48 protein-coding genes and 1 other RNA gene (1 of these 49 running past the window's edge) are annotated in these 57,671 nt (G+C 65.5%); 29 read left to right on the forward strand and 20 right to left on the reverse strand.

The window, feature by feature from the left end; translation table 11 throughout:
- The 8 genes from ACY65G_RS28335 to ompA all read right to left on the reverse strand — a co-directional run.
- Positions 1-369: helix-turn-helix domain-containing protein (locus ACY65G_RS28335; RefSeq protein WP_464998018.1), on the reverse strand; the 369-nt coding region annotated here is incomplete at its 3' end.
- Positions 370-435: 66 nt separating this feature from the next.
- Positions 436-1,203 carry a tyrosine-type recombinase/integrase gene (locus tag ACY65G_RS28340; RefSeq protein ID WP_465000625.1) on the reverse strand — a complete coding sequence of 256 codons (768 nt, stop codon included), beginning with the start codon at positions 1,201-1,203 and terminating at the stop codon, positions 436-438.
- Positions 1,170-1,439: an Arm DNA-binding domain-containing protein gene (locus ACY65G_RS28345; protein ID WP_465000626.1), complete on the reverse strand. Its 270-nt coding sequence runs from the start codon at positions 1,437-1,439 to the stop codon at positions 1,170-1,172. The genes ACY65G_RS28340 and ACY65G_RS28345 overlap by 34 nt, the downstream gene beginning before the upstream one ends.
- A gap of 161 nt (positions 1,440-1,600) precedes the next feature.
- Positions 1,601-1,961: a transfer-messenger RNA gene (ssrA, locus tag ACY65G_RS28350) on the reverse strand.
- 90 nt (positions 1,962-2,051) lie between these two features.
- A complete protein-coding gene (locus ACY65G_RS28355) occupies positions 2,052-3,023 on the reverse strand; it encodes a hypothetical protein (protein WP_465000627.1) in 972 nt (323 codons plus the stop codon).
- Positions 3,024-3,127: 104 nt separating this feature from the next.
- Positions 3,128-3,817 (reverse strand): HAD family hydrolase, encoded by a 690-nt coding sequence (locus tag ACY65G_RS28360; protein WP_465000628.1) that lies wholly within the window; start codon positions 3,815-3,817, stop codon positions 3,128-3,130.
- A gap of 40 nt (positions 3,818-3,857) precedes the next feature.
- Positions 3,858-4,559 carry a bifunctional 2-polyprenyl-6-hydroxyphenol methylase/3-demethylubiquinol 3-O-methyltransferase UbiG gene (gene ubiG / locus ACY65G_RS28365; RefSeq protein WP_465000629.1) on the reverse strand — a complete coding sequence of 234 codons (702 nt, stop codon included), beginning with the start codon at positions 4,557-4,559 and terminating at the stop codon, positions 3,858-3,860.
- A gap of 285 nt (positions 4,560-4,844) precedes the next feature.
- Positions 4,845-5,558, reverse strand: a complete 714-nt coding sequence (ompA, locus tag ACY65G_RS28370) for an outer membrane protein OmpA (protein WP_465000630.1) — start codon at positions 5,556-5,558, stop codon at positions 4,845-4,847.
- A gap of 451 nt (positions 5,559-6,009) precedes the next feature.
- Between ompA and gyrA the strand changes: the two genes are divergently transcribed.
- From gyrA to ACY65G_RS28440, 14 genes are all read left to right on the forward strand, one after another.
- Entirely contained in the window at positions 6,010-8,715 is a 2,706-nt protein-coding gene (gene gyrA, locus ACY65G_RS28375) for a DNA gyrase subunit A (RefSeq protein WP_465000631.1), read from the forward strand.
- A 72-nt stretch (positions 8,716-8,787) separates the two neighbouring features.
- Entirely contained in the window at positions 8,788-9,378 is a 591-nt protein-coding gene (locus ACY65G_RS28380; protein WP_465000632.1) for a DUF2059 domain-containing protein, read from the forward strand.
- Positions 9,379-9,383: 5 nt separating this feature from the next.
- Positions 9,384-10,469: a 3-phosphoserine/phosphohydroxythreonine transaminase gene (gene serC, locus ACY65G_RS28385; RefSeq protein WP_465000633.1), complete on the forward strand. Its 1,086-nt coding sequence runs from the start codon at positions 9,384-9,386 to the stop codon at positions 10,467-10,469.
- A gap of 221 nt (positions 10,470-10,690) precedes the next feature.
- Positions 10,691-11,764 (forward strand): prephenate dehydratase, encoded by a 1,074-nt coding sequence (gene pheA / locus ACY65G_RS28390; protein WP_465000634.1) that lies wholly within the window; start codon positions 10,691-10,693, stop codon positions 11,762-11,764.
- A gap of 20 nt (positions 11,765-11,784) precedes the next feature.
- A complete protein-coding gene (gene hisC / locus ACY65G_RS28395) occupies positions 11,785-12,906 on the forward strand; it encodes a histidinol-phosphate transaminase (protein WP_465000635.1) in 1,122 nt (373 codons plus the stop codon).
- Positions 12,896-13,795 carry a prephenate dehydrogenase gene (locus ACY65G_RS28400; protein ID WP_465000636.1) on the forward strand — a complete coding sequence of 300 codons (900 nt, stop codon included), beginning with the start codon at positions 12,896-12,898 and terminating at the stop codon, positions 13,793-13,795. Before hisC ends, ACY65G_RS28400 begins: the two co-directional genes overlap by 11 nt.
- A 13-nt stretch (positions 13,796-13,808) precedes the next feature.
- A complete protein-coding gene (gene aroA / locus ACY65G_RS28405; protein WP_465000637.1) occupies positions 13,809-15,161 on the forward strand; it encodes a 3-phosphoshikimate 1-carboxyvinyltransferase in 1,353 nt (450 codons plus the stop codon).
- Between the two features lie 119 nt (positions 15,162-15,280).
- The gene (gene cmk, locus ACY65G_RS28410; protein WP_465000638.1) at positions 15,281-15,949 is read left to right on the forward strand and encodes a (d)CMP kinase; all 669 of its coding nucleotides are present in this window, start codon (positions 15,281-15,283) and stop codon (positions 15,947-15,949) included.
- Positions 15,950-16,078: 129 nt separating this feature from the next.
- A complete protein-coding gene (gene rpsA, locus ACY65G_RS28415; protein WP_465000639.1) occupies positions 16,079-17,755 on the forward strand; it encodes a 30S ribosomal protein S1 in 1,677 nt (558 codons plus the stop codon).
- A gap of 50 nt (positions 17,756-17,805) precedes the next feature.
- Positions 17,806-18,111 (forward strand): integration host factor subunit beta, encoded by a 306-nt coding sequence (locus ACY65G_RS28420; RefSeq protein WP_130185742.1) that lies wholly within the window; start codon positions 17,806-17,808, stop codon positions 18,109-18,111.
- A gap of 110 nt (positions 18,112-18,221) precedes the next feature.
- On the forward strand, positions 18,222-18,521 hold the full coding sequence (locus ACY65G_RS28425; protein ID WP_465000640.1) for a LapA family protein: 300 nt from the start codon (positions 18,222-18,224) through the stop codon (positions 18,519-18,521).
- 32 nt (positions 18,522-18,553) lie between these two features.
- Positions 18,554-19,729, forward strand: coding sequence for a lipopolysaccharide assembly protein LapB (gene lapB, locus ACY65G_RS28430; RefSeq protein WP_465000641.1), 1,176 nt, complete (start codon positions 18,554-18,556; stop codon positions 19,727-19,729).
- A 136-nt stretch (positions 19,730-19,865) separates the two neighbouring features.
- Positions 19,866-20,804, forward strand: coding sequence for a D-glycero-beta-D-manno-heptose-7-phosphate kinase (gene rfaE1, locus ACY65G_RS28435; RefSeq protein WP_465000642.1), 939 nt, complete (start codon positions 19,866-19,868; stop codon positions 20,802-20,804).
- A gap of 158 nt (positions 20,805-20,962) precedes the next feature.
- The gene (locus ACY65G_RS28440; RefSeq protein WP_465000643.1) at positions 20,963-21,283 is read left to right on the forward strand and encodes a ComEA family DNA-binding protein; all 321 of its coding nucleotides are present in this window, start codon (positions 20,963-20,965) and stop codon (positions 21,281-21,283) included.
- A gap of 529 nt (positions 21,284-21,812) precedes the next feature.
- Here the strand turns inward: ACY65G_RS28440 and ACY65G_RS28445 are convergent.
- Both ACY65G_RS28445 and ACY65G_RS28450 read right to left on the reverse strand, forming a co-directional pair.
- On the reverse strand, positions 21,813-22,289 hold the full coding sequence (locus ACY65G_RS28445) for a penicillin-insensitive murein endopeptidase (protein WP_465000644.1): 477 nt from the start codon (positions 22,287-22,289) through the stop codon (positions 21,813-21,815).
- A gap of 11 nt (positions 22,290-22,300) precedes the next feature.
- The gene (locus ACY65G_RS28450) at positions 22,301-22,792 is read right to left on the reverse strand and encodes an Hcp family type VI secretion system effector (RefSeq protein ID WP_465000645.1); all 492 of its coding nucleotides are present in this window, start codon (positions 22,790-22,792) and stop codon (positions 22,301-22,303) included.
- Between the two features lie 205 nt (positions 22,793-22,997).
- Here ACY65G_RS28450 and ACY65G_RS28455 point away from each other — a divergent pair, with 205 nt between their 5' ends.
- A complete protein-coding gene (locus tag ACY65G_RS28455) occupies positions 22,998-23,963 on the forward strand; it encodes a questin oxidase family protein (RefSeq protein WP_465000646.1) in 966 nt (321 codons plus the stop codon).
- Between the two features lie 3 nt (positions 23,964-23,966).
- Here ACY65G_RS28455 and ACY65G_RS28460 read toward each other — a convergent pair whose 3' ends face one another.
- Entirely contained in the window at positions 23,967-25,724 is a 1,758-nt protein-coding gene (locus ACY65G_RS28460; RefSeq protein ID WP_465000701.1) for an FAD-dependent oxidoreductase, read from the reverse strand.
- Between the two features lie 290 nt (positions 25,725-26,014).
- Here ACY65G_RS28460 and ACY65G_RS28465 point away from each other — a divergent pair, with 290 nt between their 5' ends.
- The 10 genes from ACY65G_RS28465 (at position 26,015) to cysM (ending at position 43,831) form a co-directional block, all read left to right on the forward strand.
- A complete protein-coding gene (locus ACY65G_RS28465) occupies positions 26,015-27,064 on the forward strand; it encodes a LacI family DNA-binding transcriptional regulator (protein ID WP_465000647.1) in 1,050 nt (349 codons plus the stop codon).
- On the forward strand, positions 27,061-29,919 hold the full coding sequence (locus tag ACY65G_RS28470; RefSeq protein WP_465000648.1) for a TonB-dependent receptor: 2,859 nt from the start codon (positions 27,061-27,063) through the stop codon (positions 29,917-29,919). The genes ACY65G_RS28465 and ACY65G_RS28470 overlap by 4 nt, the downstream gene beginning before the upstream one ends.
- Positions 29,920-29,929: 10 nt before the next feature.
- Positions 29,930-31,324, forward strand: coding sequence for a glucoamylase family protein (locus ACY65G_RS28475; protein WP_465000649.1), 1,395 nt, complete (start codon positions 29,930-29,932; stop codon positions 31,322-31,324).
- Positions 31,321-32,601, forward strand: a complete 1,281-nt coding sequence (locus ACY65G_RS28480; protein ID WP_465000650.1) for a sugar ABC transporter substrate-binding protein — start codon at positions 31,321-31,323, stop codon at positions 32,599-32,601. The genes ACY65G_RS28475 and ACY65G_RS28480 overlap by 4 nt, the downstream gene beginning before the upstream one ends.
- Positions 32,598-33,485 (forward strand): carbohydrate ABC transporter permease, encoded by an 888-nt coding sequence (locus tag ACY65G_RS28485; protein WP_465000651.1) that lies wholly within the window; start codon positions 32,598-32,600, stop codon positions 33,483-33,485. Before ACY65G_RS28480 ends, ACY65G_RS28485 begins: the two co-directional genes overlap by 4 nt.
- Positions 33,482-34,291 (forward strand): carbohydrate ABC transporter permease, encoded by an 810-nt coding sequence (locus ACY65G_RS28490; RefSeq protein WP_465000652.1) that lies wholly within the window; start codon positions 33,482-33,484, stop codon positions 34,289-34,291. Before ACY65G_RS28485 ends, ACY65G_RS28490 begins: the two co-directional genes overlap by 4 nt.
- Complete coding sequence (locus ACY65G_RS28495; RefSeq protein WP_465000653.1) at positions 34,288-37,650, forward strand: discoidin domain-containing protein; 3,363 nt, start codon at positions 34,288-34,290, stop codon at positions 37,648-37,650. The genes ACY65G_RS28490 and ACY65G_RS28495 overlap by 4 nt, the downstream gene beginning before the upstream one ends.
- 179 nt (positions 37,651-37,829) lie before the next feature.
- A complete protein-coding gene (locus ACY65G_RS28500; RefSeq protein WP_465000654.1) occupies positions 37,830-41,717 on the forward strand; it encodes a GH36-type glycosyl hydrolase domain-containing protein in 3,888 nt (1,295 codons plus the stop codon).
- Between the two features lie 3 nt (positions 41,718-41,720).
- A complete protein-coding gene (locus ACY65G_RS28505; RefSeq protein ID WP_465000655.1) occupies positions 41,721-42,788 on the forward strand; it encodes an ABC transporter ATP-binding protein in 1,068 nt (355 codons plus the stop codon).
- Positions 42,789-42,928: 140 nt separating this feature from the next.
- Positions 42,929-43,831, forward strand: coding sequence for a cysteine synthase CysM (cysM, locus tag ACY65G_RS28510; RefSeq protein WP_465000656.1), 903 nt, complete (start codon positions 42,929-42,931; stop codon positions 43,829-43,831).
- Positions 43,832-43,897: 66 nt separating this feature from the next.
- Here cysM and ACY65G_RS28515 read toward each other — a convergent pair whose 3' ends face one another.
- From ACY65G_RS28515 to ACY65G_RS28535, 5 genes are all read right to left on the reverse strand, one after another.
- Positions 43,898-44,233: a hypothetical protein gene (locus ACY65G_RS28515; protein ID WP_465000657.1), complete on the reverse strand. Its 336-nt coding sequence runs from the start codon at positions 44,231-44,233 to the stop codon at positions 43,898-43,900.
- Positions 44,234-44,690: 457 nt separating this feature from the next.
- Entirely contained in the window at positions 44,691-45,845 is a 1,155-nt protein-coding gene (gene mltB / locus ACY65G_RS28520) for a lytic murein transglycosylase B (RefSeq protein WP_465000658.1), read from the reverse strand.
- Positions 45,842-47,833: a transglutaminase TgpA family protein gene (locus ACY65G_RS28525; protein ID WP_465000659.1), complete on the reverse strand. Its 1,992-nt coding sequence runs from the start codon at positions 47,831-47,833 to the stop codon at positions 45,842-45,844. Before ACY65G_RS28525 ends, mltB begins: the two co-directional genes overlap by 4 nt.
- Complete coding sequence (locus ACY65G_RS28530; RefSeq protein ID WP_465000660.1) at positions 47,830-48,813, reverse strand: DUF58 domain-containing protein; 984 nt, start codon at positions 48,811-48,813, stop codon at positions 47,830-47,832. Before ACY65G_RS28530 ends, ACY65G_RS28525 begins: the two co-directional genes overlap by 4 nt.
- Positions 48,814-48,815: 2 nt before the next feature.
- Entirely contained in the window at positions 48,816-49,736 is a 921-nt protein-coding gene (locus tag ACY65G_RS28535; RefSeq protein WP_465000661.1) for an AAA family ATPase, read from the reverse strand.
- 120 nt (positions 49,737-49,856) lie between these two features.
- On the opposite strand from ACY65G_RS28535, the gene ACY65G_RS28540 reads away from it, so the two are divergent.
- The gene (locus ACY65G_RS28540) at positions 49,857-50,783 is read left to right on the forward strand and encodes a histone deacetylase family protein (protein WP_465000662.1); all 927 of its coding nucleotides are present in this window, start codon (positions 49,857-49,859) and stop codon (positions 50,781-50,783) included.
- 4 nt (positions 50,784-50,787) lie between these two features.
- Here the strand turns inward: ACY65G_RS28540 and ACY65G_RS28545 are convergent, their stop codons facing one another.
- Entirely contained in the window at positions 50,788-51,474 is a 687-nt protein-coding gene (locus tag ACY65G_RS28545; protein WP_465000663.1) for a hypothetical protein, read from the reverse strand.
- Between the two features lie 94 nt (positions 51,475-51,568).
- On the opposite strand from ACY65G_RS28545, the gene ylqF reads away from it, so the two are divergent.
- Positions 51,569-52,516: a ribosome biogenesis GTPase YlqF gene (gene ylqF, locus ACY65G_RS28550; RefSeq protein ID WP_465000664.1), complete on the forward strand. Its 948-nt coding sequence runs from the start codon at positions 51,569-51,571 to the stop codon at positions 52,514-52,516.
- A 131-nt stretch (positions 52,517-52,647) separates the two neighbouring features.
- Here the strand turns inward: ylqF and ACY65G_RS28555 are convergent, their stop codons facing one another.
- The 3 genes from ACY65G_RS28555 to ACY65G_RS28565 form a co-directional block, all read right to left on the reverse strand.
- Positions 52,648-53,445 (reverse strand): DODA-type extradiol aromatic ring-opening family dioxygenase, encoded by a 798-nt coding sequence (locus tag ACY65G_RS28555; protein ID WP_465000665.1) that lies wholly within the window; start codon positions 53,443-53,445, stop codon positions 52,648-52,650.
- Between the two features lie 172 nt (positions 53,446-53,617).
- Complete coding sequence (locus tag ACY65G_RS28560) at positions 53,618-54,481, reverse strand: hypothetical protein (protein ID WP_465000666.1); 864 nt, start codon at positions 54,479-54,481, stop codon at positions 53,618-53,620.
- Entirely contained in the window at positions 54,478-56,616 is a 2,139-nt protein-coding gene (locus ACY65G_RS28565) for a M1 family metallopeptidase (RefSeq protein ID WP_465000667.1), read from the reverse strand. The genes ACY65G_RS28560 and ACY65G_RS28565 overlap by 4 nt, the downstream gene beginning before the upstream one ends.
- Before the next feature lie 198 nt (positions 56,617-56,814).
- On the opposite strand from ACY65G_RS28565, the gene ACY65G_RS28570 reads away from it, so the two are divergent.
- Both ACY65G_RS28570 and ACY65G_RS28575 read left to right on the forward strand, forming a co-directional pair.
- Positions 56,815-57,477 carry a thiol:disulfide interchange protein DsbA/DsbL gene (locus tag ACY65G_RS28570; protein WP_465000668.1) on the forward strand — a complete coding sequence of 221 codons (663 nt, stop codon included), beginning with the start codon at positions 56,815-56,817 and terminating at the stop codon, positions 57,475-57,477.
- Positions 57,478-57,525: 48 nt separating this feature from the next.
- Positions 57,526-57,671, forward strand: the beginning of a protein-coding gene (locus tag ACY65G_RS28575; RefSeq protein ID WP_465000669.1) for a hypothetical protein. 166 nt of this gene lie beyond the right edge of the window; only the first 146 of its 312 coding nucleotides appear in the window; it begins with the start codon at positions 57,526-57,528; the stop codon falls past the right edge of the window.

Below are 57,671 nucleotides of genomic sequence, written 5' to 3' on the forward strand. Positions count from 1 at the left end.
TGTTCGTTTGCTTGATGGATTGACCCGCTCAGTTTGACCCTCCCTCCACACCCGCGCGAACGCTGCAACCCTGTCGTAAGAACCCTCAAATCCCAATTCCTTCAGGTCCTCATGGATCTGCTTTAGCGTACGCCGCTGCTTTCTAGATCGTGCTGCCTCGGTCTTGAGCATGGCTGAAAGTTGAATCGAGTATTTGTCGATTGCGCTGCGCGAGCGCCGCTCGGTGTAGGCCGGCTCGGTGATTTCCTCGCGCAGGTAGCGCCGGACAGTGTTTCTTGAGATGCCTAAGCGTCTGGCGATCTCTCTAAGGGGGACCTGGTCACGAATGTGCCAGCGTCGAATAATGCCTAGTAGTGCCACGTCGATCACTCCGGTTCCCCACTCAACTTGTTGAGCAGGATTGTGTCTTAAACGTGGGTCAGATTCACTTGCAAATTACTGGGTAAAGTGGGTCAGATTTCGCTGCAAATCAACATGCTCACCACCGGTTGGCGACGGGAACAAAAATTCCTTGCCGCCGATCATGTCACGCCACTGGCGCAACTCCCCGGTAATTTCGCTGCATAATGGAATGCGGTGATCGGTTTGACGGCCCTTGACCTTCATCTTGTCGCGCGGGATTGTCCAAACTGGTTGATCGCTATCTAGATCAAACTTCTTCCACTGCGCTTCAACGACGTTGCCAATACGGCAAGCAGTGGATGCGCATAGGCGATGTGCCATGCGGACTGAGTGGGATAACTGGGCCATATCAGCACGTCGCAGCAAATCGCCTAGTGACACGAATTCGAGCAGTGCAGGCATGCGCCCGCCGTCCTTTTTGCGCGGTAACACCTCGCGTGCTGGTTCAGCCGGATTGTCACATACGTCGCCCTTGGCTTGCGCGTAGCGAAATACACCATTCAGGTGTTGCAGGATGCGGGTGGCTGTTTCCAGTACCCCACGCTTGCTGATGTTTTGAACGACATTTGCCACCATCGCGGGCGTGATAGTGTTGATGGGTAGTTTCCCCAGTGCCGGATACACGTCCCGTTCCAAGGCCCGTACGGACTTGGTGTAATGAACTTCAGTCCATTCCTTCTTCTTCATCGCATACCACTCAGCAGCAACTACTTGGAATGTATTGTCCGCACTAGCAGCATTGGCAGCCCGATTCACCTGTCGGTTGATTACAGGGTCTTTTCCTTCCAGCAGCAACGCCATTCTTCTCCCAGTTCCACAGGCGCAGCAGCAAGCGACACCTGCGGGTACGGGCCAATCGAGAACAGCCTCTCTTTGCCTTCAAGCCGGTACTTGATGCGCCACGTAGCGCTACCGGCAGGCGTGATGAACAGGTGCAGCCCACCGCCGTCAGCCAGCTTCTTGCCCGGTTCTGGCTTGACTGCAAAGGCTTTTACGGCCTTCTCACTCTGCTTTGCTAACCCGATACCCCCAGCCATCCAATTCTCCTTGGTTCGTTTTCCGGGGATACCCCCGTTGATACCCCCATTGTGGCTGGACAGTATTGGACTTGGCAAGACTCGTTTAGAAGGTAAGTGCTTGTAAATAAAAAGAAAAACGCCGTCACTTGGACGGCGTTAGATGATACTAAAGTGTTCGGTGGTGGAGACGGCGGGAATCGAACCCGCGTCCGCAAGCACTCCACAGACAGTTCTACATACTTAGCACTATCAATTAATTTAGCCGGAACAACGGGGACGTGCACCCTTTGTTCAAGCGAGTTACCTTAAATTTCGGAAGCAACCAAGTAACCCGGTTGAGTCCTAGCCTCTGTAAATGACTCCACAGCTTTTAACGGCCCACCCCAGAGGCGAGGTGTTGTGGAGCTAACAGCGATTAAGCTGCCAGTGCGTACGAGTTATCGTTTGCAGTTAGTTTGTTTCTGGATGTATTTACGAGGTGACCAGCCCTCGGTATGCCCTGTTCTGCTTTGCAACCCACGTCGAAGCCAGGTCGTCCCCACAGAAGGAAAAGAGATTGTACTCCAAACCGGGCCGCCGTGCATGCGAATGCAGTGCGAGACGCGAACTTAAGCACGGCCTAAGCGAAGTTCAGCCGCGCAGGGCAGGGAGGGGGCGGTCGTTCTCGGGCAGCCGGCGGATGACCGGGCGGCCGGCTTCGAACGTGCAGTCGAACAGGTGCCGGCGCGAGCGGCCGGCCTGGGCGGATTCGAGGTCGTGGAAGGCGTCGGCGCCCTGGAAGCCCAGGTTCACGGTCAGCTGTTGCAGGAAGTAGGTGTGCTGCAGCTCGTCCAGGTGGTCGCGGCGGTTGCCCCGTTCGATCTCGCTGCGCAGGCGGGAAGCGGGGTCTTCGAAATAGCCGATCAGCGCGCCTTCGAGCATGTCCATGTGGGTGCGCAGCGAGGCTTCTTCGGAGAGGTCGGCTGCGGTCGTGTCCACGGCCACATCGAAGCGTTGGATCAGCAGGAACATGTCGCTGTCCAGCATGGCGGCGTTGCGCGCCCGGTTGACTGCGGAGTGCTGGCCCTTGGCCAGCTTGCCGGCCGGGTCGTGGGTCTGGCCCACGTACAGCACGGTGCTCGGGAAGGCCAGGCCCGTGTCGAAGCGCTGGATCAGGTCGTGGATGCTGTAGGTTTCCACCAGTGCGCCCCAGTTCAGCAGCAGGAATTTGTCCTGCACTTGCACCTGCGGCTTCTTGTACGTGGCTTCGAACGGGACATCCAGCTCCATCGTGATCGCGCCCTTGCGCTCTTCCGGGCCGATCAGGATGGGAATCGTCAGTTTCAGCGAGAAAAAGCCCCAGCTGACGTTGCGTTGCAGGTCGAACCGCACGCGCGGACGGGCAACAAGAAAGTACAGCAGGCGCTTTTCCATCGTGCCGTCGATGGCGAATTGCATGCGGCGCAGGTAGCGGCCTACCGGATCGCGAAAATCCGGCAGCGGGCCGCCCTCGACCAGCAAGTCGTACCAGTAGAACTTTGTTTCTGCTACCGTGGCTGTCCAGACTTGCGGCGCACTGCTGCGCGGCATGAGGGGCTTCGTGGTCGCGTCTTCGCCAGGCATTGCTGCCTCCCCGGTGAAAGTTGCTTGGGATTTAACGTGTGTTACTTCAATGGTACGCTAATTTATTGATATTCGGCAATAAAAGAATGCAGCAAAGAGATTGGTCAGGCGGCCAGCGTGATGCCGCCTGCAGCGGCCAGCACCAGTGCCAATAACGCTTCCGGCGTGTCGACCAAATGGTCCGCGCCCCAGGTTTCCGGCTCGGTTGCGCCGTTGTAGCCCCACTGGCAGGCAACGGTCGTCATACCGGCAGCGCGGCCGCCCTGGATGTCGCGCAGGTCGTCGCCCACGTACCAGCATTGTTCCGGTGCCACGCCGATGCGGCGCGCGGCTTCCAGCAATGGGGCTGGATGCGGCTTTGCATGCGGCGTCGTGTCCCCGGAGACCACGCAGCCGGCATGATCGAGGCCGATCATCGGCACTAGCGGATCGGTGAAGCGGGCCGACTTGTTCGTGACGATGCCCCAGGCCAGGCCGGCATCCGCCAGGCCGGCAAGCAGGGTGCCCACGCCGGGGAACAGCGAGCTGTGCACCATCATCGCGTTTTCGTAGTAGCTGAAGAATTCGTCGCGCAGGGCGATGAAACCATCATCTTCCGGTTGCAGGCCGAATGCGGCGCCGATCATGCCGCGGGCGCCATGCGATGCCGTCGGGCGCAGGATTTCATACGGGGTCGGCGCGAAGCCGCGCTCGACGCGCTGCCGGTTCACCGCGGCGGCCAGGTCGGGGGCGGTATCGGCGAGCGTGCCGTCGAGGTCGAAAAGGATGGCGCGCGGGGCGGTCGAAAAGCTCATGGTCGGGGCATCTATTAAGGGCAGCAGGGCCGCCCAGGGGTCATTCCGGGCGGGTGCACGACATCATGTAGTTCACACTGGTGTCGTTGTTCAGGGAGTAGAACTTGGTCAGCGGGTTGTAGCCCAGACCCTTCAGGCTTTCCACCTGCAGCCCGGCGCTGCGCACGTATTGCGACAGTTCGGCCGGCGTGATGAACTTTTCGTAGGTATGCGTGCCCTTCGGCAGCATGCGCAACACGTATTCGGCACCGATCACGGCAAACAGGTACGACTTGGGATTGCGGTTCAGCGTGGAAAAGAACACGTGACCGCCCGGCTTCACCAGGGTGGCGGCGGCGCGCACGATCGCGGCCGGGTCGGGTACGTGCTCGAGCATTTCCATGCAGGTCACCACGTCGTACTGGCCCGGCTCGGCCTCCGCCATTTCCTCGGCGGCGATCAGCTTGTAGCGCACCGGCACGCCCGATTCCAGGCTGTGCAGGTCGGCCACTTTCAGGGCCCGCTTCGACAGATCGATGCCGGTCACGGTGGCGCCTTTCTTGGCCATCGATTCCGACAAAATGCCGCCGCCGCAGCCGATGTCGATCACGTTCATGCCCGCCAGCGGGGCACGCGCGTTGATCCATTCCAGGCGCAGCGGATTGATGTCGTGCAGGGGACGGAATTCAGACGTCGGGTCCCACCAGCGGTGGGCCAGCTCGCTGAATTTTTGCAATTCAAGTGGGTCGGCGTTTGCGTTCATGACCGGCATCATAAACGGTATTTGTCGTGTTCCAAAGCGACGCTCACTGCAGTGTTTCCTGAAACCGGGGTCAGACCCCGTTTTTGGGAAATAATTTCCATGGATTTTCGAAAATGCCGCGTGATGCATGTTTGTCGCCACAGGCGGCATTGGCCTGCCTTGCTCGCTTTCCGGGGAAATGCGCGACTGCAATGTTTCCAAAATTTGGGGTCTGACCCCGGTTCCAGGAAACGCAGGCAAAAAAAATCCCGCCGGAGCGGGATTTTTTGATGGCGCGAGCCGGGATTACTTGTTGCGGGTGCCCACGACTTCAATTTCCACGCGGCGGTTCTTCGCGCGGCCTTCGGCGGTATTGTTGTCGGCGACCGGCTGTTTCTCGCCCTTGCCTTCGGTGTACACGCGGTTCGAATCGACACCTTTCGACAGCAGGTATGCCTTCACGGACTCGGCGCGGCGCACGGCCAGCTTTTCGTTGTAGGCGTCGGTGCCCACGGAGTCGGTGTGGCCGACGGCGATCACCACTTCCACGTTGATGCCGCCCAGCTTGCCCGACAGCTCATCCAGCGCGGACTTGCCTTCCGGCTTCAGCGTGGCCTTGTCGAAGTCGAAGAACGCATCGGCGTTGTAGCTGACTTTTTCGGACGTCGGCACAGGTGCCGCAACGGGTGCAGGTGCCGGGGCAGGCGCCGGTGCCGGAGCGACCGGCGGCGGCGGGGCGACGCATTTGCCGTTTTCCAGGCGCTCGGGTTCCACGCAGATCGGCAGGTCGCAGCCTGGCACCGCGTCGGCCGGCGTCCAGTAGCCGGTGCGCCAGCACAGGCCGAACGGGTTGCGGGCGATCACGCCGCGCTGGTCTTGCACGTACGCGCTTTTCGGCGTCGTGGCCTGGATATCCTGCGTCACGGGCGCGAAAGGCGGTGCGGTCGGCTTGTCCTGCGCGGCCACGGAGCCAGCGAACACGGCCGACACTGCGAAGATGCTGGAGATCAGTTTTTTCATGTTTTTGTTTCCTTTCGGGTGTGATATCGGCAGCGTGCGCCGCGCGACGTATGTTGCCTAAGTGCGAACGGCGCGAATACTAACATGTGTGGCTCCCGTGCCCCGCTGAGGCAGGGCAGTTGCTGCCGATTTGCGATTCAGCCAAGTTTGTATTTCCGTCATTTTGCCATATGCACCTGTTACGCACGAAACGCGCTCCGATCCGGGCGATTGCCCCATTCAACCAAATTGTTGTGTTATTGCAACGCCCATGCCGACGTGCGGCGATGATAAGGCGTGAATATGTCGGCACGATTACATGGCGATATTGCACCGCCCGCCGCAACCGTGGCGCGCAGTGTTCGAGCGGAAAGACCTGGATCGGCCGGGGCACTGGCCAGCATGGTAAAATCGTACGATTGTCTGCGGTCCCATGCAGCCTGAACCAACGTCAGAGAAGAACGACCCGCCAATGGATCAATTCGCAAAAGAAACAATCCCCATTTCACTCGAAGAAGAGATGCGCAAGAGCTACCTCGATTACGCCATGAGCGTGATCGTGGGCCGGGCCTTGCCGGATGCGCGCGATGGCCTGAAGCCGGTGCACCGCCGTGTATTGTTCTCCATGCACGAAAGCAATTACCACTACAACCGGCCATACGTGAAATGCGCCCGCGTGGTGGGCGACACGATGGGTAAATACCACCCGCACGGCGACGCGTCGATCTACGACACGCTGGTGCGCATGGCGCAGGATTTCTCGCTGCGCTACACACTGGTGGACGGCCAGGGCAACTTCGGCTCGATCGATGGCGATGCCGCCGCGGCGATGCGCTACACCGAGTGCCGCCTCGACAAGATCGCCGGCGAGCTGCTGGCCGACATCGACAAGGAAACCGTCGACTTCCAGCCGAACTACGACGGCAAGGAGAAAGAGCCGACCGTCCTGCCGACGCGCGTGCCGAACCTGCTGATCAACGGTTCCTCGGGCATCGCGGTCGGCATGGCCACGAATATCCCGCCGCACAACCTGGGCGAAGTGATCAGCGGTGCGCTGCACGTGCTGGCCAATCCGGATTGCACGGTCGACGAACTGATCGAACTGATCCCGGCGCCGGACTTCCCGACCGGCGGCACGATCTATGGCGTGTCCGGCGTGCGCGACGGCTACCGCACGGGCCGCGGCCGCGTCGTCATGCGCGCCAAGACCCACTTCGAGGAATACGGCAAGGATGGCGGCCGCATCGCGATCATCGTCGACGAGCTGCCGTACCAGGTGAACAAGAAGTCGCTGCTCGAGCGTATCGCCGAGAACGTGCGCGACAAGAAGCTGGAAGGCATTTCCGACATCCGCGACGAATCCGACAAGTCGGGCATGCGCGTGGTGATCGAGCTGAAACGGGGCGAAGTGCCGGAAGTGGTGCTGAACAACCTGTACAAGCAGACCCAGTTGCAGGACACGTTCGGCATGAACATGGTGGCGCTGGTGGACAACCAGCCCAAGCTGATGAACCTGAAGGACCTGCTGTCGGTGTTCCTGTCGCACCGCCGCGAAGTGGTCACGCGCCGCACCGTGTTCGAGCTGCGCAAGGCGCGCGAGCGCGGCCACGTGCTGGAAGGCCTGGCCGTGGCACTGGCCAACATCGACGACTTCATCGCCATCATCAAGGCCGCGCCCACGCCGCCGGTGGCGAAGACGGAGCTGATGGCGCGCGCCTGGGATTCGTCCCTCGTGCGCGAAATGCTGGCCCGCACCGGCGACGGCGGCGAGGTGGACATCAACGCGTTCCGCCCCGAGCACCTGCCGAAGCACTACGGTATCCAGACCGATGGCATGTACAAGCTGTCCGACGACCAGGCGCAGGAAATCCTGCAGATGCGCCTGCAGCGCCTGACCGGCCTGGAGCAGGACAAGATCGTCAACGAGTACAAGGACGTGATGGCGCAGATCGCCGATCTGCTGGACATCCTGGCCAAGCCGGCCCGCGTGACGGAAATCATCAGCAACGAGCTGACCGCCGCCGTGACCGAATACGGCGCGAAGGACGTGCGCCGTTCCACGATCGAGCACAACGCCACCGACCTCGGCACGGAAGACCTGATCACGCCGCAGGACATGGTGGTCACGCTGTCGCACCTGGGTTACATGAAGGCGCAGCCGATCTCCGAATACCGCGCGCAGAAGCGCGGCGGGCGCGGCAAGCAGGCCATGGCCACGAAGGACGAGGACTGGATCGACCAGCTGTTCATCGCCAACACGCACGACTACATCCTGTGCTTCTCCAACCGCGGCCGCATGTACTGGCTGAAGGTGTGGGAAGTGCCGCAGGGGTCGCGCAACTCGCGCGGCCGGCCGATCGTCAACATGTTCCCGTTGCAGGACAACGAAAAGATCACCGTGGTGCTGCCGCTGTCGGGCGAGAACCGCACGTTCCCGGAAGATCACTATGTATTCATGTCCACCAGCCTGGGCACCGTGAAGAAGACGCCGCTGCGCGACTTCTCCAATCCGCGCAAGGCCGGCATCATCGCCGTGGACCTGGACGAGGGCGACTTCCTGATCGGCGCCGCGCTGACCGACGGCAAGCACGACGTGATGCTGTTCTCCGATTCCGGCAAGGCCGTGCGCTTCGACGAGAACGACGTGCGCCCGATGGGCCGCACGGCACGTGGCGTGCGTGGCATGAACCTGGACGAAGGCCAGAACGTGATCGCGCTGCTGGTGGCCGAGAACGAGCAGCAGACCGTGCTGACGGCCACCGAGAACGGCTTCGGCAAGCGCACGCCGATCACCGAGTACACGCGCCATGGCCGCGGCACGAAGGGCATGATCGCGATCCAGACGACCGAGCGTAACGGCAAGGTCGTTGCCGCCACGCTGGTCGAACCGACCGACGAGATCATGCTGATCACGACCGGCGGCGTGCTGATCCGCACCCGCGTTTCCGAGATCCGCGAGATGGGCCGCGCCACCCAGGGCGTCACGCTGATCGCCGTCGAGGATGGCACGCACCTGTCCGGCCTGCAGCGCATCGTCGAGGCGGATGCGGACGAGGTCGACATCGACGTTGTCGACGCATTGGCCGACGGGGTGACCGATGAGGTGGCCGATCCTGCGCCCGAGGCGCCGCAAGACGCGCCGGATGATGCACCCGAAGACGATACTCCAGCCGAGTAATCCGCCCGCGGGCCCGTTCGAGCGATCGAACGGGCCCGCGGTTTTTCAAGCCAACGAAAAGTGCATAAGAATATGAAGAAAATCGCCGCAGCCCTGTTGATGTCGTTCGCCGCCGTCACTTCCTTTACCAGTGCGCCTGCGCTGGCCCAGGCCACCGCGGCACAGCCGGCCGCCGCCACGGCCGCCGCCGTCGATCCGGCCGCCGCCGCCGCCGTGCGCGAACTGCTGGCAGCGATGGACTACAAGACCGTGATGCTGGAATCGTTCAAGCAGATGACGGCCTCGCTGCCGTCCGCGATCAAGGCCGGTGCCGAAGGTGCCGTGCGCGCCGATCCGAACCTGAGCGACGAGCAGCGCGCGAAGAAGCTGGCCGAAGTGGAGCAGGGCGTCCCGAAGATCGCCGCCGCGATCAGCCGCACGTACAGCGACCCGACGCTGGTCGACGAGATGCTCGAAGCGATGGTGCCGATCTACGCACGCCACTACACGGCCGACGAGATGCGCCAGCTGGCCGCGTTCTACAAGACGCCGGTGGGCGCCAAGACATTGCGCCTGATGCCGCAACTGATGAACGAAGGCATGCAGGTCGGCCAGCAGATCATCATGCCGCGCATGCAGAAGCTGATGCAGGAACTGAAACAGGAACAGGGCCAGGGGAAATAAGCGACGTGAGCACGATCTACAACTTCTCGGCCGGCCCGGCCGTATTGCCGAAGGAAGTGCTGCAGCAGGCCGCCGATGAAATGCTGGACTGGCACGGCAGCGGCATGTCCGTGATGGAAATGAGCCACCGCGGTCCCGAGTTCATCTCGATCTACCGCGCCGCCGAGCAAGACCTGCGCGACCTGCTGGCCGTGCCGGACAACTACCGCATCCTGTTCATGCAGGGTGGCGGCCTGTCGCAGAATGCCGTGATCCCCATGAACCTCGTCGGTCGCAAGGCCGATCCGGTCATCGACTTCGTCCATACCGGTTCCTGGTCGGGCAAGTCGATCAAGGAAGCGGCGCGCTACGCGAAAGTCAACGTGGCGGCATCCGCCGAGGCCAGCGGCTACACGGCCGTGCCGCCGCAAGCCGAGTGGAAGCTGACGCCCGACGCGGCGTATCTGCACCTGTGCACCAACGAAACGATCGACGGCGTCGAGATCGACTTCGCGCCGGACGTGCCGGCCGGCGTGCCGATCGTGGCCGACATGTCGTCGCACATCCTGTCGCGCCAGGTGGACGTCTCGAAATACGGCCTGATCTTCGGCGGCGCGCAGAAGAACATCGGCCCGGCCGGCGTGACCGTCGTGATCGTGCGCGACGACCTGATCGGGCACGCGCTGCCCGTATGCCCGTCCGCGTTCGATTTCCAGAACGTGGCCGCCAACGAATCCATGTACAACACGCCGCCCACCTACGGCATCTACATCGCCGGCCTCGTGTTCCAGTGGCTGAAGAAGAACGGCGGCGTGGCGGCGATGAAACAACGCAACATCGAAAAAGCCAGGCTGCTGTACGCGGCACTGGACGCGGACGACTTCTACCAGAATCGCGTCGCGCCCCCCTACCGTTCGCGGATGAACGTACCGTTCTACCTGCGCGACGAATCGCAATATGAAGCATTCCTCGCCGGCGCCAAGGCGCGCGGGCTGCTGCAGCTGAAGGGCCACAAGTCCGTCGGTGGATTGCGCGCATCGATCTACAATGCGATGCCGATCGAAGGCGTACAGGCGCTGGTCGATTATTTGAACGAGTTTGCAAAGCGGTAAGCCATAGTCAGCCGAGCAGCTGGTGTCAGACACTATTTCTGGGTGAATGTTCCAGAAATAGTGTCTGACACCGGTTTTCCTGACCGGCGTCGACTGCGCTCGGAGAAAACCGGTGTCCGACACTTTTCCGGAAGATGCCCCGAAAAAGTGTCGGACACCAGGCAAGCGCCGGTGGCCAGGCATGCGCCGCTGCGCCACGCAAACCAAATCACAAGCACACCATGACAGACAAACTGAAACCCCTGCGCGACCAGATCGATTCGATCGACGCGCAGATCCTGTCCCTGCTGAACCAGCGCGCCAAGGTCGCGCAGGAAGTGGGGCACGTGAAAGCCGAAACCAACGCGCCGGTGTTCCGCCCCGAGCGCGAGGCGCAGGTGCTGCGCGGCGTGGCCGAGCGCAACCCGGGCCCGATGGGCGACACGGAAGCGCAGACGATCTTCCGCGAGATCATGTCGGCCTGCAGGGCATTGGAGAAGCGAGTGACCGTCGCGTATCTCGGCCCGGCCGGCACGTTCAGCGAACAGGCCGTATACCAGCAGTTCGGCCACGCGGTCGAAGGCATGCCGTGCGCTTCCATCGATGAAGTGTTCCGCGCCACCGAGGCCGGCACCGCCGAATTCGGCGTGGTGCCGGTCGAGAATTCGTCGGAAGGCGCGATCAACCGCACGCTCGACCTGCTGCTGCAGACGCCGCTGATCATCAGCGGCGAAGTCGCGATCGCCGTCCACCACAGCCTGATGAGCAAGACCGGCACGATGGAAGGCGTCACCGCCATCTGCGCGCATTCGCAGGCGCTGGCCCAGTGCCAGGTGTGGCTCAACGAGCACTTCCCGCATGTGGAGCGGCGCGCCGTCGCGTCCAATGCCGAGGCGGCACGCCTCGCCAGCCTCGATCCGACGGTTGCCGCGATCGCCAGCGAGATCGCCGGCACGCAGTACCACCTGGGCGTCGTCAACAGCCACATCCAGGACGATCCGCACAACCGCACCCGTTTCGTCATCGTCGGGCAACTGCAGCCGGGGCCGTCCGGCAGCGACCGCACGTCGCTCGTGCTGGCCGTGCCGAACAAGGCCGGCGCCGTGTACCAGCTGCTCGCGCCGCTGGCGAAACACGGCGTGTCGATGACGCGCTTCGAATCCCGTCCCGCGCGCGTGGGCACGTGGGAGTACTATTTTTATGTCGATATCGAAGGCCACGTCCAGAACCAGGCCGTGACGCAGGCGCTCGCCGAACTCAAGAGCAACGCCGCCTTCTTCAAAGTGCTGGGCTCCTACCCGACCAGCCTGAACTGAACCAGAAAGAGAGATCAAGCATGTCCAAGCAGTTCGGTCCTGAATATGTCCGTGCCATCGCTCCCTACCAGGCGGGCAAGCCCATTTCGGAAGTGGCGCGCGAGTTCGGCCTCGACGAGGAACACATCGTCAAGCTGGCTTCCAATGAAAACCCGTTCGGCGTGCCGGACTCGGCGAAACAGGCGATGGCGCGGGCCGCCGCCGACCTGGGCCGCTATCCCGACGCCAACGGCTTCGAACTGAAGCAGGCGCTGTCGCAGCGCTACGACGTGCCGATGGAATGGATCACGCTCGGCAACGGCTCCAACGACATCCTGGAAATCGCCGCCCACGCCTTCGTGGAGAAGGGCCAGTCGGTCGTCTACGCGCAGTATTCGTTCGCCGTGTATGCGCTGGCCACCCAGGGCATCGGCGCGCGCCACATCGTGGTGCCGGCAAAGTCCCATGGCCACGACCTGGAAGCCATGCTCGACGCGATCGAGGACGATACGCGCCTCGTGTTCATCGCCAACCCGAACAACCCGACCGGCACCTTCATCCCGGGCAGCGAGATCGAAGCGTTCCTGCAGAAAGTGCCGCCGAATGTCGTGGTGGTGCTGGACGAGGCCTACAACGAATTCCTCGACAAGGAAGACCAGTACGAATCCGCGGCATGGGTGCGCCAGTACCCGAACCTGCTGGTATCGCGCACGTTCTCCAAGGCCTATGGCCTGGCCGGCCTGCGCGTGGGCTTCGCGCTGGCCCAGCCGCAACTGACCGACCTGATGAACCGCATCCGCCAGCCGTTCAACGTGAATTCGCTGGCGCAGGCTGCCGCGATCGCCGCGCTGAACGACGCGGAGTTCCTCGAAAAGAGCGCGCGCAACAACGCCGCCGGCTACCAGCAGTTCGTCGAGGCCTTTGAACAGATGGGCTTGCAATACGTGCCTTCGTACGGCAACTTCGTGCTGGTCAAGGTGGGCAACGACCTGGCCGCCGGCGCGCGCGTCAACCTGGCGCTGCTCAAGCAGGGCGTGATCGTGCGGCCGGTCGGCAACTACGGCCTGCCGGAATGGCTGCGCATCTCCATCGGCCTGCCGCAGGAAAACGCCGTGCTGATTGCCGCCTTGCAGAAGGCATTGGGTGAAGGCATTGCTGAATAAGGTCGTCATCTTTGGCGTCGGCCTGATCGGCGGCTCGTTCGCACGGGCGCTGAAGGCCGCGGGCCGCGTGCGGCACGTGGTCGGCATCGACCGCTCCGAGGCATCGGTGCTGCGCGCACTGGAGCTGGGCATCATCGACGAAGCGGGCGCTGGACCAGAAGTGGTCCAGGGCGCCGATCTCGTCGTGCTGGCCACGCCCGTCGCGCAGACAGCACGCATCCTGGCGGCGCTCTTGCCGCACCTCGATGCACAAACGGTCGTCACCGACTGCGGCAGCACGAAGGCCGATGTCGTCGCGGCGGCGCGCGCCGTGCTGGGCGGGCGCATCGGGCAATTCGTGCCGGGCCACCCGATTGCCGGGCGCGAAACGAATGGCCCGGATGCGGCGATTGCCGACCTTTACAACGGCAAGAAATTCGTCGTGACGGCGCTGGCGGAAAACCCGCCGGAAGCCGTCGCACGCGTGACGGACGCATGGCAGGCCTGCGGCGCGATCATCCATCGCCTGGCGCCGGAGGAGCACGACAAGGTGTTCGCTTCCGTCAGCCACCTGCCGCACCTGCTGGCCTATGCGCTGGTCGACGACATCGCCGGCAAGCCGCACGCCGACCTGCTGTTCCAGTATGCGGCCAGCGGCTTCCGCGATTTCACGCGCATCGCCGGCTCGTCGCCGGAAATGTGGCGCGACATCAGCCTGGCCAACCAGGCGGCGCTGCTGACGGAACTGGACGCCTACATGGCGCAACTGGCCCACCTGCGCGAACGCCTGGCAGCGGGCGACGGCACCACCCTCGAAGGCGTGTACGGCAATGCGCAGCGCGCGCGCCGGCGCTGGATCGAGGCGATCGAGGCGGCCGAAGCGCCACCCCCGAAAGACACCGCAGAATAAAAGGATTTTCATCATGGCAGAACTGAATCACCCGCCGTACATCGACCTGAAGCCGGTGATGCACGTGGAAGGCGTTGTCCGCCTGCCGGGCTCCAAGAGCATCTCCAATCGGATCCTGCTGCTGGCCGCGCTGGCCGAAGGCGAAACCAAGATCGTCGACCTGCTCGATTCCGACGACACGCAGGTCATGCTGGCCGCGCTGCGCGCGCTGGGCGTGGAGTGGAAGGAAGAGCCGCAGGAGGCTGTCAACGGCAATGCCCGCACGATCCACCGCGTGCAGGGCGCCAACGGCAGCTTCCCGAACCGCCAGGCCGACCTCTTCATGGGCAACGCCGGCACCGCGATCCGCCCGCTGACGGCGGCGCTGGCCGTGATCGGCGGCGACTACAAGGTAAGCGGCGTGCCGCGCATGCACGAGCGCCCGATCGGCGACCTGGTCGACGCGCTGAACGCCGTCGGCGCGAACATCGAGTACACGGGCAATGCCGGCTTCCCGCCGCTGCATATCCGCGACGGCCAGTTCAACACGAACAAGCTGTCCGTGCGCGGCAATGTGTCGAGCCAGTTCCTGACGGCGCTGCTGATGGTCGCGCCGCTGATGGCGCATGCGCACTCGGTGACGATCGAAGTCGAAGGCGAGCTGATTTCCAAGCCATACATCGAGATCACGCTGAACCTGATGCGCCGCTTCGGCGTCACCATCGAGCAGGATGAGTGGCAATCGTTCACGGTCGCCTCCGGCCAGCGCTACCAGAGCCCCGGCAACATCCACGTGGAAGGCGATGCGTCGTCCGCGTCGTACTTCATGGCGGCGGGCGCCATTGCCGGCGGCCCCGTGCGCGTGGAAGGCGTGGGCCGCGACTCGATCCAGGGCGACGTGCGCTTCGTGCACGCGCTGCAGGAAATGGGCGCGCAGATCACGATGGGCGACAACTGGATCGAAGCAAAATCGTCCGGTCCTCTGAAGGCCATCGACGCCGACTTCAACCACATCCCGGATGCCGCGATGACGATCGCCATCGCCGCCCTGTATGCCGAGGGCACGAGCACGCTGCGCAACATCGCCAGCTGGCGCGTGAAGGAAACCGACCGCATCGCCGCCATGGCCACCGAGCTGCGCAAGCTGGGTGCCGAAGTGGAGGAGGGCGCCGACTACCTGAAGGTGACGCCGCCGAAGGTGCTGTCCGCCGCCACGATCGACACCTACGACGACCACCGCATGGCGATGTGCTTCTCGCTGGCCTCGCTGGACGGCGCCGCCCGCCGCGGCGCCGACGTGCGCATCAACGACCCGAAGTGCGTGGCCAAGACCTTCCCCGACTACTTCACCGCCTTCGCCGGCATCGCCCACGACGCCAAGTACTAAAAAATTTCCTGGAAAATGGGGACGTACCCCATTTTTCAGGAAACAATTGCTCGAAAAATGGGGTACGTCCCCATTTTTCGAGCAATTGTTTCAAGCGGTCGCGGGTTAAAATCCGCCCCATGCCTACCTCCCACATTCCCGTCATCACGATCGACGGCCCCACCGCATCCGGCAAGGGGACCGTTGCCCACAAAGTCGCCGATAAGCTCGGCTTCCACCTGCTCGATTCCGGCGCGCTGTACCGCTTGACGGCGCTGCAGGCGTTGCGTCGCGGCACGCCGCTGAACGATGATCATGCTCTTGCGAAACTTGCCGAGCATCTCCATATCCACTTTTCGGGCGACGCGATCTTCCTGTCCAGCGAGAACGTGACGGATGCGATCCGCGCGGAGGAGGTCGGCAATACGGCGTCGAAGATCGCCGTGCTGCCCCCTGTGCGCCAGGCGCTTTACGGCCTGCAACTGGGCTTTCGCAAGGCGCCGGGCCTCGTGGCCGACGGCCGCGACATGGGCACGGTAATCTTTCCACATGCGCAACTAAAGGTATTCCTGACTGCAAGTGTCGAGGCGCGCGCCGATCGCCGCTATAAGCAATTGATCGGCAAAGGAATTTCTGCTAATATGGACGACCTCCTGATGGATTTGCGAGCGCGCGACGACCGGGATACGCACCGGGCCATCGCACCTCTCGTCCCCGCAGAGGGGGCGCATGTTCTCGATACCTCGAACATGACGGTGGAAACCGCCGTAGAACAGGTGCTGGGATGGTATGCGGCCATCGGGAAATAAGTTGATGTCGTGACTGATGTAGTGAGTTCGAGCTGCGGCGTGCTCTGTCCGTGCGCAGTGTGTTTTAACCCTTAACCCAGTTGAAGTCGCATTTTGCGAGCCTTGCTGGATAACCTGGAATTAATTTAAATGGAAAGTTTCGCAGCCCTCTTCGAAGAGTCCCTGTCACGTCAAGACATGCGCTCTGGCGAAGTGATCTCCGCTGAAGTCGTGCGTCTGGATCACAACTTCGTGATCGTCAACGCCGGCCTGAAATCGGAAGCTTTCATCCCCGTTGAAGAATTCAAGAATGACCAGGGCGAACTGGAAGTCAAAGTAGGCGACTTCGTTTCCGTGGCCATTGAATCGCTGGAAAATGGTTTCGGCGATACCATCCTGTCGCGCGACAAGGCCAAGCGCCTGGCATCGTGGCTGGCACTGGAAAAAGCCATGGAATCGGGCGAGATCGTCACCGGTACCGTCAATGGCAAAGTCAAGGGCGGCCTGACCGTTCTGACCAACGGCATCCGTGCCTTCCTGCCGGGTTCGCTGGTCGACACCCGTCCGGTCAAGGACACCACCCCGTTCGAAGGCAAGACCCTGGAATTCAAGGTCATCAAGCTGGATCGCAAGCGTAACAACGTCGTCCTGTCGCGCCGCGCCGTCATCGAAGCATCGATGGGCGAAGAGCGCCAGAAGCTGATGGAAACGCTGAAAGAAGGCACGGTCGTGACCGGCGTCGTGAAGAACATCACCGACTACGGCGCGTTCGTGGACCTGGGCGGCATCGACGGCCTGCTGCACATCACCGACCTGGCATGGCGCCGCGTGCGTCACCCGTCGGAAGTGCTGACGGTTGGCCAGGAAATCACCGCGAAAGTGCTGAAGTACGATCAGGAAAAGAACCGCGTTTCGCTGGGCGTGAAGCAGCTGGGCGACGATCCTTGGACCGGTCTGTCCCGTCGCTACCCGCAAGGCACCCGCCTGTTCGGTAAAGTCACGAACCTGACCGACTACGGCGCGTTCGTGGAAGTGGAACAGGGCATCGAAGGCCTGGTTCACGTGTCCGAAATGGACTGGACGAACAAGAACGTGGCCCCGAACAAAGTCGTGCAGCTGGGCGACGAAGTCGAAGTCATGGTTCTGGAGATCGACGAAGAGCGTCGTCGTATCTCGCTGGGCATGAAGCAGTGCAAGGCCAATCCTTGGGACGACTTCGGCGTCACCCACAAGAAGGGCGACAAAGTGCGCGGCGCGATCAAGTCGATCACCGACTTCGGCGTGTTCATCGGCCTGGCTGGCAACATCGACGGCCTGGTGCACCTGTCCGACCTGTCCTGGACCGAAGCCGGCGAAGAAGCCGTGCGCAAGTTCAAGAAAGGCGACGAACTGGAAGCCGTGGTCCTGGCAATCGACGTCGAGCGCGAGCGCGTCTCCCTGGGCGTGAAGCAGCTGGAAGGCGACCCGTTCAACAACTTCGCAGCCCTGAACGACAAGGGTTCGCTGGTTACCGGCACCGTGAAATCGGTGGAGCCGAAAGGCGCCGTGATCCAGCTGAACGAAGAAGTCGAAGGCTACCTGCGCGCTTCCGAAATCTCCCGCGATCGCGTGGAAGATGCCGGTACGCACATGAAGGTGGGCGACAAGGTCGAAGCACTGGTCATCAACATCGACCGCAAGGCACGCAGCATCCAGCTGTCCATCAAGGCCAAGGACAATGCTGACACCGCCGAGCAGATGCAGAAGATCGCTTCCGACAGCAACGCCGCATCGGGCACCACCAGCCTGGGCGCACTGCTGAAGGCCAAGTTCGATAACAAGAACTGAGCAAGAACTAAGCAAGAAGTAAATAACCACTGACTTTTCCTGGAACGCAGATGACCAAGTCCGAACTGATCAACCGCCTGGCTGAGCGTTATTCGCAGCTGGTGGCCAAGGATGCGGAGTATGCCGTGAAGACCATTCTCGACGCGATGACCGGTGCCCTGTCGGCCGGCCAGCGCATCGAGATCCGGGGCTTCGGCAGCTTTGCCCTGAACAGCCGGCCACCGCGCATCGGTCGCAATCCGAAGTCCGGCGACAAGGTGATGGTGCCTGAAAAGCGGGTACCGCACTTCAAGCCGGGCAAGCAGTTGCGCGAGCGCGTGGACGCGATGGTCGGGCAACCGATCATCGAGGACTGAGGTCTCTGCGCACAGGATGGTCAAAAAGGGGTGGGCGAAAGCCCGCCCTTTTTTTTTATGCTGAAAAGTTGTAATGTCCGGCATGAGTGAAAAACGGGAACGCTAAAGCGATGAAAATCATTTCCACAATTGTTGGCATAGTGCTGTTTATCCTGTTCTTCGGCTTTGCCCTGAAAAACACGCAGGAAGTCGACCTGCACCTGTTCCTGAACTACGAATTGCGCGGCCCCCTGGTGCTGTTGCTGCTGGCCTTCTTCGTGGCCGGCGCCGCCCTCGGCGTGCTCGCCCTGACTCCCTCCATCGTCCGCCGGCGCCGCGAAGCGACGCGGCAGCAGACCATGATCCTCACGCTGCAAAGCGCCGCGCTGCAAGTGAACCGGGCGCCGGACAACGTCAACGCGCAGCAGTAAGCGGTCGGCTCAGACAAGAAAAACAAGCACACATGGAATTTGAACTCTGGTGGTTACTGGGTATCCCGGCATTCTTCGGCCTGGGATGGATTGCCGCGCGCGTCGACATCCGGCAACTGGTATCGGAATCGCGCACCCTGCCGCGCGGTTATTTCAAGGGCCTGAACTACCTGCTGAACGACCAGCCGGACAAGGCGGTCGATTCCTTCATCGACATCGTCAAGCAGGATCCCGAATCGACCGAGCTGCACTTCGCGCTCGGCAACCTGTTCCGCCGCCGCGGCGAAACGGAGCGGGCAATCCGTATCCACCAGAACCTGCTGGCACGGCCCGACCTGCCTGTCGACGAGCGCGCGCATGCCGAGTATGAACTGGGCCAGGATTACCTGAAGGCGGGTCTGCTGGACCGCGCCGAGGAAACCTATACGCGCCTGCTGGACACGTCGTACGCCGTGCAGGGCCGCCGCGCGCTGCTGGAAATCTACCAGCGCGAAAAGGAATGGCACCGCGCCATCGAGGCGGCGATCGCCCTGCAGGAAGCGGGTGCCGGCTCGCGCCAGAAGGAAATCGCGCAGTTCTACTGCGAGCTGGCGCAGGATGCGCTGGTGCACATCCATCCGGACGATGCGATGCCGCTGCTGGACAAGGCGCTGCAGGCCGACCGCACCAGCGTGCGCGCCACGATCCTGTGTGGCGACGTGCACCTGGCGAAAGGCGACGTGGAAGGCGCGCTGGCGGTATGGCGCCGCGTGGAGCAGCAGAGCGTGCCGCACGTGGCGCTGGTGGCGCAGCGCATCATGGACGGCTACCGGAAAGTCGACAGGGCGGCCGAAGGCCTGTCCCTGCTGAAATCGTACCTGCAGCAGGCCTCGTCGATCGACCTGCTGGAAGTGGTGTTCAAGGCCGTGCTGGACCTGGAAGGCGTGGAAGCGGCGCGCAACCTCGTCGGCGACGAATTGCGCCGCACGCCGACCCTGCTGGGGCTCGACAAATTCCTCGAAGCCCGCATGCTCGACGCCGCGCCGGCCGTGCTGGCCGAACTGTCGCTGGTGAAGAACCTGGTGCATGGCTACACGCAAAAGCTGGCGCGCTACCAGTGCAGCCACTGCGGCTTCAAGGCGCGCCAGTTCTACTGGCATTGCCCGGGCTGCAGCCGGTGGGAGACTTACCCGCCGCGGCGCACCGAAGAACTGAATGTGATGAATTAATCCAGTTTGACGCCAGACCCAACGGCGAACGGTTGGGGGCAGGCCCTCGGGGTCTGACCCCGGAATTTGCACTTGGGGTGGCATCAACGATGTCAACAGCTGCATTGTTCAGGATGCAGCATCGAAGGAATCGATCTTGACCACCAATCCCTCCCCAATTTCTTCCCTCGACAAGGTTCGCCTGCTGGTCGTCGGCGACGTCATGCTCGACCGCTACTGGTTCGGCGAAGTCGCCCGCATCTCGCCGGAAGCCCCGGTCCCCATCGTGCGCGTGGAAAAGCGCGAAGCCCGGCTGGGCGGCGCCGCCAACGTGGCCCGCAACGCGGCCGCGCTGGGTGCGCGCGCCGGCCTGCTCGGCGTCGTCGGTGCCGACGAGGCGGGCACCGAAGTCGAACAGCTGCTCGCCGGCGGCGGCATCCACAGCTACCTGAAGCGGGACGAGGCGATTTCCACGATCATCAAGCTGCGCGTGATCGGCCGCCAGCAGCAGATGCTGCGCATCGATTTCGAGGAACCGCCCAGCGACGTGGTCCTGCGCGACAAGCTGCTGCAATACCGCGCGCTGCTGCCGGATCATGACGTGATCGTGCTGTCCGATTACGCCAAGGGCAGCCTGGTCAACGTGACCGACATGATCATGGCGGCCCGTGCCGCCAACAAGATCGTGATGGTCGACCCGAAAGGCGACGACTTTACGCGCTACACGGGCGCCACGGTGCTCACGCCGAACAAGGGCGAGCTGAAACGCATCGTGGGCAGCTGGAACAGCGAGGAACAGCTGACCGAGAAAGCCCAGAACCTGCGCGAGTCGCTGCTGCTCGAAGCGCTGCTGCTGACCCGTTCGGAAGAAGGCATGACGCTGTACACGAGGGACCAGCGCTTCCACATCCCGGCCGACGCGCGCGAAGTGTTCGACGTGTCCGGCGCCGGCGACACGGTGATCGCCACGATGGCGGCGATGCTGGGCGCCGGCGCGAGCTGGCAGGATGCGGTGCAGACGGCGAACCGCGCCGGTGGCATCGTCGTCGGCAAGCTCGGTACGGCCACGGTCACGCGCGAAGAGCTGTTCGGCTGACCTCCGACCGGGGAATTTTCGCGGCATGCGAAGTTCCCTTCATTGCCGAGCCCGCTGACAGGCCGCAATGGCGCGTGCATGAGGCCGGTGCAACCCGTTTTCGTCCACTACTCTGTGTCGGGACGCAGCCGCGTCGCACCCACTTCACGGAGGACACCATGCTGAAAAAACTGTTGCTCGCCATTGCCGCCATCGTCGCCACGATGGGCATCGCGTTTGCCCAGGTCGACGTCAACAAGGCCGACCAGGCCGCGCTCGATACGGTCAAGGGCATCGGCCCGGCCAAGTCGAAAGCGATCCTGGACGAGCGGGCAAAGGGCGAATTCAAGGACTGGTCCGATTTCGAACAGCGCGTGAAGGGCGTCGGCGAGAAAAACGCGATGAAGCTGTCCGAAGCGGGTTTGCAGATCAACGGCAAATCGCGCGACGGCGCGGCGGCCAAGGTGGCGGCCGCACCGAAGGACACGGCGAAGAAATAACGCAGGTAGTGTAGGGAGCGGCCCGGGCAATGCCCGGGCTTTTTTCAGGTTGGCAAATACCACTTATCACGTGGCACCTTTGACTTGATCCTGACGCATCCTGAAGCGCGCGTTAGCCGCAGGTGAAGCATCTTCGAGCAGCAAAGCTGGCGATTAACAGCTGACTGTTCCGATGCTCTTGCCGGTGCGAAGGTCTATTCCGATCCAGCAATCATAGCCCGTGTTCTTTCCTTGGGCAGTATAAGTGCACTGCACCCCCTGTTTGGCTCGTTGTCTGTCTCCTTTATCTTGCAAGCAGGTGGGGGGCACGTCCGGCCCGATGGAATCAAAAATCTCCTTTGCCGGCTGCCCTTCGACGAGAATAGTGAGCTTTCTATCTGTCGAGGTGGGCGGCTCTCGATCGGACAAGACAGGCCCGGAAAAGATTGTGTAGCGAGCTTGGAACGGGCGCCATGAATCCAAGGGGGCCGCCTTGACTATTGTAAAAATGGTGGTCCCCATTAGGATTAGCAAAAATAGATTCTTCATCTCAGATCCAAATGGTCGCGTGAAAATGATTGTCGTGATACGGTGCCGGGACTACAAAGGGGATTCGTCGATCATTGAAGAGAATGACTTTTGCATTTGCGTATGCGTGAAATAAACCGATCAGCTTCTCGGTTGCTTCAAAGTCATATGCACTGTTGTCATTCCAAACAACAGGAATATGTTTGCCATCCTTGCGAACTGGCCGTACATCGACATCAATGCCTCTCTCGTGGTACTGATGGTCAGGGTGATCTCCGCCCCCTGCCAAGCTGATATCCCCGATGCCGAATTTACGAGTCTCGAAAGTACGCCACTCTCTTTCAATGCGAAGTATCGCGGTCATCAATGAGGGGTGGACATATTGAGCAGCTCCTTTGCTCGGAACTCCATTAAATTTTCCATAGACGTAGTAGCCCGAGTCTTCCGGAGCTTGCGGGAGCATAAAATAGCTGCGTGAATCTATTGGCTGGTTTTCCATTTCAACCTCCGTCATACGCATTTGTTACAGGCGAGATCCCAACCGCCTGTAGTATTGCCACCTATGCCTCCGGAAATTTTTTGATAGGTGTATTTCCACTTGACCTTCGAGAAAGCTAGTCCGACCGAGTCGCGCAAGATATTTCCTTCAGCTATCGCCTGATCCACGCTAGCGATAATGACGTTTTCCATTTCGACTTCATAATATCTTACCGGTGTGCCATTTCCATCTGCACGCATGAATTCCAACTTTACCTTTGGAATCGTTCTGCCGGCAGAGCACGTCTGCAAAAGAACCGGTGAAGCCATATCTGCCAGCTTGGTGAACGATAGCTTGCGATGCTCGCACCGTTCAGCTGTGTGGCCGCCGCCAGTCGATGCCGTCGCGCTGCGTGGTTGCGAGACGCCCCAATAGGCTGAAGTCACTTCGATCCAGCCCTGATGAGACGCGTCCGCCGACTCCCCTTTAATGCCGTCAATTTGCAGGTAAACGTCAATTGCCATGTCATTCTCCTAGGAAAGATGTGTGGAAGGGATTGTTGCCTGTTCAGAGGTGCTGTTTGTTGGGAACGCTCAATAGATGAGTAGGTGCGTGACTAACGGCATGCGCGCTAGAGACGCGAGAAGTGACTGCGGCGATAAGTAAATGTTTTTATTTATTTATCGGACAGGCGGGCGTATAGTTGGTCATCCTTTCAAGGAGACCGCCATGACCACTGCTGCCATTTCCTCCACCTGCTCGGCCCTGCTGGCCGACGCCCGCCGCTACGGGCCCTTGTACGGCCCCGGCTTTTCCAACCACCTGCCGATGGCGCTGATAGCGCTGGAAAGGATGCGCGCGCCACCCGCCGTGCTCGAACGGTTCGCCGACGGCTACCGCCAGCGGCTGCAACCGGCCGGCGCATGCGAGCCCGTCACCGATCCGCTGGCGCTGCTGGGGCAGGGCGTGCACTACGCGGGACTGGAACGCTTTTTCAACGATGCCATCGCCACAGATGGTGAAGAAGCCGTGCTGCGCCGCTGGCTGCCCGCGCTGATGCCGGGCCTGGCCGCGGCCGGCTTCCATGCGATGATCCGGCTTGCTTACGCGCTGGAAGCAGGGGATCGCGGCGAGCTGTGCGCCGCGCTGGCATTCTGGGTGCTGGCCTGCAAGCCGTTGCCGGTGCCGTCAGGCCGCGCGGAGGAAGCGCTGGACGTGATCGCGGCGCGCATCGCCGCCGCCACCGGGGACGGCGGCGGAGCAGGGCAGACCATCGGCGCGCGCATGGCCGCTGTCGAACGCAGTCCGGCGCTGGCCGGCGCGCAGAGCGCATCGATCGCACTGCGCGACGTGGCCGCGTTCGCACTGGCCGCCTTCCATGCCAGCGAGGATTTCATGCTGCTGCATACGGTCACCGCGTGCCATGCATTCCGTACCATCGTCCGTCACGTGGACGATGGCGAAGCGGCATTGCGCCAACTGTGGCAGGGGGTGCTGGTGGCGTGGCTGGCCGCGCAGCGTGAAGGCCGCCGCGCCGGGACGACCCGCGCTGGCTGGAACGAGATCGCGGAAAGCGCGATCCAGTCGACGGACGACCACGTGATCAAGCTGTGCTACACGGCGCATGCGGAATACGAAGAATACGGCGATGCCCGCTACCGGGAGATCGCCGCCCGCGCCGTGGCGCCCCGCTGACGGCTACTTCGCCAGCGGCAGATGCGCGAGGAAGGCGTGGATCTGCGACACGACCTGCGCGCCTTCGCCCACGCCGGCCGCCACCCGCTTCGTGGAGCCGGCGCGCACGTCGCCGATCGCGAACACGCCCGGCACGCTCGTTTCCAGCGGCGAGCGCTGCGGCTGGTCCTTCGGGTAGATGCCCTCGTCGAAGTTGGCGCGGCACTGCGCCTTCGTCACGTCGTGGCCGGTGCGGATGAAGCCTTGCGGGTCCACGTCCACGCCGCAGTCGCCCAGCCAGTCCGTGTTCGGGTCGGCGCCGATGAACAGGAACACGCGGCACACGGTCGAATCGTGTTCCTCGCCGGTGCGGTTGTTCCGCAGCCGCACGCCCTTCAAGCCATCGTCGTCGCCTTCGAGCTGCACGATTTCAGTGTGCGTGTGCAGTTCGATGTTGGGCGTGGCGTGGATGCGCTCGATCAGGTACGTGGACATCGTCGCTTTCAGGCCGTCGCCGCGGATCACCATGTGCACCCGTTTGGCATGGCTGGACAGGAACACGGCCGCCTGGCCCGCCGAATTGCCGGCGCCAACCAGGATCACATCCTCGTTCTGGCACAGGTTGGCCTCGATGCGCGACGCCCAATAATAGATGCCGCGGCCTTCGAACTGGGCGATGTTGTCCAGAGCCGGGCGGCGGTAGCGCGCGCCGCACGACAGCACCACGGTGCGGCCCTTCATGCGCTTGCCTTCGGCCAGCTGCACCTCGAGCGGATAGGTATCGCAGACCAGGCGGGTCGAGGGGGCGGGAATCGCCAACTCCACGCCGAATTTCTGCGCCTGCACGAAGGCGCGGCCGGCCAGGGCGCCGCCCGAGATCCCGGTGGGGAAGCCCAGGTAATTCTCGATGCGGGCGCTGGCCGCCGCCTGGCCGCCATAGGCACGCTGTTCGAGCGCGAGCACGGACAGGCCCTCCGAGCCGGCATACACGGCCGTCGCCAGGCCGGCGGGGCCGGCGCCCACCACGATCACGTCCCACACCTTTTCCTCGTCCAGGTCGGGCAGCAGGCCGAGGCAGCGGCCGATGTCGGCATTCGTCGGGTTCTTCTTCACGCTGCCGTCCGGGCATACCACCAGCGGCCAGTCGTCGGCCGTGGGCTGGTAGTACTCGCACAGGCTGCGCGCCTGCTCGTCCTCCTTCGGGTCGAGCACCGTGTGCGGATAGGCATTGCTGGCCAGGAAGCTGCGCAGCTGGTGCAGGCGGCCATGGCCGGCGGGGGCCACCAGCACCGGGCCACCGGAATTCGCTTCCAGCAGGCCCACGCGGCGCAGGATCAGCGCGCGCACGATGCGCTCGCCCAGTTCGGCCTCCGCGATTACCAGCGCGCGCAGGTTCTCCGGCGAAATCACGAGCGCTTCCACGTCGCCCACGGCCATCGCATTGACGAGGGTGGGCCGGCCGGCCAGCTGCGACACCTCGCCGGTGAACTCGCCGCGGCCGTGTTCCGTGATCGGCCATGAGTTGCCCAGGCCGTCGTAGCGGCTGATCGCGATGCGGCCGGCCAGCGTGACGATCAGGCCGAACGTGGTGTGGCCCGCCTCCAGGATGCGCACGCCGTTGTGGTAGGTGCGCACGGTGCCGAAGCGCTGCAGCTTTTTCATCTCCGCATCGGAGAGCGTGGGGAACATCTGGTAACGCCGCGATTCGAGGTTCTGCGAGACCGGCGTCACCGCTTCCTCGCGGCTGGATTCGGGCACGAATTGATTCGGGGTCAGCTGCATGTTCGCCATGGCGGGTTCCTGCGCGGTGATGGTGGAGTGGCTGCGCCAGTGTAGCCGAACATGCCGCGCCGCAGGGCTGCCGCGGCGCCCGGTATCCCGTTCGGCAGATGTCGCGCCACCCCCACACGACAAATAAACTCTTTGCATGCCCAAATGTGTGCGGTTACATTCGGGTTACATTCGGGTTACATTCGGGTTGCATTCTTTTCAAGCGATCCTGGCCTTCCGGCCATTTTTTTGACGGTGCAATGTAATCGGTTACATCCGGAAAGAACGAGGGCTGCACGGCAATGGGAATCACCATCAAGGACGTGGCGCAGGCGGCAAATGTGTCGGTGGCATCCGTGTCGCGCGTGCTCAACGGCCATTCAACGGTCACCGACGGCACCCGTGCCCACATCCTTGCCGTGATGAAGGCGCTGCGCTACGTGCCGCACGTGGGCGCGCGCAGCCTGTCCACCAACCTGACCGACACCGTGGGCGTTCTGCTGCCCGACCTGTACGGCGAATATTTTTCCGAGATGATCCGCGGCATCGACGGTGCCGCGCGCCGCCGTGGCCTGCACCTGCTGGTGGCCAGCCTGCACGGGGGCGCCGACGAGGCGGCCACCGCGCTGCGCACGATGCGGGGCCGCGTCGACGGTCTGCTGGTGATGTCGCCCCACGCGGATGCCGCCTTCCTGGCCGACAACCTGCCTGGTCAACTGCCGGTCGTGCTGCTGAACAGCGGTGCCGGAGGCGGCGCGTATGCTTCCGTTTCGATCGACAACTACAGCGCCGCCCATGCGATGGTAGGCCACCTGGCGGCCTGCGGCCACCGCAGCATCGGCTTCATCACCGGCCCGGCCGGCAATTTCGAAGCGCAGGAGCGCTTGCGCGGCTACCGCGCCGCGCTGGCCGCCTTCCTGCCACGCGCCCGCGAAGCAGTGTACGCAGGCGATTTCACCGAGGAAGCCGGCACCCGCGTCGGCGCCGCGCTGGCGCGCCGGAAGCGGCGACCGGGCGCCGTGTTCGCCGCGAACGACATGATGGCGATCGGCGCCCAGCTCGCGCTGCAGGCTGCCGGTGTCGACGTGCCCGCCCATATCGCGCTGGCCGGCTTCGACGACATTCCCGTGGCCCGCTACGTCACGCCGGCGCTGACCACCGTGCGCGTGCCGATCGCGGAGATGGGCGCCCTGGCGCTGGACCGGCTTGCCGGCCAGATCGCCGGCGGCGCGCACGGCGGCCATGGTGCGGCCGCCGACACGCTGGACGCGCACCTCGTCGTGCGCGCCTCCAGCGGCCAACGGGCACCCGCCCCATCGAACAGGATTCCAATAACAGGAGACCGGCAATGAAGAACATGTCACACCACGCACTGCGCCTCACGGTCATGGCCGGCGCGCTGGCGTCGGCCCTGCTGGCGACGCTGCCCGCATCGGCGCAGTTGTCCACGGCCACCTTGCGCGGGCAGGTCACCGCGGCCGGCGCCATCAGCCCTGCCGGCACGCCCGTGACGGCCACCAACCAGGCCAACGGCTATGTATACCGCACCGCGACGCGCAGCGATGGCAGCTACGTGCTGACCGGCCTGGCGCCCGGCGCCTACCAGGTGCAGGTCGGCGGCCAGGCCACCGACACGGTCACGCTGGCCGTCGGCCAGACCAGCACGCTGGACCTGAACACGGTCGCGGCCAGCGGCAGCCAGCCGCAGCGCATCGTCATCACCGGCTCAGCGCAGCGGCGCGACGTGACCACGTCCGAAGTGGGCACGTCGGTCTCGCGCGAGCAGATCGAGCGCCTGCCGCAGGTCACCCGCAATTTCCTGTCGTTCGCCGACCTGGCGCCGGGCGTGCGCTTCGACGTCGACCAGTCCGGCAACGTGACCTTGCGCAGCGGCGCCCAGAACCAGGACAACGTCAACGTCTTCATCGACGGCGTCAGCCAGAAGAACAATATCCTGCGCGGTGGCGTGTCGGGCCTCGACTCCAGCCGCGGCAACCCGTTCCCGCAATCGGCCATCGCCGAATACAAGGTCATTTCGCAGAACTACAAGGCCGAATTCGACCAGGTGTCGAGCGCCGCCATCACGGCCGTCACCAAGTCGGGTACCAACGAGCTGCATGGCGACGTGTTCTGGGACCATACGGGCACGAAGGTAACGGCGATGGATCCGTTCCAGAAAAAGGCCGAGGCACAGGGCATCGGCCGGCCGGACTCGAAGCAGGACCAGTTCGGCATGACGCTCGGTGGCCCGATCAGGAAGGATGTGGCGCACTTCTTCCTGGCCTATGAAGGCAAGAAGATCGACGATCCGCGCCAGATCCTGCTGCAGAACCGTAACCAGCTGCCCGATGCCGGCGTCGTGCCGTCGCTGCTCGCGCAGCAGGGCGCCACAACGTCGAAGTTCGACGAGGACCTGTTCCTGGCCAAGCTGAACGCGCGCATCTCGGACGAACACGGACTGGAAGCCACGCTGCGCGTGCGGCGTGAAACGGACCTGGTGCCGGAAGACAGGCTGCTCAGCCTTCCCGGCAATGAAGTGGCGCGTACCAACGATGAAGACCGCTTCGACGTGAAGCACACGTGGACCACCGACAACTTCGTCAACGAAGCCCGCATCGGTTACGAGAAGTACACGTGGAACCCGCATTCGTCGGCCACGGAACCCTACATCAAGTACCTGGTCTCGCCCACCAACACGCCCAACAACGTGGTGAGCGTGGCGATCGCGGGCGGTTCGCCGAATGCCCAGTTCCGCGAACAGAAAGGCCTGCTGCTGCAGGACGACCTCACGTACACGGGCTTCGACCGCCACACGATCAAGGGCGGCTTCAAGGTCAAGTGGATGGAATACGACCTGTCCGGCACCTCGCGCGGCGTGGACATGTTCGAGCAGCTGATCGACAACGTGACGGGCATACCGCGCGTGACGAAAACCGACCTGGCCATCCCGCCGATCGGCGTGAACTTCAAGAACACGCAATACGGCATCTACGTGCAGGACGACTGGCAGGCCACGCCGCAGCTGGAACTGAACCTGGGCCTGCGCTACGACTACGAGAACAACATGCTCAACGACGGCTACGCCACGCCCGCGGACCGGGTTGCGGTGTTTGGCCGGCAGGATCCGCGTGACGGCGCGCCGGCCGGCCAGACCTATGCGCAATCGCTGGCGAAGGGCGGCGTGAACATCGCGGACTACATCAGCACGGGAGGAAGCCGCAAGTCGTTCAAGAACGCCTGGCAGCCGCGCCTGGGTTTTTCGTTCGACCTGAAGGGCGACCGGACGTCCGTCATCTTCGGCGGCTGGGGCCGTGCCTATGACCGCGCCGTGGCGAACTACGCGCTCGATGAGTTACAGAAGAATGCCCAGCAGGGCGGCGAGATCTGGCTGATCCGCAACGACCGCAAGGCGCCGTACACCGACCAGTTCAGCTTCGGCCTGCGCCAGGCGCTCGGCATGTGGAATGGCGAAGCGGGCTACACGAATTCGCGCAGCCGCAACCAGTTCAACTGGTTCGGCGGCAACCGCGACGTGCGGGGCGGCTGGGGTGACCAGAGCCCGATCGATCCGCTGTGGGGCTCGGTGCCCGGCTATGGCACGCTGGTGCTGGGCGACTTCATCAGCCAGGCACGGGCCGAGACCGTGTACTTCAAGGTGGACAAGCCGTACTCGCGCAGCTCGCGCTGGAGCGTGTCGGCCACCTACACCTACAGCGATGCGCAGACCACCAACAAGGAATGGAAGAACGACATCTTCAACTGGACCTATGGCCGCTATCCGGGCCAGTGGAACCCATCGGCGGAAGTGGAGAAGCACCGTCTCGTGGTCGCGGCCACGTCCGGCGACCTGCTGCCATGGGGCCTGCTGCTGTCCGGCAAAGCCACGTTCGGCTCGGGCCTGCCGTTCCGCATGACCGATTGCCACCTGGGCGCCAACCAGTGTGTGCCGAGCAAGGGCAACAGCGACAACTTCAAGCAGGTCGACGTGGGCCTCGCCAAGGACATTGCCTTCCGCTTCGGCGCGCTGACCTTGCGGGCGGACGTGATCAACCTGTTCAACAGCGTCAACTACGGCGGCTACGATGGCTGGGTGGGGTTGGCCGGTTCGGCCAACCGCTATGGCGGCGACAACCCGAACGTGGAGCTGGCCAATGCGATGGGCGGGCCGATGCGCACGCTGAAGCTGTCCGCACGCTACGCATTCTGAGGAGGCGGCGATGCTTCGCACTTTCCTCGCCCTGCTGCTGGCGGGCGCATTGACCGCGCCCGCCATGGCGGCCAACACGCTGCCGCCGATGTTCGACGACCTGCAGGAGCGCACGTTCCGCTACTTCTGGGAGACGGCGAATCCCGCCAACGGCCTGGTGCCCGACCGCCACCCGACGCCGTCGTTCTCCAGCGTGGCCGCTGTCGGCTTCGGCCTGACGGCGTATCCGATCGGCGTCGAGCGCGGCTACGTCACGCGGGCGCAGGCCAGGGAGCGCACGCTGGCCACGCTGCGCTTTTTCCGCAACGCGCCGCAGGGCGACGCACGGACGGGCATGTCCGGCCACAAGGGTTTCTTCTACCACTTCCTCGACATGAAGACGGGCCAGCGCTACGGCAACGTGGAGCTGTCGACGATCGACACGGCCCTGTTCCTGGCCGGCGCCCTGTTCGCGCAATCGTACTTCGACCGCGAGGAGGCCGATGAAGTGGAGATCCGCCGCCTGGCCGCCGAGATCTACGCGCGGGTCGACTGGAAATGGGCATCGGCCAATGCGCCCGCGGTGTCGCTGGGCTGGCGCCCGGAGCAAGGTTTCATCAGGTACGACTGGAAGGGCTACAACGAGGCGATGCTGCTGTATGTGCTGGCGCTGGGTTCGCCGAAGCCGGAGCATGCGCTGGGCCCCGAAGCGTGGAAGGCGTGGACCAGCACGTATGACCGCAGCTGGGATGCGCCATACGACAGGCCGCACCTGACGTTTCCATCGCTGTTCGTGCACCAGTACAGCCATGTGTGGATCGACTTCCGCGGCATCCGCGACGAGTACATGAAGGGCAAGGGCTTCGATTATTTCGAGAACAGCCGCCGGGCCACGTATGCCCAGCGCGATTACGCGATCGCCAATCCGCTGAAGTGCGAGGGGTACGGCGCCGATATCTGGGGCCTGACCGCCAGCGACGGCCCGGTCGACAGGACCTTCGAATGGAAAGGGCAACCCATTCCGTTCCGCAGCTATGCGGCGCGCGGCATGGGCGGCCTGCGGCACTACGACGATTGCACGCTGGCGCCCACGGCCGTCGCGGGCTCGCTGCCGTTCGCACCGGAGATCACGATTCCCGCCGTGGTGGCGATGAAGGAGCGCTACGGCGACTTCCTCTACGGCCGCTATGGTTTCCTCGATGCGTTCAATCCCAGCTTCGCGTTCAAGACGACGCTCCAGCATGGCAGGGTCGTGCCCGGCAAGGGCTGGGTGGCGGGCGACTACCTGGGCATCGACCAGGGCCCGATCCTGGCGATGACGGAAAACCATCGCAACGATTTCGTGTGGCGCGTCATGCGCACCAATCCCGCCATCCGCACGGGCTTGATCCGCGCCGGCTTCACCGGCGGGTGGCTCGACAAGTGAGGGAAGGGCGCCGCACCGCGTTGCGCAGCGTGCTTGCCGCCGGCATCGCGGCGAGCCTGCCGGCCTGCACGCGGCAGGAAGGCAATGGCGATACCGTCCTGAAATTCTGGGCGATGGGACGAGAAGGCGAAGTCGTGACGGCGCTGGTCCCGGAATTCGAGCGGCTGCATCCGGGGGTGAAGGTGGCCGTGCAGCAGCTGCCGTGGACGGCGGCGCACCAGAAGCTGTTGACGGCGTTTGCGGGCGACGCGATGCCGGACCTGTTCCAGCTCGGGAACACGTGGGTGGCGGAGCTGGCGGCGTTGCGCGCGATCGAACCGCTCGACGCGCGCGTGGCCGCATCGCCCGCGCTGGACCCGAAGGACTACTTCGAAGGTATCTGGAACACCAACGTGATCGATGGGCGGCTGTATGGCGTGCCGTGGTATGTCGACACGCGCGTGATGTTCTACAACCGCGAGCTGCTGGCGCGCGCCGGCTATCCGGCCATGCCGGCCACGTGGGATGGCTGGATGCAGGCCATGCGGGCGGTGAAGAAGCTCGTGGGACCGGACAAATACGCGATCCTGCTGCCGCACGAGGAATTCGCGCCGCTGCTGGTCCTGGCGCTGCAGCAGCCGGAAGAACTGCTGCGCGACGGCGGCCGCTATGGCAACTTCCGCAGCGCGTCGTTCCGCCGTGCGCTCGCGATGTATGCGGCCATGTACCGCGAAGGGCTGGCGCCGCTGGAACGGGTGTCGAACATCTACCACGAGTTCGGCACGGAGTATGTGTCGTTCTACATCTCCGGTCCCTGGAACATCGGCGAGTTCCGGCGCCGCGTCGCGCCCGAGCGGCAGCACACATGGGCCACGGCGCTGCTGCCCGGGCCGCGCGGGCCGGCAGCATCGCTGGCCGGCGGTTCCAGCCTGGCGGTGGCCAGCAGTTCGCGCCACAAGGAAGCGGCATGGCAGCTCGTCGAATTCCTGTCGCGGGTGGACACGGCGGCGAAGTTCAATGCGCTGACCGGCAACCTGCCGCCGCGCCGCGCGAACTGGAACGATCCGCGGCTGGCCGGGGACCCGCCGGCGCGGGCGTTCCGACTGCAGCTGGAAAACGTGCGGCCCGAGCCGCGCGTGCCGGAATGGGAAAGCATCCTGGCCGAACTGCGCGTCATGGGCGAGCGGGTGGCGCATGGCGGCATCGGCGTGGAGGCCGCCGCCATCGAGCTGGATGCGAGGACGGACCGCATCCTGGAGAAGCGGCGCTGGATGCTGGACCGGAAGGCACGCGCATGATGGGCAGCGCCACGACGCAAAGGGCGGCATGGTGCTTCGTGGCACCGGCGCTGCTGGCGATCGGCGTGTTCTTCTTTCTGCCGGTGCTGGCCGCGCTGGCGATGAGCCTGACGGATTTCGACATCTATGCGCTGGCCGATATCGGCAACCTGCGCTTCGTCGGCCTGCGCAACTACATCGAACTGCTGCAAACGCCGCTGTTCTGGCGCGCGCTGGGCAACACGTTCTACTTTGTGATCGTCGGCGTGCCGCTGTCGATCGCCGCATCGCTGGGCGCGGCACTGTTGCTGAACTCGCGCGTCACGGGCCTGAAGGCGCTGTTCCGCACCGCGTATTTCGCGCCGGTCGTCACGTCGCTCGTCGCCGTGGCCGTGATCTGGCGCTATGTGCTGCACACGCGCTACGGCATGCTGAATTATGCGCTGTCGTGGTTCGGCATCGACCCGGTGGACTGGCTGGGCGATCCGGACTGGGCGATGCCGGCCATCATCCTGTTCGCCGTCTGGAAGAACTTCGGCTACAACATGATCATCCTGCTGGCCGGCCTGCAGAGCATCCCGCGCGACTTGTACGAAGCGGCCGACCTCGATGGTGCCGGCGCCTGGGCGGCATTCCGCTGGGTGACGTGGCCGATGCTGGGCCCCACGCTGCTGATGGTCAGCATCCTGTCGATGTCGGGCTACTTCCAGCTGTTCGCGGAACCGTACGTGATGACGCAGGGCGGCCCCGTGCAAAGCACGGTCAGCGTGTTGTACTTCATGTACGAGCAGGGCTTCAAGTGGTGGAACCTGGGCGTGGCATCGGCGGTGGCGTTCGTGCTGTTCGCGATCATGTTCGCCATCACGCTGCTGCAACTGCGCGTGGCGAAAGGGATCGACGCATGAGGAAGATCCTGCTCAACGCCGCGATGGTGCTGGCTGGCCTGCTGGCCGTGTTTCCGCTCGTGTGGATGGTGGCCGTGTCGCTGATGCGGCCCGGCGAGGCCAGCGCGTTCCCGCCGCCGCTGGTGCCGGCCCGGGCCACGCTGGCCAACTACCGGGAATTGTTCGCCCACGCCGGCATCGGGCGCTACCTGTTCAACAGCCTGCTGCTGTCCACCGGCGCGACCGTGCTGTCGCTGGCCTTCAACGTGACCGCCGGCTATGCGTTCGCCAAGCTGCGCTTCCGCGGCCGCGACCGCATCTTCCGCGCGCTGCTCGGCGCCCTCGTGGTGCCCGCCCAGGTGGCGATGCTGCCCCTGTTCCTGCTGCTGAAGCACCTCGGGCTCGTCAACACCTACGGCGCCGTGCTGGTGCCGGCGCTCGCGTCCGTGTTCGGCATCTTCCTCGTGCGCCAGTATGCGCTGTCGATTCCCGATGCCCTGCTCGAAGCGGCGCGCATGGACGGGGCAGGGGAGTGGCGCATCTTCCGCGCGATCGTGCTGCCGCTGCTGGCGCCGATCCTCGTGACGCTGGCGGTCTTCACCTTCCTCGGCACGTGGAACGACTTCATGTGGCCGCTGATCGTGCTGACCGACAGCGAGCTGTATACGCTGCCCGTGGCGCTGGCTTCGCTCTCGCGCGAGCACGTGCAGGACAACGAACTGATGATGGCCGGCGCCGTGCTGACGATCGCGCCCGTGCTGCTGCTGTTCCTGGGGCTGCAGCGCTACTACATCCAGGGCTTGCTGGTGGGGAGCGTGAAAGGATGAGGAGCCTGCTTGCCGCACTGCTGCTGGTGCCCGCGCTGGCGGGCGCGCAGTCCGGGCCGCTACTGCTCGACGGCTTTGACACGCTGGCGCCATGGCAGGCGCAGGGTTCCGACGGCGTCGTGGCGCGGGCGGCCTCCGTGCCCGGCTACAAGGGCCAGGCGCTGCGGCTCGACTTCGACTTCGGCGGCAAGGGCGGCTATGCGTTTGCGCGCCGCGCGCTGCCGCTCGACCTGCCGGACAACTACGAGATCTCGTTCATGGTGAAGGCCGAGGCGCCGTCGAACCACCTGGAATTCAAGCTCACCGATGCTTCCGGCGACAATGTCTGGTGGTACCGGCTGCCCGACTACGTGTTCCCCGAGGGCTGGAAGCAGGTGCGGTTCAGGAAGCGGCAGGTAGCCTTCGCATGGGGCCCCACGAAGGACCGCACGCTGCGGCGTGCCGACCGGATCGAATTCGTCGTCAGCGCCGGCAGCGGCGGCAAGGGTGCCATCTACCTGGACGAACTGGCGCTGCGTGCCTTGCCGCCGCCGCCCGCATCGTGGCCGGCATTGCAGGCCGAGGCCACTGCATCGTCCGCGCCGGCCGCGCTGGCGGTCGACGGCCGGCGCGATACGGCCTGGATCGCGAATGCGGGGCGCCGGCAGCTGACCGTGGACCTGGGCGCCGTGCGCGAGTTCGGCGGCATCGTGCTGCACTGGCTGCCCGGGCGGCACGCCAGCCGCTACGACGTGGCGCTGTCGACGGATGGGCAAACGTGGCAAGCCGTGCGCGCCGTCCGCGACGGCAATGGCGGCAGCGATGCGCTGCTGTTGACGGAATCCGAGGCGCGCTACCTCCGTGTGCTGGCGCAGGACGGGCCGGCGCAAAGTTACGCGCTGGCCGAAGTGGAGCTGAAAGACCTGGCCTTCGGTGCCACGCCGAACGCGTTCATCGATGCGCTGGCGGCCACGGCGCCGAAAGGGTGGTATCCGCGCGGCTTCTCCGGCCAGCAACCTTACTGGACGCTGGTGGGCGTCGATGGCGGGGCGCGCTACGGTGCGCTGCTGTCGGAAGATGGCGCCATCGAACCGGCGCGCGGCGGCCCGTCGCTGGAACCGTTCGTGCTGGCCGACGGCCGCCTGCATGGCTGGGCCGACGTCGATGTCACGCAGTCGCTGCGCGATGGCTACCTGCCGATACCGTCGGTGCACTGGCGCGCACCCGGCTGGACGCTGACGACGACCGCGGCGGCGGCCGGTACGCGCGAGGCGTCGCAACTGCTCGCCCGCTATGAGCTGCGCAACCTGCGCGATGTGCCGCAGGAACTCGAGCTCGTGCTGGCCGCGCGGCCGTTCCAGGTCAACGCGCCGCGCCAGTTCCTGAACACGCCGGGCGGCTTCGCGCCGGTCCGCGAGATCGCCTGGGATGGCACCGCGCTCGCTGTCGGCGCCAGCCGGTTCATCCCGCTGCGCGCGCCCGATGCCGTGGCGCTGTCGTCGTTCGATGCCGGCCTGCTGCCTTTCGAAGGCGGCGGCACCGCCCGCGCCGTGCGCGACGAGGCCGGCATGGCATCCGGCACGCTGCGCTGGAAAGTCCGGCTGCCCGCACGCGGCAGCGCCGTCATCGGCGTCGTCGCACCATTGACGAGCCCGTGTCCCGGTGGTGAAGCAGGGGTTTCAAGGAGCACTCCTCCTTGCCTGAGCCCGTGTCCCGGTGCCTGGCACGAGGACACGAGCTCAACTATTCCAACCATGCAGAGCACTGCTTCTTCTTCGCAGGGAAATTTGCTGTTGAGTCCGTGTCCTGGTGGTGAAGCAGGGGTTTCAAGGAGCACTGCTCCTTGCCTGCGAAACGGTGATGCCCTGCCAGGCATCACTCCTCCCTGGCACGGGGACACGGGCTCGAGCATGGATAGCGACTGGCTCGACCGCAAGCTGGCGCAGGTGGCGGACGACTGGCGGGCGCGTCTGAACGGCGTGGAACTGCGAGTGCCGCCGGAAGGACAGCACATGGCGGATACGCTGCGCTCGTCGCTGGCGCATATCCTGATGACGCGCGACGGCCCCGCGATCCAGCCCGGCACGCGGTCCTACCTGCGTTCGTGGATCCGCGATGGCGCGATGATGTCCGAGGCGCTGCTTCGCATGGGCATGCCGGAGGTCGCCGCCGATTACCTGCAGTGGTATGCGCCGTACCAGTTCGCCAACGGCAAGGTGCCGTGCTGCGTCGACCACCGGGGCGCCGACCCGGTGCCGGAGAACGACAGCCATGGCGAATTCATTTTCCTGGCGGCCGAGCTGTACCGCTACACGCGCGACAGGGCCGCGCTGCAAGCCTTGTGGCCGCGCATCGATGCCGCCGTGCGCTACATGGAGATGCTGCGGCAGTCCGAACGCACCGCCGCGCAGCGGGGCACGCCGCTGTATGGCCTGATGCCGGCCTCGATCAGCCACGAAGGCTATTCCGAGAAGCCCATGCATTCGTACTGGGACGACTTCTGGGCGCTGCGCGGCTACAAGGATGCGGTGGCGATCGCCACGGCGCTGGATCGCCGCGACGATGCGCGCCGGCTGGCGCGGCAGCGCGACGGATTCCGCCGCGACCTGTATGCGTCGCTGGCTGCCGCGACCGCGTTGCACGGCATCGATTACCTGCCCGGCGCGGCCGAACTGGGCGACTTCGACCCCACGTCGACGACCATCGCGCTGACACCGGGCGGTGAGCAGCAGCACATGCCGCGCCGCCTGCTGGACAACACCTATCGCAAGTACTGGGACTTCTTCACCGCGCGGCGCGACGGACAGAAGGCGTGGGACGATTACACGCCCTACGAACTGCGCAACGTCAGCGCGTTCGTGCGGCTGGGCTGGCGCGACAGGGCACATGAGCTCCTCGACTGGTTCTACGCGGACCAGCGCCCCCGCGCCTGGAACCAGTGGGCCGAGGTGGTCGGCCGCGAACCGCGCACACCGCGCTTCCTGGGCGACATGCCGCATGGGTGGATTTCATCGGACTTCATGCGCGCCGCGCTCGATGCGTTCGCCTACGAGCGCGAGCCCGAGCACGCGCTGCTGCTGGCCGAAGGCATCCCGCCGGCGTGGCTGGACGGCGACGGCATCGCGATCCGCCGGCTGCGCACGCCGTACGGCCTGCTCGGCTACAGCCTGCGCCGTGCCGGCGGCCGGCTGGTGCTGCACGTCGAGGCCGGGCTGGCGATCCCGCCGGGCGGCATCGTGCTGCGCTGGCCGTATCCCGGCAAGCCCGGTGCCGCACTGCTCGATGGCCGGCGTGTCCAGGTCAAGGATGGCGCCGTCACGATCCGCGCGGTGCCTGCCACGCTGGCCATCGAACTCCCGGACGGGGAGCCGCCACGATGAACGAACCCGTTCGACTGGCGGTCCGCTGCCACGCCCGAGCGGCGCGTCGGGCCGTCCCGGAGCATGGTAAGGTCGCTGCCGGACAAGCCCTGACGGTCGCCCGGCCGCACACGAACATCGCCGCCAATGCAGGCGCCAATGACGGCGCCTGCCTGAACCAGAGGAAGTGAGGGAACATTATGGCAACCCCTGCCTTTACCACGAACACCGCCGGCACCAGCGCGGGCGCGGCGTCCCTGCCGCCCACGCATCTGCAGCCCACGCATCTGCAGCCAAATGCTCGGCTGCTGTCGAACGGCCGCCTGAGCACGCTGATCACGGAATCGGGCAGCGGCTTCACCCGTGCCGGCGACATCGCGCTGACGCGCTGGAACGGCGACCGCGTGGCCGATACCGACGGCTGGTTCTTCTACCTGCGCGACGCCGAAACGCATGACCTGTGGTCGATCGGCGCCCAGCCATGCGCGGGGCAGGATCCCGACCTGCAGCGCGCCGCTGGCGCCGGCCTTGCCAGCATGTGGCTGGAGGTGTCGGCCCACGGTATCCTCGCCCGCATGGAAGTGGTGGTGCACCCGGACAGGGATGTGGAGCTGCGCACGGTCATCGTCACGAACCTTTCCGGAAGGTCGCGGCTCATCGAGCTGACGGGCTACCTGGAAGTGGTGCTGGCCCGGCAGGCCGACGAGGCGGCGCACCCGGCATTTTCCAAGCTGTTCGTGCAGACCGAACACGATGCGGCGACGGATGCCTTGCTGGCGCACCGCCGGCCGCGTGGCGCCAACGAGCGGGGCCTGTGGATGGTGAATGCGGCACTGGGGGGCACCGAGCCGCAGTTCGAGACGGACCGGGCGCGTTTCATGGGCCGCGGCCGCGGACCATGGCATCCGCAGGGCCTCGACCGGGAAGCGTTGTCCGGTACCGCCGGCAACGTGCTGGACCCGGCGATGGCCCTGCGCCGCACGCTGGCGCTGGGCATCGGCGAGCAGGCCCGGCTCGTGTTCATGCTCGGCACCGCGCCCACCCGCGCCGAGGCGCTGGCGCTGGCCGCCGACCTGCCGGGCATGAACGTGCCGGCGATCCTCGGCGATGCGCAGCTGCGCGAGACGGTGCTGCTGGGGCAGGTCGGCTTGCCGGCCGCGCAGGCCGAGTACTACCACCAGCTTGCCGCCGCCGTGCTGTATGGCCAGTCGGCGGCGCGGGCGCGTGAACCGGGCGGCACGCAGGATGCGGCACCGCCCGACACCTCGCGGTACGGGCTGCCGGATGGCCGCCTCGCCATCGTGCACACCGCGGGGCCGGACGACCTGATGCTGCAGGCGCTGCTTTCCGCGCGACGGTTCTGGCAGGCCAAGGGCCTGAACCTGAACATGCTCGTGATGGACGAGCATGGCAACGGCACCGCCGTCGAGCAGGGCCTGCTGGTGCGGCGCACGGCGGATTTCGCGGCGGACGACTTGGCCCGCTTCGAGCGCACCGCGCACCTCGTCGTGCGCGGCAAGCTGCCGGCGCTGTCGCGGCCCGACGGGTACGCGTCGGTGCCGCCCCAGTACCATGTGCCGGTGCCCCCGGTGGAACATGGTTCGGCGCCGCCGCGCGGTGAAGCACGGCCGGAACTGCAGTTCTTCAATGGCTATGGCGGCTTCAACGCCACCGGCAACGAATACGTGATCCGCATGGACTGGGACCGCCACGCGCATGGATTGCGCCGCCCGCCGCTGGCATGGACCAACGCGATCTCGAACGAACGCTTCGGCTGCCTGGTCAGCGATGGCGGCGCCGGCAACACATGGAGCCGCAACAGCCGCGTCCACCGCCTGACACCGTGGCACAACGATCCGGTGGCCGATCCGCACGGCGAGGCCCTGTACGTGCGCGACGAGGATACGGGCGACTTCTGGTCGCCATTGCCCGGCCCGGTGCCCGCCGCGGCACCTTACGAAGCGGCGCACGGTTTCGGCTACAGCCGCTTCGACCATGCCAGCCACGGCCTGCGGCAGGAAACCATCGTGTTCGTGCCGCGCCACGACCCCGTGAAGATCGTGCGGCTGACGGTCACCAATGACGGTGTGCAGCCGCGGCGCGTGTCGCTGTATTCGTGCCAGCACCTGGTATTGGGCGGCACGCCGGCCGACAGCTGCTGCCATGTCGTCACCGAACACGATGCGGGTACCGGTGCCCTGCTGGCCACGAATGCGCAGGCCGGCGTGTTTGCCGACGGGGTCACGTTCGCGGCCGTCGTGGCGCCCGGCGCGCAGGTCACGCATTTCACGGCCGACCGCGCGGCCTTCCTTGGCCGGCACGGCGCGCCCAACCGGCCAGCGGGGCTGGCCGTGCCGGCCCTCGACCATGCGACCGGTGCCGGCCTCGATCCCTGTGCCGCGTTCCAGGCCGTCCACGACCTGGCGCCCGGCCAGGCCGTCAGCTGCCTCTTTCTCTTGGGCGAGACGCAGGCACGCGACACGGCCCTGGAACTGGTACGGCGCTACCGGGCGCCGGGCGCCGCGCAGGCCGCGCTGGAAGAAGTGGTCGATTTCTGGCGCGCCACGCTGGGCGCGGTGCGCATCGACACGCCGGTGAAGGAACTGGACCTGGTGATGAACGGCTGGCTCATGTACCAGAACCTGGCTTGCCGGATCTGGGGCCGCTCGGCGTTCTACCAGTCCGGTGGCGCGTTCGGTTTCCGCGACCAGCTGCAGGATTCTTCCGCGCTGGTGTATGCGCGGCCCGACCTGGCGCGCGAGCAGATCCTGCTGCACGCGGCGCACCAGTTCGAGGAGGGCGACGTGCTGCACTGGTGGCATCCGGCGCCCATGGAGCAGGGCTTGCGCACGCGCTTTTCGGATGACCTGTGCTGGCTGCCGTACATCGCCGCGTTCTACGTGCAGACCACCGGCGACGCGGGCGTGCTGGACGAGGTGGCGCCGTTCCTCGCCGCGCGCCAGCTGGAAGAAGGCGAAGACGAGGCATACCTGGCGCCCGCGCCCGCCGGCACCGATGCGGACATCTACGAACACTGCTGCCGCGCACTGGACCGCTCGCTGGCGGTCGGTGCGCACGGCCTGCCGCTGATGGGCACCGGCGACTGGAACGACGGCATGAACCGCGTGGGCCGCGAGGGGCGCGGTGAAAGCGTGTGGATGGGCTTTTTCCTGGTGCGCATCCTGCGCGATTTCCTGCCGTTCTGCGAACAGCGGCGCGATACCGCGCGCGTGAAGGCCTATACCGACCACCTGGCGCACCTGCAGCGGGCCGTCAACGAGGCGGGCTGGGATGGCGAGTGGTACCGCCGCGCCTACTACGACGATGGTACGCCGCTGGGCTCGAAGGACAGCGACGAGTGCCGCATCGATGCGCTGGCGCAGGCCTGGGCGGTGATCTCGGCAGCGGCACCGCCGGACCGCGCGCGGCAGGCGCTGGACGCGATGGAAGCGCAGCTCGTTTCCGAGGACGACAAGCTGGTCCGGCTGCTCACGCCGCCGTTCGTCGATACGCCGCACGACCCTGGCTACATCAAGGGCTATGTCGCGGGCGTGCGCGAGAACGGCGGCCAGTACACGCACGCGGCCTGCTGGGCCGTGCGGGCGCTGGCCGAGGCGGGGCGCCGCGACCGCGCCGCGCGGCTGCTGCGCATGCTGTCGCCCGTCAGCCATGCGCTCGACACGGCATCGGCCGATGTGTACAAGGTGGAGCCCTACGTGGTGGCGGCGGACGTGTACGGCGCCGCGCCCCACGTGGGCCGCGGCGGCTGGACGTGGTACACGGGATCGGCCGGGTGGATGTTCCGCGTCGGCCTGGAGTCCGTGCTGGGCTGCACGATCGAGAACGGCGACACGCTGGTGGTCGCGCCGCGCATTCCCGACGACTGGCCGGAATTCCACGTGCACTACGAGCTGCCGGGCGGTGGTTCCTACGATGTCACGGTGCGCAATCCAAACGGGACCGCGGCAAAGGTGATCGATGTTACGCTGGACGGATTACCGTTGAATATCGCCGACGGCGTCGCGCGCATTCCGCTGGTGCGGGATGGCGGCCCGCACGGCGTGCACATCCTGCTGGGAGGAGCGTAGAAGATGGCGGACCTGAAGATTCGCGGCGTGCGCAAGCGTTTCGCGGAAACCACGATCCTGCACGGGATCGATCTCGATATCGGCGACGGTGAGTTCATCGTGTTCGTCGGGCCGTCCGGGTGCGGCAAGTCGACCCTGCTGCGCACGATCTGCGGGCTGGAGGAGCCGGATGACGGCACGATCGCGATCGGCGGCCGCGACATGACGAACGTGCCGCCGGCGCAGCGTGGCATCGCGATGGTGTTCCAGAGCTATGCGCTGTATCCGCACATGACGGTGTATGACAACATGGCGTTCGCGTTGAAGCTGGCCGGCACGCCGGCCGCCACGATCCGCGACAAGGTGCTGGCCGCCGCCGCCAGCCTGCGCATCGAGGCGCTGCTGGAGCGCAAACCGAAGGAATTGTCCGGCGGGCAGCGCCAGCGCGTGGCGATCGGCCGCGCGATCGTGCGGCATCCCGAAGTGTTCCTGTTCGACGAGCCCCTGTCGAACCTGGACGCGGCGCTGCGCGTGCAGATGCGCATCGAACTGAAGAACCTGCACCGCACCTTGAAAAGCACGATGGTCTACGTGACGCACGACCAGGTGGAGGCGATGACGCTGGCCGACCGCATCGTCGTGCTGCGCGGCGGGAAGGTCGAGCAGGTGGGCGCGCCGCTGGACCTGTACAACCGGCCCGACAACCTGTTTGTCGCCGGTTTCATGGGATCGCCGGCGATGAACTTCCTGCGCGGCGCGGCCGACGGCAACGGCGCCATCACGCTGGCCGCCGGCGGCACCATCGCGCTGCCCGTGGCCGCGGGCCTTGCCGCCGGTGCGCCCGTCACGCTCGGCCTGCGCTCGGAAAACGTGGTGCTGCGCGAGGGCGGCGAGGGCCTCGTCGCCGTGGTGCAGAACGTGGAACTGCTGGGCGACTTCAGCTTCGTCTACCTGCAAACGGAGAGTTCCGGCGAAGCCCTCGTCGCCCGCGCCGACAGCAACAGCACATGGCACCCCGGCCAGCGCGCCACCCTCGGCGCCGCCCCGCAGTGCTGGCACCTGTTCGACAGCGACGGCAAGGCCCGGCGTTAGCAAATCTGTCGAGCCCGTGTTGCCGGACTGGCATCCGGCTGCCTGGCACGGGGACACGGGCTGGGCCGTGGGGCCGCGGCGAGCGGCCGGACGGCAACCGGGCTAGAATGGCTCTTTTGGTGAAGAAAAGAAGCGAACGCATGGCCTACAAAACTATTGCCGACACGATCGGCAACACGCCGCTGGTCCAGCTGGTGCGCCTGCCTGGCGCGGAAGCGGCAGCGCGCAACAATATCATCCTGGGCAAGCTGGAAGGCGACAACCCGGCCGGCTCCGTGAAGGACCGGGCGGCGATGTCGATGCTGCGGCGGGCCGAGGAACGCGGCGACATCAAGCCGGGCGATACGCTGATCGAAGCCACCAGCGGCAATACCGGCATCGCCCTGGCGATGGCGGCGGCGATCCGCGGCTACAGGATGATCCTGCTGATGCCGGAGAACCTGTCCGAGGAACGCCGGCAGAGCATGGCCGCGTACGGCGCGCAGATCGTGCTGACGCCGAAGACGGGCGGCATGGAATACGCCCGCGACCTGGCCGAGCAGATGCAGCGCGACGGCAAGGGCATCATCCTCGACCAGTTCGCCAACGGCGACAATCCCCGCGCGCACTATGAATCGACCGGCCCGGAAATCTGGCGCGACACCGAAGGCCGGATCACGCATTTCGTGTCGGCGATGGGCACGACGGGCACGATCATGGGCGTGTCGCAATACCTGAAGGAACAGAATCCGGACGTGCGCATCATCGGCGCCCAGCCGGAAGACGGCTCGTCGATCCCGGGCATCCGCAAGTGGCCGGAAGCGTACCTGCCGAAGATCTTCGACAAGGCCCGCGTGGACCAGGTGGAATCCGTGTCGCAAGCCGCGGCCGAGCGCATGGCGCGCCGCCTGGCGGCGGAAGAGGGCATCTTCTGCGGCATTTCCGCGGCCGGCGCCTGCGAGATCGCGCTGCGTATCTCGCAAACCGTGGAGAACGCGACGATCGTGTTCATCGTCTGCGACCGGGGCGACCGCTACCTGTCGACCGGGGTCTTCCCGGCCTGAGGGGGAGTTCGGCGCACAAGCGGCGCCGACCATGAAAAAAGCCGGGTTGCCCCGGCTTTTTTCACATCAGCTGTTGCTGTTGTTGTTCGAGTTGTTTGCCGCCGGCGTTTCGCCTTCCTTCGGCTTGAACTGCTTGTCGCTGATGCGGAACTTGTTGCGGCGGTCGCCCATCAGGTAACGCAGGTCGCGGATCGACAGATCGCTCACCTCGTGCATGCGGATCAGCAGCGAAGCGCCGACCGGCAGGCGGTGGTGGCGGATCTTGCTGATGACCGGCGGTGCGACCTCGAGTGCGCGGGACAACGCGGCGTCGTTTTTCAGGCGCAGGTTTTCGATCAGCGTGTCCAGCAGACGGTTCGGGTTGTACTGCAGCAGATCATCGCCGTCCGAATCGTTGTTCATATCAATGCCGACTTGGTTTGTCATGATGCGTCTGTTCCTTCTGTAAAGTTTGTCCTGCAAAGTGAATCACTCGGAGTTCATGCAAAGTTCTTCTTCGAGGAGGAACGATCGGCACACGATTCCGGGATAACAAGTTTCATAATATATACACAATTGTACAACATTCGGCATTCTCATACCCATGAGCAATAAAAAAATATTACTAATTCATGACGCCGTTGTCGCATTGCAACAATTGGTGAGAATTCTACCGTAGTTCGTGTGCTAGTTAAAAGCCAATCAGCAGGCGCGGCTTTGTCAATCGTACAATTTTAAGCATAATATAAAACTTATCATCAATGCTGCCATCAAAGCAACAGTGTACAGCGGCATATTCGGGATACGTTACATTCGGGCAACGAGCTGATCAAGCCGCATTACCCAACTTTACACCGCTGTCGTACCCGTCCACGATCGCTCAGGGGCGCGCCATGCGCACGGCGCGGCCCAGTTCCACGACCGACATCGCATAGAAATAGCTGCGGTTGTACTGCGTGATCGTGTAGAAATTATTGGACGCTATCCAGTATTCCGTCGGCTCCGAGCCGTTTTGTAGATCCACCAAGCCATAGAGCATGCCGGGTGGTAAGGTCGATGTAGGGACGATTCCCGCCCCCGTCAAGTCTTCCGGCGAGAATTTCGCCTCCAGGCTGCCATCGGCGAAACGCTCCCACTCGCGTGCCGGCGACACGGTGGCCGGAAACACGATCGGGCCCGGCTGGTCGCGCTTCCAGCCGTGCCCCACAAGGAACGACGCCACGCTGCCGATCGCATCGGCGGGAGAAGTGCGCAAGTCGACGTGGCCGTCGCCGTCGAAATCCACCGCGTATTTCAGGATATTGCTGGGCATGAACTGGGGCAGGCCCACGGCGCCCGCGAACGAGCCCTGCAGCGACAGGGGATCGATGCCGGTCTGCCGCGCGTACAGCAGCGTGGCTTCCAGTTCGCTGCGGAAGAAAGCCATTCTCGCTTCGCGGTTCGGTGCCACCGGGTAGGCGAAGGCCAGCGTGGTCAGTGTGTCGACCACGCGGAAACGCCCCGTGTCGCGACCGTAGATGGTTTCCACGCCGATCACGCCCGCCAGGATCTCGGCCGGCACGCCGTACAGCGCCTCGGCGCGCGCCAGCGTGTCGGCGTGTTCGTTCCAGAAGCGCACGCCGGCGGCAATGCGGATCGGTTCGATGAACCGGCTGCTGTACACGGTCCAGTTCTTCGGCTTGCCCGGCGGGGCCGGCTTCACCAGCTGCACTACCGAATCCAGGAAGCGCACGTTGCCCAGCAGTGCTTCCAGCTCCGGGCGTGTGAAGCCGTGCTTCGCCACCATCTCGTCCATGAAGGCCTGCACTTCCTTCCACTGGCCGAAATTGACGAACTCGCCGGTGTAGTAATCGCTGGCCGGTGCCGGCACGGCCTTCTTGACGGGTTTCTTCTTTGCTTTCCTTGCCGCCTTGGCTTTTTTTGCCTTGGCGGCTTGCGTGGTGTCGCTCGGTGCGGCCAGCAGTTCCGCCGGCAGGAGACTCGTGGCGGCAACGGTTGCCGCCAGCAGCAGGGAGAACAGGGTCTTGGGTTTCATCGTGACAAGCTCAGCAGTTTGACCAGCCGGCGGACCGACCGGTGTCGTTCATCGTCATCGAGCGCGCGGTAACGCAACGCCGCATACAGTTGCAGGAATTCGGCCATCGCGGCCTTTTTCTCGTCCGCCAGCGCCAGTGCCGCCACCCGGGGTCCGAGGCTGTGCGGCCCTTCGTCGGGTGCGCGCCGGATGCCATGGCGCGCCAGCAGCAGCTCGAACCGTTCCCACGCAGTCTGCACGGGATCGCGCCCGCGCCGCGCACGAAGCAGGCGCCACAGCCAGCCCAGCACCAGCACCGCGGGCAGGACGGCGAGGGTGCGCCAGTCGGTGGCCCACTCGGATAGTACCGACAGGAAATTTCGCTGCCGTTCCGGATTGTAATCCAACACCCATTGATTCCAGGCATTATTCCCCGCATTGATGTGGAAACGGAGGCGCGCCAGCCACGAATCCTTGTCGCCACGGAAAGCGGCGATCCCGAATGGCGCCTCGCGAGGCAGTGCGCCGCCAAGGCCGAGGCGCACCCGCTCCGGCGCCACGGCGGCCGTCGGATCGACGCGCAGCCAGCCATGGCCCTTCATCCACACTTCGGCCCACGCATGCGCATCGGACTGCCGCACGGTCATGTAGCCGTCCACCGGGTTCAGCTCGCCGCCCTGGTAGCCCGTGACCACGCGGGCGGGGATGCCGGCCGCCCGCATCAGGAACACGAACGCGCCGGCATAGTGCTCGCAAAAGCCCTGGCGGGTGACGAACAGGAATTCATCGACGGCATCGCGCCCCAGCAGCGGCGGCTGCAGCGTGTAGACGAACTGCTTCATGCGCAGCAGCAGCAAGGTTTCCGCGACCACGCGCGCGGCATCGACGTCCGCGCCGTCGCCGCGCAGCGTGCGTGCCAGTTCGCGCGTTTTCGGATTGACGCCGGCCGGCAGCTGCAGCCACTTGCCCGTGAGTGCGGGATCGAGTTCCGGCTGCACCGCATAGTCGGCATAGGCGGCCGCCCGGTAGCGCACGCGCCGGTGCATGGGGCGCACCGTGAAGCTTTCCAGTTCGTCGGATTCGCCGACCCGCTCACCCGGCACTTCGAGCGCCGGCGGCGTCAGTTCCAGCGTGAACAGCCAGCGCCGCTCGCTCGGTTCCAGCGTCACCTCGTAGGGCGCCGGCGTGCCGTTCACGCGCAGGGTCATCGCATCGCCGTCGCGGCGGTACAGGCGGCCGCCGATGCGGGTCCACGTGCGCCCATCGTAGTGGCTGAGCACCACGCCGCGCCAGTACAGCCGGTTCTGCGCCGGTGGCGCGCCATCGAAGCGCACGCGGAACGCCACCTCTTCCGACAGGGCCAGGTCCGTCATCGTGCCGGGCGCCATCGTGTCCGAGATGCCGCTGCGCGGGCCGTGCGCGTCGCCCGGCATGCCCCACAGCGGCCCCTCGAAGCGGGGGAACAGCACGAACAGCGCGGTCGCCAGCGGCGCGGCCAGCGCGAACATCTTCGCGGCAAGGCGCAGGCGCCGCCCGAGCGGCGGCACGCTGCCCGTGTACTGGTAGGTGATCTGCACGGTCAGCAGCGCGACGAGGGTGGCGGCCATCGCCACCCCGGCCAGGATGCCCTGCGAATAGAAGAAACCCGTCAGCATCAGGAAGAAGCTGAGGAACAGCACCACGTACAGGTCGCGCTTCGCATGCATCTCCAGCAGCTTGAACGCCAGCAGCAGCGCCAGCATCGCCACGCCGGGATCGCGCCCCAGCAGCGTGCCGTAGGACTGGAACACGCCGCCCATGGCGATCAGCGCGATCGGCAGCAGCAGCCAGATGGGCGGCAGGCGCCGGCCGCGCAGCGTGAGCAGCACGCGCCACAGCAGCGTGACGCACACGGTGCCGATAATCCACCATGGCATGTGCATGAAATGCGGCGCGAGCACCAGCAGCGCCGCGGCCACGAGCAGCAGCGTGTCCTGCTTGTCGCGCGCGAGGGAGGATAGGGCCTTCATGGCAGCGGCTCCCGGCCGTACAGGGCCAGCGCCTGCAGGCAGGCGGCGCGGTGCGCGTCGCCCAGGCCGGCCGCATAGTGATGGTGGCCGAGGCGGAACGAGTACGGCAGCGCGCGCTGCTCCGCTTCCAGCACCCAGCGCGTCATGCGCGCCAGCCTCGCCTCCACGTCCATGTGCGGCGGCAGCTGCGCGAAATCGAGCGCCAGTTCGGCCACGGCGCCGCCCTCGAAATGCTTGGTGACGAGCTGGCCGCCGTCTTCCGGCGCCAGGCGGGCGATCTGCCGCCATGCCAGGTGGCGCAGCGGGTCGCCAGGCTGGTAGCTGCGGATGCCGGCGAAATTGTCCAGGCCCACTTCGCCATGGCCTTCCTCGCTGGCGGCGCCGCGCACGGGCAGCGGCTGGGCCGGCGTTTCCGGGTACGGATAGACCAGCACGCGCAGGTCCGGCTGCCACCAGCTCCAGGCGCGGAACAGGCCGAGCGGAAAGCGCGTTTCCAGGTGGATGCGCGGCGCGCGCAGCCAGCCCCGCTCGGGCGCCGCGATGGCGAGGGCCACGGTGGCGCTGCCGCGCGCCGGCACGTCGGCCGCGTGTTCCGGGGCTCCCTCCTGCGCGGTGCCGAAGCGCAGGCGGATCGCGTAGCGGTCGGTATTGCCGGCGTTATGCACGTGGACCCCGAACTGCGCCGTGTCGCCCGCGAATACCGGCGCGGCGCGGCCGCCGGCGAGGCGCAGGCCGGCCAGGTTCTTCACGGTGAGTACCATGTCGGCCACCGCGCATGCGCCGGCCAGGAAAGTCAGCGCGAAACCCAGGCCCAGCGTGTAGTTGGTGGCGCCGATCAGCATCAGCACGAGCAGCACGGCGAAGGCGAGGCCGGCACGGGCCGGCAGGATATACACGCGGCGCAGCGTCAGCATCACGTCGCCATCGCGCGCCTTGCGGCGTTCGAAGCGGAATACGCGGCGCCAGAACGCTTCGAGCATCGCTAGACCGGCACCGATTTCTGCAGCTGCAGTACCAGTTCGCGGCTGGCCAGCGCCACGCCCTGGCTCGACTTCATGGGCCGCAGCCGGTGCGCGCACACGGGTATCAGCACCGCCTGCACATCCTCGGGAACCACGTGGTCGCGGCCTTCCAGCGCCGCCCACGCGCGCGCCGCCTGCACCAGCGCCAGCGCGGCCCGCGGGCTCAGGCCTTCGGCAAACGAACCGTTGCTGCGCGACGCGAGCACCAGCGCATGCACGTAGTCGATCAGCGCGGCCGACGTGTGGATCGCGCGCAGGCCGCGCTGCGCCGTGGCCAGTTCGGCCGGCGTCATCGCCGCGCCGAGCGACTTGAGCATGCTGCGGCGGTCTTCCCCCATCAGCAGCGCGCGCTCCGCGGCCGGATCGGGGTAGCCCAGCGTGATGCACATCAGGAAGCGGTCCAGCTGCGATTCCGGCAGCGGGAAGGTACCGATCTGGTGCGTGGGATTCTGCGTGGCGATCACGAAGAAAGGTTCGGGCAGCGCGCGCGTGACGCCGTCGGCCGTGACCTGGCGCTCTTCCATCGCTTCCAGCAGGCCCGACTGCGTCTTGGGCGTGGCGCGGTTGATTTCGTCCGCCAGCAGCACCTGCGTGAAGATGGGGCCGGGGTGGAAAGCAAAACCGTTCTTTTCGCGCTCGTAGACGGAAATGCCGGCCACGTCGGCCGGCAGCAGGTCGCTGGTGAATTGCACGCGGTTGAACTGCAGGCCGAGCGACAGTGCCAGCGCATGCGACAGCGTGGTCTTGCCGACACCTGGCACGTCTTCCAGCAGCAGGTGGCCGTTTGCCAGCAGGCACGCCAGCGACTGCCGGATCTGCAGGTCCTTGCCGACGATGAGGCTGCCCACCTGGTGCGCGACGGCGTGCAATTTCGTATACATGGTCTGTTATAGTTGCCCTTGATGCAGACCATTCTACCCTGCATGAATTACGATGAGTAAGAATGATGCAGCACAGAAACTGCAACATAGAGTCTGCAATAAAACCAGCGGTAGAGACCCGTGACCACAGCCATCTATAGTCATCCCGATTGCCAGCGCCATGAAATGGGCGAGTGGCACCCAGAATGCCCCGCGCGGCTGCAGGCCATCGCGGACCAGCTGATCAGCGCCCATATCGACGACCTGCTGGACCACCGCGAGGCGCCGCTTGCCGCGCTGGACGCGATCGCACGCAACCACACGCCGAACGCGATCGCCATCGTGCAGAGCCAGCCGCACGAAGGCGACGACTATTACCCGATCGACGGCGACACGTCGATGAACCGCCACAGCTACCAGGCCGCGCTGCGCGCCGCGGGCGCGGCCGTGGCGGCCACCGATGCCGTCATCGATGGCGACATCGACAATGCGTTCTGCGCCGTGCGCCCGCCCGGCCACCATGCGCGGCCGTCGGTGCCGATGGGGTTTTGCCTGTTTAACAACGTGGCGATCGCGGCACGCCACGCGCTCGACGCGCGGGGCCTGGAACGGGTGGCGATCGTCGACTTCGATGTCCACCATGGCAACGGCACGGAAGAGGCGTTCAGGAACGAGCCGCGCGTGCTGATGGCCAGCTTCTTCCAGCACCCGCTGTATCCGTACACGGAGCCCTTGCCCGTCACGCCGAACCGGGTCAACGTGCCGGTGCCGGCCGGCACGAAGGGCGACGTGGTGCGCCAGCTGGTGCTGGACCAGTGGCTGCCCGCGCTGCACGCGTTCAGGCCGCAGATGCTCTTCATCTCGGCCGGCTTCGACGCGCACCGCGAGGACGATCTCGCCGGCATGGGCCTGGTCGAGGCGGATTATGCGTGGATGACGCAACAGATGATGGAGGTTGCCAGGCGCCACGCGCAGGGCCGCATCGTCAGCTGCCTGGAAGGGGGCTACAACCTGTCGGCGCTGGGACGCAGCGTCGTCGCGCACGTCAAGGCGCTGGCCGAGATCTAGCGGGTCAGTTGGCGAACTGGAATTCCACCAGCGTGTCGTCGCTCCACGAGCGGTCCGCCAGCGGCGGGTTGAACACGCGGCGGTAATGGCGGTTGACGGGAATCTGCTCGCGGCGCGCGCCGTCGCGCAGCCAGGCCGAGCGCAGCGGCGCCGGCGCGTCGAAGCCCATGTGCATCGTCATCGCGCGGCACGGTCCGCCGCTGGCCGACAGCGCGGCGCGTGCCGGCGGCGCCAGGTCTTCCTGTTCGATCGCCCACTGCACGGCGCACTGCGCGCGCAGGTCGCCCAGCCGGCGCGCATCGGCCGGCACGCCGGGGCTGCGCACGTCGGGCCGCCAGCGGAACGCATTCTTTTTCTTGTTCAGCACCAGTGCCGCGCCATCGCGCAGCGCCTGCTCGTTGCGCGGCAGCGTGAAGCCGCCGTCGGCATCGAGCCGCACCGGCAGGTTGACGGCGTCGCCGACGATCTTCAGTTCCAGCCCGGCCAGGCTCTCGTCGCGGCTGGCGGGACGCAGCAGGAAGCGCAGCGAACCCCGCGGCGCATGGCCGCGCGCGGCGTCGAACGCGTCCAGGCCCTTGGCCATCGTTGCGTAGGCCTTCAGCTCCGGGTCGCGCACGTTGCTGACTTCGACGATGGGTTGTGCCGTTGCCGAAAGCACCACGAAGGCAAGGGAAAGAAGCGGGAATTTCATCGAAGAGGCAACGGTCGGGCAAAACGCACATGGTAACAGCAGCGCCTGTGCCGGTAAAATAGCGGATTGTTCCAGACATTCAGAAGGTAACAGCATGGCCATCCAATGGTTCCCCGGGCACATGAACGCCGCCAAGAAGAAGGCGGCCGAGCAGATGGCGGATGTCGACGTCGTCATCGAAGTCGTCGATGCCCGCCTGCCGCAGGCCAGCACCAATCCGCTGGTCGAGGAACTGCGCAAGTTCCGTTCGAAGCCATGCCTGAAGGTGCTGAACAAGATCGACCTGGCCGATCCGGACGCCACCAGCGCGTGGATCCGCCACTTCGAGCAGGACAGCACGGTCACCGCCTATGCGATGACGACCAAGAAGCCGTCCGACGTGGCGAAGGTGATCGACAAGGCGCGCGCGCTGGCGCCGCACCGCGGCGTGCCGACCAAGCCGCTGCGCATGATGATCATGGGGATCCCCAATGTGGGCAAGTCCACGCTGATGAACGCGCTGCTCAAGCGCCGCGTGGCCAAGGTGGGTGACGAACCGGCGGTGACGAAGACGCAGCAGAAGATCTACCTCGACATGAACACGGCCATCATCGACACGCCGGGCCTGCTGTGGCCGAAGATCGAAATGCCGAGCGACGGCCTGGCGCTGGCCGCCAGCCACGCGATCGGCGCCAACGCGCTGATCGAGGAAGAGGTGGCCGAATGGCTGGCCACCGAGCTGCTCGCGCGCTACCCGCAACTGCTCGCCGCCCGCTACGGCTTCAAGCTCGAAGGCATGGATGGCATCGCCGTCGTCGAAGGCATCGCGCAACGGCGCGGCTTCCGCGTCCGCGGCGGCGACTGGGATTTCGAAAAGGCGTCGCACATGCTGCTGCAGGACTACCGCAGCGGCGCCCTCGGGCGTATCTCGCTGGAGACGCCGGAAACCCGCGCCGCCGCGCTGGCCGTGTTCGCCGAGAAGGAGCGCATCAAGGCCGAAGCCGCCGCCGCGAAGGCCGCCGAGAAGGAAGCCGAGCGGATGAAGGGCAAGCGGGGAACGTAATTCGCCGGCGGCCCTCGTTCGGCCGCCATGCCTGGAACGGCCGGATGCGACCTCGCAGGCAAACCGGTGTCCGACACTATTTTCCGGAAAATTCGCCCGGAAAATAGTGTCGGACACCAGGCCTCGGCGGATCAGCCGTTGCCGAACCTGAAACTGCTGACGGCCAGCGCGCCCATGAACGCATCCTCGTGATAAACGACGGCGGCCGGATCGTCCTCGGCGGCGCCGAGCGCCACCATCAGCGGCAGCAGGTGTTCTTCGCGCGGGTGGGCGGCGCGGGCGGCCGGGGCGCGGTCCCAGTTCATCAGCGCGATGGTGCGCTCCCTGGGCGGCAATGCCATCGCCTGCCGCAGCCAGCCATCGAACTGGTGCGACGCGGCGGCGCCGGCACCGTTGAAGGCGCGCAGGTTGTGGTAACTGAGCCCGCTGCCCACGATCAGCACACCCTCGTCGCGCAGCGGCCGCAGCGCGCGGCCCGCCGCCAGGTGGTCCAGGGGATCGAGCCCGCGTTTCAGCGACAGTTGCACGATCGGCACGTCCGCTTCCGGGAACACCGGGTACATCGCCGAGAAGGTGCCATGGTCGAAACCGCGTTCCCCGTCGAGCCCGGCGGCAATGCCGGCATCCGCCAGCAGCGACTGCGCGCGCGAGGCCAATGCCGGCGATCCCGGTGCGCCATACCGGATCTGGTAGGTGTGCGGCGGGAAGCCGCCATAGTCGTAGATCATGCCAGGCCGTTCGCCGGACGACAGCGCGAAGTCGCCGCCTTCCCAATGCGCCGTCACCGCCAGCACGGCCTTTGGTTTTCCGCCGACCTGGCGGGGAATGTCGCGCAGCGACGCATCCAGCGCGTCGTAAGCGCCGCCGAATTCGGTTTTCATCCACGGCCACGGGCCGCCGCCATGCGACAGGAAATAAGTGGGCAACATGCTGCGCTCCATCGTTTGAACGCGACGACTATACGGCGGCCCGCCCGCCGCCGCAACGGCCAAAAAATCGATACTGACGTTCGACGGATTCGCTGCCTGGTGGCCGATGCCGGCGCCATTCAATGCCGCCGCGCCGGGCCGGCCGCATCTACTCCTGCATCTACTCCTGCATCTACTCCTGCTTCTGCTCCTGCTTCCGAGCGAGCGCCACCAGTGCGAACAGCCGCGTCATGCGCATCCATGCCAGCACCAGCACGACCAGCTGCGCCAGCAGCAGCGCGCCGAGCGTGCCGGCGGGGCCGATGGCCGGCACGTGCATCCGGCACCAGCCCAGCATCGCCGCCAGCGCCAGGCCTCCCACGGTCGGTACCAGCCACGCCAGCAGCGCGGCCCCCGGGCGTTGCGCCAGCAGGCGCAGCCCAGCACCCCACGCCCGGATCGCGCCCGTGCGCCGGCGGTCGATCGCCAGCATGGCGCGGCCCGCGTCCACCGTCAGGTTCGCCAGCAGCACCAGCACCACGGCGGCGGTGGCCGCGGCGACCTGCCATGGCAGCGTGTCGTCATAGGTGATGGCGCGGTCGGCATGCTGCCGCGCCTCGTCCGCCAGCCAGCCGCCGGCCAGGGCGGCCGCGCCGAGCGGCACCACGGCCCAGGCCAGCATGCGCGCCATGCGCGGGTACTGTTCGCCGGCGCCCGCGAGCAGCTCGCGCAGCCGCGGCGCTTGCGGCGCCCGTGCGGCCGTGATCGCCGCACCGGTCAAAAAGGGCGACAGCAACAGCGTGACGAGCAGCGCGCCCAGCCCCGTTGCCGTCATCGTGCCCCGCTCGCGTTCGAACGCCGTGGCCAGGTCGGTAAGCGCCACCATGTCCAGCGACCGCGCCAGCGCCGCCACGTGCACGGAGTGATCGAGTTCGCGCGCCAGCAGCATCCACACGGGCAGCGAGGCCAGCACGGCCGGCAGCAGCAGGCAGGCAAGCCACAGCAGCAGCAGGCGCCATTGCAGCGCCGCGCGGGCGGCATCGGGCAGGCGGCTCATATCGCCGCCACCAGCGCGAGCAGGGCCTGCGCCGCGGCCGCGAAATCGAGCGTCCAGCGCCGCGTGGCGGCGTCGTCCGCCTGCGCCGTGCGCGTGTCGTCGAGCTTGTTCGTGTCGAGCAGGTGGCGGCGTTCCGGGTCCAGCTCGGCCGACACGGCCGGCACACCCTTCACCCACTCGAAACGCCGCCAGGGCGTGTCGCCGTTCCACCGCACGGTTTCGCGGTCGCCATTGGCGAATTTCACCACCAGTACCTGGGGCACGGCCGCGCCGCGGCGGCGCACCACGACCGTGGTCCTGTACTTCGGTGCCGGCGCCGATGCGGCGGACGACTCGGCGGCCAGCATGCCCGGCGTCACTTCCACCTGCCTGCCGCCGCGCGGCGCGAAGCCCGGCTGCGGTGCCACTGCCTCGCTGGCCAGCGAAGCGATGCGGTCGTCCACTTTCCGCGTGGCGTACACCTGCTGGGCGAACACGGTTTCCACCAGGGCGCGCTGGCCGCTGACCTCGGCGATCGTTTCCCGCAGGTCCGCCGCGCTCGGATGCCGGAATTGCCAGCGCCGATAGTACTCCCTGAACGCGCGGTCCATCGTTTCCGTGCCCAGCTGCGCCTGCAGGTCGTGCAGCATCACGGCCGTGCGCGAGTAGGCGGGACCCACGCCTTCGAGCCGGTCATAGGCGTTGGCGCCGATGGGGTCGGCCGGTTCCTCGCGCGGCGCATCGAAGCGCTCGCCGGGGAAACCGCCGAACGCGAAAGCGCCGCCGCCACTAAGCAGCGACGCCAGCACCGGCAGCGAAGCGGGGCGCTGGCCCAGCATGCGCACGTTCCAGTATTCGTTCACGCCTTCGTCGAGCATCGGCTCTTCGAACTCGTTGCTGGCCAGGATGCCGTGGAAGTACATGTGCGCGAATTCATGCACGGTGACGAAGTCGAGGTCGTAGCGGTCGCGCGTGCCGGGCGACACATCGCGCACGCTGTCGGTGGAGAAGAACGTGGGGTATTCCATGCTGCCCGCGTGGGCGGCGTTGAACGGCGGGATCACCACGGTGAGCGTGCCGTAAGGGTAGGGGCCCAGCCTGGCGGCGAAATAGTCCAGCGATTTCCTCGTCATCTCCAGCACCGGCGCCGCGTTCGACGCATAGTCGGGCGGGTACAGGACCGTGATGTCCACCGGCTTGCCGGCGGGCCCGGAACCTGGCGCGGTCCACGTGGCGCGCAGCGGCGGTGCGGTGCGGCTGTCCGCCGTCCAGGCGAAATCGTGCACGTCGCCCTGCGCGTAGTGATGGGTCACGTGCCCGCCGCTTTCCACCGGCTTGCCCTGCAGCGCCCCCGTGGCGCCCACCGTGTACCCCTTCGGCACCGTCAGCTTCACGTCATAGTGGCCGAAATCCGCGTAGTACTCGGAATCGGTGTGGTACTCGTGCACGTTCCAGCGCACGGCCGTGGCACCGCGTTCGCCCGGCAGTTCCAGCACGCCGATCTTCGGGAACCATTGCGCCACCAGGTGGAACGTGCCGAAGTAGCCGGTGCGCGCCGTCACGCGCGGCAGCTGGTCGAAGAATCCGATGTCGAGCGTGGTGCTGGCGCCGGGCGCCACGCCCTGGGGCAAATCCAGCCGCACCACGGTGCGGTCGGTCGGCGGGCCGCCATCCGGTTGCACGAATGTCCACGGCACGTCCACGGCCCCCTGGCGCACATGGCGCAGGTCGATGTAGCCCCATTCGCCTTCGCCCATGCCGTCGGCCAGACCCTGGGCGCGCAGTTCCGTGTTGAACGTGCTGTCGCCGTTGCGGAACGCGTTCAGGTACAGGTGCAGGTAGACGCTGTGCACGGTGCGGTCGCTGCGGTTGCGCCAGGTGAGCTGCTGCCGGCCATCGATCGTGTGGCGCACCGGGTCGAGCCGCGCCTCGATCCGGTAGTTCGCCACCCGGTCGGACAATGTTGCCTCGGTGCCCGTGCGCGGGCCGCCCCATGCGCCCGCGGCACTGGGCGTGGCCACGGCCGCGGCGTGCGGCGGCGCGAACGGAATGTCCTGGCGGGCGGCGGGCGCGATGCCCTGGGCCAGCGGCGCCGGCTGGACCAGCACGACCACGGCCGCGGCGGCGGCCACCATGAGGGAATGCAGGACGCGCATGCTGATCCTTTTGCGGGGGGCGATGCGGTGACTATAGCGAGCCTGATGCCTGTCCGGCAACGCTTTTGTCCTCTTAAACGGAGCTTAATTGCACAGTGAGCGCCCGATGAGCCCACACTACGTTACTTACACTGGCGCAAAAAATGGTAATCTCGCGGCGTTTGTAATCCCATGCGAATCAACCAGGAAGGAAGATACATGCGTCCAATGCGCCGCTTCATGCTTGCCGCCACCGCCACGCTGGCGTTGTCCGCCACGTTTGCCGCCACGTCCCATGCTGCCGGGCCGGGTTACACGACCCTGAGCACGCCGGTTCCCGCGACCGCGCCGGGCAAGAAGGTCGAGGTCATCGAATTCTTCATGTACACGTGCCCGCACTGCTACTCGCTCGATCCGCTGCTGGAAGAGTGGGTCAAGAAGCAGGGCGACCGCATCGTGTTCAAGCGGCTGCACTTCGCGCAGAGCCCGACCGATCCACTGGCGCATGCGTACCTGACGCTCGAAGCGATGGGCCAGACCGAGGCCGTGCACAGCAAGATCCTGCGCGCCATCCACGGCGAGCGCCAGCGCATCTACCGCAGCGACGACGAAATGAAACAATTCCTCGTCAAGAACGGCATCGACAAGACACGCTATGAACAGCTCTTTAATTCTTTCAGCGTGCAGACTAAGATGAAGCAACTGGCAGGCACGATCGCGAAATACCAGGTCAGCTCGGCGCCCACGCTCGTCGTCGATGGCCGCTACATGACTTCGCCGTCGATCGCCGGCGCCGCGGGCATCTCGGAAACGCAGGCCGGCCGCCAGACGATGGCCGTGCTGGACCAGCTCGTCGCCAAGGCCGCGGCCGAGAAGAAGTAACCGTATTCATCCCCGTACACGTCACAGCCAGGAAGCAGGAGTATCGTCATGACCGATCGCGAAAAAGGCATCATGGAAGCGTTCGACGCGCTGGAGCCCGACGAACGGCGGCTCTTCAACGTCAGCAACGTCAACCACCTGGCATGGACCCTCGTGGTCCTGCTGGTGATTCTTGCCTGCTGGCTGGCGGCCGC

It is taken from the genome of Pseudoduganella sp. jia 12 (assembly GCF_055502675.1).

What these genes read in the sequence shown, in the direction of transcription:
- ACY65G_RS28345 (WP_465000626.1), bottom strand. Translation starts at nt 1,439, where the DNA reads ATGGCTGGGGGTATCGGGTTAGCAAAGCAGAGTGAGAAGGCCGTAAAA.
- ACY65G_RS28500 (WP_465000654.1), top strand. Translation starts at nt 37,830, where the DNA reads ATGGCAACCCCTGCCTTTACCACGAACACCGCCGGCACCAGCGCGGGC.
- cysM (WP_465000656.1), top strand. Translation starts at nt 42,929, where the DNA reads ATGGCCTACAAAACTATTGCCGACACGATCGGCAACACGCCGCTGGTC.
- ACY65G_RS28515 (WP_465000657.1), bottom strand. Translation starts at nt 44,233, where the DNA reads ATGAACAACGATTCGGACGGCGATGATCTGCTGCAGTACAACCCGAAC.
- ACY65G_RS28570 (WP_465000668.1), top strand. Translation starts at nt 56,815, where the DNA reads ATGCGTCCAATGCGCCGCTTCATGCTTGCCGCCACCGCCACGCTGGCG.
- mltB (WP_465000658.1), bottom strand. Translation starts at nt 45,845, where the DNA reads ATGAAACCCAAGACCCTGTTCTCCCTGCTGCTGGCGGCAACCGTTGCC.
- ACY65G_RS28460 (WP_465000701.1), bottom strand. Translation starts at nt 25,724, where the DNA reads ATGCAGCTGACCCCGAATCAATTCGTGCCCGAATCCAGCCGCGAGGAA.
- ACY65G_RS28490 (WP_465000652.1), top strand. Translation starts at nt 33,482, where the DNA reads ATGAGGAAGATCCTGCTCAACGCCGCGATGGTGCTGGCTGGCCTGCTG.
- ACY65G_RS28530 (WP_465000660.1), bottom strand. Translation starts at nt 48,813, where the DNA reads ATGCTCGAAGCGTTCTGGCGCCGCGTATTCCGCTTCGAACGCCGCAAG.
- ACY65G_RS28535 (WP_465000661.1), bottom strand. Translation starts at nt 49,736, where the DNA reads ATGTATACGAAATTGCACGCCGTCGCGCACCAGGTGGGCAGCCTCATC.
- ACY65G_RS28485 (WP_465000651.1), top strand. Translation starts at nt 32,598, where the DNA reads ATGATGGGCAGCGCCACGACGCAAAGGGCGGCATGGTGCTTCGTGGCA.
- ACY65G_RS28495 (WP_465000653.1), top strand. Translation starts at nt 34,288, where the DNA reads ATGAGGAGCCTGCTTGCCGCACTGCTGCTGGTGCCCGCGCTGGCGGGC.
- ACY65G_RS28545 (WP_465000663.1), bottom strand. Translation starts at nt 51,474, where the DNA reads ATGAAATTCCCGCTTCTTTCCCTTGCCTTCGTGGTGCTTTCGGCAACG.
- ACY65G_RS28440 (WP_465000643.1), top strand. Translation starts at nt 20,963, where the DNA reads ATGCTGAAAAAACTGTTGCTCGCCATTGCCGCCATCGTCGCCACGATG.
- ACY65G_RS28420 (WP_130185742.1), top strand. Translation starts at nt 17,806, where the DNA reads ATGACCAAGTCCGAACTGATCAACCGCCTGGCTGAGCGTTATTCGCAG.
- aroA (WP_465000637.1), top strand. Translation starts at nt 13,809, where the DNA reads ATGGCAGAACTGAATCACCCGCCGTACATCGACCTGAAGCCGGTGATG.
- ubiG (WP_465000629.1), bottom strand. Translation starts at nt 4,559, where the DNA reads ATGAACGCAAACGCCGACCCACTTGAATTGCAAAAATTCAGCGAGCTG.
- ACY65G_RS28565 (WP_465000667.1), bottom strand. Translation starts at nt 56,616, where the DNA reads ATGCGCGTCCTGCATTCCCTCATGGTGGCCGCCGCCGCGGCCGTGGTC.
- ACY65G_RS28505 (WP_465000655.1), top strand. Translation starts at nt 41,721, where the DNA reads ATGGCGGACCTGAAGATTCGCGGCGTGCGCAAGCGTTTCGCGGAAACC.
- ACY65G_RS28555 (WP_465000665.1), bottom strand. Translation starts at nt 53,445, where the DNA reads ATGTTGCCCACTTATTTCCTGTCGCATGGCGGCGGCCCGTGGCCGTGG.
- ACY65G_RS28340 (WP_465000625.1), bottom strand. Translation starts at nt 1,203, where the DNA reads ATGGCGTTGCTGCTGGAAGGAAAAGACCCTGTAATCAACCGACAGGTG.
- ACY65G_RS28525 (WP_465000659.1), bottom strand. Translation starts at nt 47,833, where the DNA reads ATGAAGGCCCTATCCTCCCTCGCGCGCGACAAGCAGGACACGCTGCTG.
- ACY65G_RS28560 (WP_465000666.1), bottom strand. Translation starts at nt 54,481, where the DNA reads ATGAGCCGCCTGCCCGATGCCGCCCGCGCGGCGCTGCAATGGCGCCTG.
- ACY65G_RS28445 (WP_465000644.1), bottom strand. Translation starts at nt 22,289, where the DNA reads ATGGAAAACCAGCCAATAGATTCACGCAGCTATTTTATGCTCCCGCAA.
- ACY65G_RS28470 (WP_465000648.1), top strand. Translation starts at nt 27,061, where the DNA reads ATGAAGAACATGTCACACCACGCACTGCGCCTCACGGTCATGGCCGGC.
- ACY65G_RS28355 (WP_465000627.1), bottom strand. Translation starts at nt 3,023, where the DNA reads ATGCCTGGCGAAGACGCGACCACGAAGCCCCTCATGCCGCGCAGCAGT.
- hisC (WP_465000635.1), top strand. Translation starts at nt 11,785, where the DNA reads ATGTCCAAGCAGTTCGGTCCTGAATATGTCCGTGCCATCGCTCCCTAC.
- ACY65G_RS28425 (WP_465000640.1), top strand. Translation starts at nt 18,222, where the DNA reads ATGAAAATCATTTCCACAATTGTTGGCATAGTGCTGTTTATCCTGTTC.
- ACY65G_RS28455 (WP_465000646.1), top strand. Translation starts at nt 22,998, where the DNA reads ATGACCACTGCTGCCATTTCCTCCACCTGCTCGGCCCTGCTGGCCGAC.
- ylqF (WP_465000664.1), top strand. Translation starts at nt 51,569, where the DNA reads ATGGCCATCCAATGGTTCCCCGGGCACATGAACGCCGCCAAGAAGAAG.
- ACY65G_RS28465 (WP_465000647.1), top strand. Translation starts at nt 26,015, where the DNA reads ATGGGAATCACCATCAAGGACGTGGCGCAGGCGGCAAATGTGTCGGTG.
- rpsA (WP_465000639.1), top strand. Translation starts at nt 16,079, where the DNA reads ATGGAAAGTTTCGCAGCCCTCTTCGAAGAGTCCCTGTCACGTCAAGAC.
- lapB (WP_465000641.1), top strand. Translation starts at nt 18,554, where the DNA reads ATGGAATTTGAACTCTGGTGGTTACTGGGTATCCCGGCATTCTTCGGC.
- ACY65G_RS28360 (WP_465000628.1), bottom strand. Translation starts at nt 3,817, where the DNA reads ATGAGCTTTTCGACCGCCCCGCGCGCCATCCTTTTCGACCTCGACGGC.
- ACY65G_RS28475 (WP_465000649.1), top strand. Translation starts at nt 29,930, where the DNA reads ATGCTTCGCACTTTCCTCGCCCTGCTGCTGGCGGGCGCATTGACCGCG.
- ACY65G_RS28450 (WP_465000645.1), bottom strand. Translation starts at nt 22,792, where the DNA reads ATGGCAATTGACGTTTACCTGCAAATTGACGGCATTAAAGGGGAGTCG.
- gyrA (WP_465000631.1), top strand. Translation starts at nt 6,010, where the DNA reads ATGGATCAATTCGCAAAAGAAACAATCCCCATTTCACTCGAAGAAGAG.
- cmk (WP_465000638.1), top strand. Translation starts at nt 15,281, where the DNA reads ATGCCTACCTCCCACATTCCCGTCATCACGATCGACGGCCCCACCGCA.
- ACY65G_RS28380 (WP_465000632.1), top strand. Translation starts at nt 8,788, where the DNA reads ATGAAGAAAATCGCCGCAGCCCTGTTGATGTCGTTCGCCGCCGTCACT.
- ompA (WP_465000630.1), bottom strand. Translation starts at nt 5,558, where the DNA reads ATGAAAAAACTGATCTCCAGCATCTTCGCAGTGTCGGCCGTGTTCGCT.
- pheA (WP_465000634.1), top strand. Translation starts at nt 10,691, where the DNA reads ATGACAGACAAACTGAAACCCCTGCGCGACCAGATCGATTCGATCGAC.